The sequence below is a fragment of the Stenotrophomonas sp. GD03877 genome (assembly GCF_029840555.1).
In the GTDB taxonomy this organism is placed as follows: domain Bacteria; phylum Pseudomonadota; class Gammaproteobacteria; order Xanthomonadales; family Xanthomonadaceae; genus Stenotrophomonas; species Stenotrophomonas geniculata.
Genome location: NZ_JAOCCT010000041.1, coordinates 1 through 48,229, shown reverse-complemented (window position 1 = coordinate 48,229; position 48,229 = coordinate 1). Strand labels below are relative to the sequence as shown.

Sequence of the window (48,229 nt, the reverse complement as noted above, 5' to 3'; positions counted from 1 at the left end):
TGTCGTTGCCATCAACCGGTGTGCCGACCAACGGTCGGCACCTACCTACAGCGACCGGCTGATGGTGAAGCTGCCGAACACCGGCGCTTCGCGCTGGCCGTTGAACTCGCGCGTGCTGTGGTAACGCGCCGCGGCGAACTTCCAGCGTCCGTACATCACGGCCACGCCGTAGCCGCCGTAAGCCACCACATGGCGCTTGTCCACGCTGTGACTGTTGCGGAACGTGTTGCCGTCCAGTGTGATGTCGCGGATCACCCAGGCAGCGTCCGAGGTCGCGAACAGGTGCCAGGACCAGCCATTGGGACGACCGCCGCGGGTCGGCGCAGTGTTCTCGCCGGCCGGGCGCAACGGCGTGCTGCCGAAGTCGTCCGGCAGCTTCCAGCCGAAGCGCACTTCACCGCCGAGGTTGGCCTTGGTTTCCAGGTTGCCGATCGATCCACCGTAGTGGCTGATGGCGTCCCAACCCCAGCCGTCGGCATTGACGCTGGCATCGCCCGGCCAGCGGCGCATGCGCTCATGGGTCAGCATGAACAGCGGCTCGTTGTGCAGCTGGTTGTCCCAGCCCTTGAATTTCTCGTCGCCCAGCACGTCGTGCACGGCGTTCTGCACTTGCTTGCCCTGTGCCCACGGGCCGACCACGCCCAGCGTCAGCTGGGTGGTCTGCAGGCGGTCGCCGCTGCGCGCATTGAAACCGAAGTTTGCGATCAGTACGCCAGCGTAAGGGCGGTCGTCCTCGATCAGGTCCCTGCGGCTGAAATCGGTCGGCGTGAAGATGCCCTGGCCGATGCTGAAGATCATGTTCTGCTGTTCGAACTTGCCCGGGTGCAGCCCTTCCAGGTACTGGTTCACCCAGCGCGCCATGCGCGGCAGGCAGGGGTCGTCGGTGTAATCGACCAGATTGGGCGAGACCAGGGTCAACAGTGCACCGTTGGTGTAGCCCTGGTCCTGGTGGCGGCCGCCGAACAGGTCATTGTCGACGCGGAAATTGACCTGCGGCGGGTGGTCGCGCATTGCGTCCGGACCACATTGTTCGGCCGCCTGGGCGGCAAGGGGGAGGGCAGCAGCCAGCAGGCCGGACAGCCCGAGGGCTGCAAGGCGGCGTTGGGAAGGGGGGCTCATGGGAGAAGTTGTTTCTGTCTGTCGTTATATGCTGCGACACGGTACTCGCGCGAACGTGATGGAACGAGCGCGTTCGGATCACTTGTCTGTTCCGAAAACGACATTGTCTCGTGAAGACAATGCTGCACTGTCCTGCGGTGCGCGATGGGGCCAAGGCTGATGCTGAACGGCCGTTCAGCTGCAACGCAGCGACTCACCGGTGCACTGTTTGACGTTGATGAATACTCTTGGGTTTGTTGCCCTGCGGCCCGATAATGGGGGCATGGAAATCAAGTCCGACAACCCCGACCACGGCTTCCAGTTCCCCGGCCAGTTCGAGCTCAGTGCCATGGGCCCGGCCAACCGCGGCCTGGAACATGAGCTCCCCCGCCTGCTGCTGGCTGCCGGCATCGATGTCGTCAATGAACGCATCAGCTGGAAGCATTCCTCCAACGGCAAGTACGTGTCCGTCCGCATCGTGTTCAAGGCCGAGAGCCGCGAACAGTACGACCTGGCGCACCAGGCGCTGCGCGACCACCCGGAAGTGAAGTGGACGCTGTAGCCGACAGCTGCCCGGCCGAAGCCGCCCCGGAAGACCGCGCGCCGCGTCCGGCGCTGGTCCGCGACCTCGGCCGCCAGGCGTACGAGCCGGTGTGGCGCGCCATGCAGCGCTTCACCGATCAGCGCAGCGAGGCCGACGCCGATGAGCTGTGGGTGGTCGAGCACGACCCGGTATTCACCCTGGGCCAGGCCGGCAAGGACGAGCACGTGCTGGCGCCGGGCGAGATTCCGGTGCTGCATGTGGACCGCGGTGGCCAGGTGACCTATCACGGCCCCGGCCAGCTGGTGGTCTATCCGCTGCTGCGCCTGCCACGGCTGGGCATCGGTGTGCGCGACTACGTATGCCGCATCGAGCAGGCCATCATCGATACCCTGGCCGAGTGGAACATCGGTGCCGAACGCCGCGAGGGCGCCCCGGGCGTCTACGTCGGTGGCGCCAAGATCGCCGCGCTCGGCATCCGCGTGCGCCGCGGCTGTACCTTCCATGGCCTGGCCTTCAACGTGGCCATGGACCTGGAACCTTTCCACCGTATCAACCCCTGTGGCTATCAGGGGTTGCAGGTGACCTCGGTAGTAGACTTGGGCGGGCCCTCCGGGATGGAGGCCGTCAAGCCGGTGCTGCTGGACCACCTGGCCCGCCAGTTTGGCCTGCTGCTGCAGCCCACGCCCGAACTGCCTGATCTTTCTGCGGCCGCCTGACCGCCCCCCGGAACTGCCATGACTGAAACCACCGCCCGTTCCATTCCCCTGCAGATCGTGCAGGGCGACTCTCCGTCCGCCGCGCCGTTGCAGGCCGGGGTCAAGCAGCTGGGCGGTGACAAGATCAACCGCTCGCCGGTGCAGTTCGCCGACGCGCCGGTGCTGCGCAAGCCGTCCTGGATCCGCGTGCGCATTCCTTCGGGCAACGCCGTGCAGAACCTGAAGGCCAAGCTGCGCGAGAACCGCCTGGTGACGGTGTGCGAGGAAGCCAGCTGCCCGAACATCCACGAGTGCTTCGGCCATGGCACCGCCACCTTCATGATCCTTGGTGAAGTCTGCACGCGCCGCTGCTCGTTCTGCGACGTGGCCCACGGCCGCCCGAAGCCGCCGGATGCCAACGAACCGGCCAGCCTCGGCCAGACCGTGGCCGACATGGGCCTGAAGTACGTGGTGGTGACCAGCGTCGACCGCGATGACCTGCGCGACGGCGGTGCCCAGCACTTCGTCGACTGCATCAGCGCCATCCGCGAGAAGTCGCCGGGTACCCGCATCGAAGTGCTGACCCCGGACTTCCGCGGCAAGGGCCGCATGGAACGCGCGCTGGAGATCCTGGCGCAGAACCCGCCGGATGTGTTCAACCACAACATTGAAACCGTGCCGGACCTGTACCGCAACGTGCGCCCGGGTGCGGACTACCAGTGGTCGCTGAACCTGCTGAAGAACTTCAAGGCGCAGCACCCGGACGTGCCGACCAAGAGCGGCATCATGCTGGGCCTGGGCGAAGACTTCGAACAGATCAAGGCCACCCTGCGTGACCTGCGCGCGCACGACGTGGACATGATCACCATCGGCCAGTACCTGCAGCCGACCGCGCACCATCACCCCGTGCTGAAGTACTGGACGCCCGAGGACTACAAGGCGCTGGAAGTCTACGGCTACGAGCTGGGCTTCAGCCACGTGGCCTCCGGCCCGATGGTGCGCTCGTCGTACCACGCCGACGTGCAGGCCAAGGGCGCTGGCGTTTCCTGACACTCTGCCGGTGGGTGGGAGCTACTTTTCCTGTGGGTGCGGACCGTTGGTCCGCACACCTCTGCCTGCCGTAGAGCCGAGCCCATGCTCGGCTGCTTGCTGCCGGCCAGCCGAGCATGGGCTCGGCTCTACATGCATTCACAATTTGCTACACCGGCCCCGCTAGGCTGGTTTTCCACCGAGCGCGGCCGGGTGACAAACCCGGCAACTTTCGGCACTGTCGTGGTGTCTGAACACCACGCAGTCTCCCCCTTGGCAAGGCGCCTTCGAGCACGTCAATGAAATTCAAAGCCCCCGCATTCCTGATGGCCCTGGCGCTGGTCGCGCCGCTGGCGCTGGCGGCCAAGGCCGACTCGCCGGCATTGCCCGCCGCGGCAACCGCCGATCAGGTGACCACCTCCAAGCTGGTGTACGGCCTGCTGTCCGACAGCCGTTACGCCTACCGCCCGCGTGCGCTGGACGAGGCCACCTCCAAGGACGTGTTCAAGCGCTACCTGGAGACGCTGGACGGCGGCAAGCAGTACTTCACCCAGGCCGACGTGGCGCGCTTCGCGCCGTTCGAAGCCAACATCTCCTCGGCCATCCGTGGCGGCGAGCTGGAGCCGGCGTTCCAGGTGTTCGCGGTCTACAAGCAGCGCGTCGGCGAACGTGTGGCCTATGCGCGCAAGCTGCTCAAGCAGGAGCCGGACTTCACCACCGACGAGCGCTTCGAATACGACCGCAAGAAGGTGCCGTGGGCGGCCAGCAGCGCCGAACTGGATGAGCTGTGGCGCAAGTCGGTGAAGAACGACTGGCTGCGCCTGAAGCTGGCCGGCAAGAAGCCGGACGACATCCGCAAGACGCTGGACAAGCGCTACGCGACGCTGGAGAAGTCGGTCAATGAACTGAAGGGCGAAGACGTCTTCCAGTTCTTCATGAATTCGTACACCAGCGCGGTCGATCCTCACACCGATTACTTCACCCCGCGCACCGCCGAGAACTTCAACCAAGCGATGTCGCTGTCGCTGGAAGGCATTGGCGCGCAGCTGCAGCGCCAGGACGACGTAGTGGTGATCCGCGAGATCATCGCCGGTGGTCCGGCTGCGGTGGACGGCACGCTGAAGCCGGGTGACCGTATCGTCGGCGTCGGCCAGGGCAAGTCCGGCCTGGTCGAGGACGTGATCGGCTGGCGCATCGACGATGTCGTGGCCAAGATCCGTGGCGCCAAGGATACCCAGGTCAAGCTGGAGTTCATCCCGGCTGCTGAGGGTGCCGACGGCAAGCACCACACGCTGGTGCTGACCCGCCAGAAGGTGCGCCTGGCCGAACAGGCTGCCAAGGGCGAGACCATGACCATTCCGGCCGCCAACGGCGAGCCGGCACGCAAGGTCGGCGTGATCAAGCTGCCGACCTTCTATCAGGACTTCGAAGGCCGTCGCCGCAATGCGGCCGACTACGCTTCGGCGACCCGCGACGTGGCCAAGCTGCTGGCCGGCTTCAAGAACGACAAGCTGGATGGCGTGGTGCTGGATCTGCGCAACAACGGCGGTGGTTCGCTGGATGAAGCCATTGAACTGACCGGCCTGTTCATCGAGCAGGGCCCGGTGGTGCAGGTGCGCGAGTCCGGTGGCCGCGTCACCGTCAACAGCGACCGCAACCAGGGCGTGGCATGGGATGGCCCGCTGGCGGTGCTGATCAACCGCGGTTCGGCCTCGGCCTCGGAGATCTTCGCCGGTGCCATCCAGGATTACGGCCGTGGCCTTGTGATCGGTGAGACCAGCTTCGGCAAGGGCACCGTGCAGAACATCGTCGACCTCGACCGTTGGCCGAGCGGTGAGACCCAGCGCTTCGGTCAGGTCAAGCTGACCATCGCCCAGTTCTTCCGCATCAGCGGCAGCAGCACCCAGCACAAGGGTGTGGTGCCGGACCTGGCCTTCCCGGCCAGCGTCGATGCCACCGAGTTCGGCGAGAGCACCTACGACAACGCGCTGCCGTGGACCCGCATCGCCGCCGTGCCGCACACCCAGTACGGCAACTTCGCGCCGCTGCTGCCGAAGCTGGAAACCCGCCATGACGCGCGCATTGCCGCCGACAAGGAATTCCAGTGGTGGAACGAGGACGTGCAGCAGTTCCGCACCGAGGCCGCGAAGAAGTACATCTCGCTCAACGAGGCCACCCGCCGCGCCGAGCGTGAGCGCCAGGACACCCAGCGCAAGGAGCGCCAGGCGATGCGCAAGGAACTGGGCCTGGCCCTGGACCCGCTGGCCGATGACAGCAACGACGACGGCCTGACGGGCAACGAGCGCGACATCGTCAAGGATGCCGCACGCGAGAAGGCTGCCGAGAAGCGTCCTGACCCGCTGCTGCGCGAGTCGGCCTCGATCCTGGCCGATGCGGTGAACCTGCTGGCCAACGACCGCCCGCTGTCGGCGCAGGTGCTGCCGCAGTCCACCGGCGCCGGTCGCTGGGCGGACTGAGCCGGAGGCGGCATGTGAGATACCCGAGGGGCCGGCATTGCCGGCCCTTCTGCTTGAAATGGGGACGGAGGGGATTAAGTCGCTTGTGCCACATGCCACAAACGACTTAATCCCCTCCGTCCCTTTTTTGTGCATGAACAGGCAGCAACGGGGTGGCCCGGTCATGCCGGTTTCGACCCGCCGCACACGGCCGCAGGACTACCCTTGGCGGTAACGTCCTCGCAGGAGTACCCATGCGGGCCTCCCGTCTTTCCAGTGCTGTTGTGGCGCTTGGCAGCGCCCTGATCCTGTCGGCCTGTGGTGGCCGCGCCGCCGACAGCACGTTGCTGCGCGAATCCTTCGATTCCGGCGACACGTTCTCGCGTACGGTCGACGGTCGCCCGGGCGACGCCTGCGAAGCGGCGCGGCGCACCCTGCTCAGCCAGGGCTACGCCATCGCCCGTTCCGACGAAGCGCAGGTGGAGGGCAACAAGAACTTCCAGCCGCGCGAAGACGACCACGAGCAGCTGGTGCTGCGCATTTCCTGCGCGCCGCGTGGCAGCCAGACGTTGGTATTCGTCAGCGCGGTGCAGGACCGCTATGCGCTGAAGAAGAGTCCAACGTCAGCCAGTGTCGGCGTCGGTGCGCTGGGCTCGGTGTCGCTGCCGTTCGGCAGCAATGACGACTCGCTGGTGAAAGTGGCCAGCAGCACGGTCACCGATGCCGGGTTCTATCAGCGCTTCTTCCAGCGCCTGCAGCAGTACCTGCCGGCGACTGCAGGCACACCCGCACCACCTCCGGCCGCACCACCGGAACCTGCACCGGCCAGCACGGACCAGAGTTGAGGGTGCGCGCCAGTTTGATCGGCGTGGTTCTGCTGCTGGCGCCTGCGCTGGGCAGCGCGGCCATGGCGCCGGATTGCAGGCAAGGCCTGCTGCAGCGGCTTGGATGGCGCTTCGACGAGGCCATGGTCAGTGCACCCCAGGTGTACGGCGGTCCGGTATGCGCGCGCGCGTCGCTGGCTGAAGCACAGGCGGCGGGCGATCTGCGCGTGCAGTGGCCGGCCGGAATGCCCGCTGCGGCCCGCCAGGCAGTGCTGCAGGAGCTGCTGGATGACCCTGCGACGGTCTGTGCCTATGCCTTCCAGTTGGGCGCAGCCACGCAACGTGCAGCCTCGGCATTGCAGGCCAACCCCACCTTCCGCTTCTCCGGCCCGCAGCTGGGCTGGATCGGCTTCGGCCTGCAGGGGCCGCGCGCGCAAGGCTGGCAGCGCACGCGCAGTTTCGGCCGCGGCTTCGTGCCCAGTGCAGGCAACAGTCAGGCGCTGCAGGCGTTCTACAGCGGTGCCGTGCGTGCCGAGTGCGGGGTCGGCCGCCAGGTCGCGCAGCTGGCTACGCAACGAGAGCTGTATGGTGATGCCGCGTTCGATACGGAGTTCGCTGCGGATGAGCTGTCGATCGGCACCTTCCTCGCTCTGCATGGGACCGACAGCATCCTGCTCGGCGCGCATGCCGGCGACTTCTTCGCTGATGGCAAGGCGGTGCGTACCTCGGCGATGGGGCGGCAGGCGTTCGTCGGCGTGCCCGGTTTCATCGAACATGTGTACGACAAGGGCACGCTGGACGACCTGAGCAACCAGGCCGAAAATTTCGTGGTGGTGTCGGTGGGCGAGGAGGCCGCGCAGGCCCTGGCTGCGCACGGCGGCCTGGCCTGGTACGACCAGCGCAATGTCGAACTATGGAAACTCGCGCAGGACATCCCGCGTATCGGCCAGCGCTACTTCGAGCGCCTGCTGTTCGAGCGCGATCCGGACCTTCGTGCACGGCTGGAACCGCGCTACCACGCCACGCTGGCACGCATGGACCAGCTGCTGGACGATCCGTTCTACCAGCAGTTCGTGATCTATGTGCACCCACGCGGTATACGTCCCATCGGCTACCACGTCGCCCGCCTGCTTGATCGCAACCCACGAACGCCGTTTTCGATCGACCTGGCGGTGCACAATCTGCATACCACGCTCTACCGGCGTTGGCGCGAGGCGCAGCTGCGCCACTGCGCGGCTACCGGCAGGCCAGGCAGCCTGACCCTAGACCCCAACTGAAGGTGAAACAATGGACATTGCAATGATCGGCCTCGGCCGCATGGGCGCCAACATGGCCCAGCGCCTGCATCGCGGCGGCCACCGCGTGGTTGGCTACGACCCGGGCGAAGGCGCCCGCCAGCGCGCCGCCGAGGCCGGCCTGGAAGTGGTCGATTCGCTGGCAGCTGCCGTGGCGGCGCTGCCGGTACCGCGCGTGGTGTGGCTGATGGTGCCGGCCGGCGAAACCGTCGACCAGACGCTGGGCCAGCTGACCCCGCACCTGGCCGAAGGTGACATCGTGATCGACGGCGGCAACTCCAACTACCAGGACTCGATCCGCCGCGCCAAGACGCTGGCCGAGGATGACCTGGGCTACGTCGACTGCGGCACCAGCGGTGGCGTGTGGGGCCTGCAGGAGGGCTACAGCCTGATGGTCGGTGGCGAAGCGCCGGTGGTGGAGCAGATCGCACCGCTGCTGCGCACGTTGGCACCGGCTGAAGATCGCGGCTGGGCACGTGTCGGTCCGTCTGGCGCCGGCCACTTCACCAAGATGGTCCACAACGGCATCGAATACGGAATGATGCAGGCCTACGCCGAAGGCTTCGCGTTGATGGAGCGCAAGCAGGAGATGGAGCTGGACCTGGCCCAGGTGGCCGAGGTGTGGCGCCACGGCAGCGTGGTGCGCTCGTGGCTGCTGGACCTGAGCACCGAAGCCCTCAAGCGCAATCCGTCGCTGGATGGCATCGCGCCGTACGTGGAGGATTCTGGTGAAGGCCGCTGGACCGTGGCCGAAGCGATCGCACTGGATGTGCCGGCACCGGTGATCACCTTGTCGCTGCTGGAACGCCTGCGCTCGCGTGAATCCAATTCGTTCACCGACCGCCTGCTGTCGGCGATGCGCAATGAATTCGGCGGCCACGCGATCAAGAAGTCGTAAGCACGAAGCCGGGGTCGGAGCCCTTTCCGCAGGAAAGGGCTCCGACCCCATCAGGAAAGCTGTCTCCGATCGTTTCCACGTCATTCACGGAATGCCCGCTTTAGACGTTGACGTTGCCGTTGATTCGGCAGGTGCAGGGCGCAGCCCTGCCGATCACCCCAACGCGATTCGCCGCCCTTCGCGCGCACTGTCCATGCCGGCCTGCAGCAGCCGCATCAACTGCAACGCCTGCACCGGGCTGACCGTGGCTTCTCCGTCGCCATGCATCGCCGCCGCGAACTGTGCATACAGCCGCCGGTAGTCACCGGGCAGGTTGTCGACCGTCGTGCGCTGCACGTTGTCTTCGGCATCGCAGCGCACCAGCTCACCATGCCGCGGATCGATACCCCAGCCCGGCGCACCGGGTGCCACACCGCGGCGCAGCTGCGCCTCCTGCACGTCCAGGCCGTGCTTGATCCAGCTGGCCTTGCTGCCATGCACGCTGAAGTGCGGCGTCTGCGCCGCCACCAGCGAACCGGAATGGATGATCGCGCGATGCCGCGGGTAGTGCAGTACCGCGTGGAAGTAATCGATGCCGCTGCCACCTTCGCGCTGCACGGCCAGATCGGCATCGACCGCCTCGGGCCAGCCGAACAGCATCACCATCTGGTCCAGCAGATGCGGGCCCAGGTCGTACCACAGGCCACTGCCGGGGCCATCCTGTTCGCGCCAGCGGTCGCGTACCTGTGGACGGTAGCGATCGAAGTGCGCATGGCACTCGGCAATGTCGCCGAGCGTCCCGTCCGCAAGCAGCGCCTGCAGCGTGAGGAAGTCGGCATCGAAGCGCCGGTTCTGGAACACGGTGGCGATGCGTCCGGCATCGCGTGCCGCAGCCAATACCGTTTCCGCTTGGGCCACGTCCAGCGCGAACGGCTTGTCGACCAGCACATGCTTGCCCGCAGCCAGTGCCGCGATTGCCAGCGGCGCATGCTGTTCATTCGGCGTGGCGATCACTACGGCATCCACGGCCGGATCGTCGAACACCTCCTGCGGCGTGGCACGCACGTGCACGTCGCTGAACGCGCGCAGCAGCGTGTCGCGCTGTGAGCTCACGATGCTGTGCAGCACCAGGCCCGGCGTGTGCTGGATCAGGGGTGCATGGAAGACGCGGCCGGCAAGGCCGTAGCCGATCAGGGCCAGATGCAGGTCGGGGCGCATGGCAGAGCTCCGGCAGTGGGAAGGGCAGGGTAAACGACGCGGGGCCACGGGCCAAAGCTGAACGGTTGTCGTTGCAGATGCCCCGATTCACGGCGGCATGACCGCAACGCCACGCCTGCTCTACGTCGGTTTGTCCAGACTGGCAGCACATTCCGAAGGAGTACGACACGATGAGCAATACGACCCGCACGCTGATTGCCTCCGCCCTGACGCTGGGCCTGGCGCTGTCCTCCTCGGCCGCATTTGCCAAGGACCCGGCCGCAAAGAGCCCGCCGACCAGTGCGCATCCGGCGACCCATGCTGATCGCCACGATTCCAACGAGCCGGTGACCGATACCTGGATCACCACCAAGGTGAAGGCCGACCTGCTTGCCAGCAGCAACGTTCCGGGTACCGAAATCAAGGTGGAAACCGTGAACGGCGTGGTCAGCCTGAGCGGTGCCGTGGCCACCCAGGCAGAGAAGGACAAGGCGGTCACCACCGCCAAGGGCATCAAGGGCGTGACCCGCGTCGATGCCGCTGCATTGAAGGTCAGTGCTGCTGCCAAGCGCTGACCCCGGTGGGCGCCCCCATGCGGGGCGCCCACTGACCTGTAGAGCCGAGACATGCTCGGCTGGAACTCCAAGGAAGCCGAGCGTGGGCTCGGCTCTACAGCATCGAATTCCGAACCCGTTCAGCCAACCGCGCTGGAAATTCCAGAGTTGTGACCGCCTGCGCTATATTGCCGGTTCCGCCGCAGTGGGGCCGGTAACGGCAGACGCTTTGCGGCTGTGCTGACGAGGAACTATGGCGCTGGTTTTCAGTGATGACATCTGGGACCGCTGGCGGTTGCCGGCCCTGGCGCTGGCCGCTGCCGCGATCATCGTGGTGCCGTGGTTGACCCTGCGCAAACTGCAGCAGGACAGCGAAGAGGCGATGGCCTGGGTCAACCATACCCAGGCCGTCGGTGTGGCGCTGCAACAGCTGCAGGCCGATGTACGCGATGTCGAATCGGCTGCGCTGACCCTGTCCAAGGGCGTGGACGCACCTGGCCTGCGCGAGCGCATGGCCAAAGCCAATGACCTTCCCGGGCGCCTGGCTGAACTGGGACGGATGACCCGCGACAATCCTGAGCAGTTGATCCGCATCGGCCGCATCGAGTCGATGCTGGAAGGTCGCATGGCGCTTGCCCGCGAACTGGCAAAGTCCGAGCCCAACAGTGATCAGCGCGAGCTGGTGCAGGATCTGAGCACGCGTTATCCGATCCGTGGCCTGGTGGAGGAACTGCAGGCCAGCGAGCAGAAACTGCTGACACAGCGTGCCGAGCAGGCTGCCCGCCAGCGCAAGCAGACCGAGCTGGTATCGTGGAGTTCGCTGGTGATCCAGCTGTCGCTGCTCGGCCTGGTGCTGTGGCTGCTGCAGCGGCAGATTGGTCGACGCCTGCATGCCGAACGGCAGTCGCTGCGCTCGGCCGCACGTGCAGCCTCGGTGCTGCAGACCGTGCGTGAACCGATCGTGCTGCTCGACCGCGATCTGCGCGTGCAGCTGCACAACCCTGCCTTCGCCGAGTTGTACGGGCTGCAGGATGAACGCGCCGATGGCCTGTTGCTGGACACTGTCGGCGACGGCGCGTGGAAAGATCCCGTGATGCGCCAGCGACTGTCCGATGTGCTGTTGCGCGGCCGCGAACTGTGGGACTTCGAGCATGAACAGCGCGCTGCCGATGGCATGGTGCGCTACATGCTGCTCAACGCACGGCGCATGCCGCTGCCGGACACCGACGACGAAGTGGTGTTGCTCACGGTCAGCGACGTCACCGTGCAGCGTGCCGTGCAGTTGCGGGTGGAGGAACTGAACCGCCAGCTGGAAGGCAAGGTTGCGCAGGTGTCCGAGGTCAACAGGGAACTGGAAGCCTTCAGCTATTCGGTCTCGCACGATCTGCGCGCGCCGCTGCGCCACGTGGCCGGATTCTCCGACAAGCTGTCGCGCCATCTGGGCGACGCCGCCGATGACAAGAGCCGCCATTACCTGGAGGTGATCTCCAGTTCGGCGCGGCGCATGGCGGCACTGATCGACGACCTGCTGGTCTATTCGCGGCTGGGCCGCGCGGCAATGCGCCAGCAGGCGGTGGACATGCAGTCGCTGGTGGCCGATACCCGTGCCATGCTCGATTCCAACCTGCAGGCCGAGGCCGAGAACAGCGGCCATGCGCACCATGTGGAGTGGAGCATCGCACCGCTGCCGATCGTGGTGGGCGATGAGAACATGATCCGCCAGGTCTGGCTGAACCTGCTCGGCAACGCGGTGAAGTACTCGGGCAACCGCGAACCGGCGAAGATCCGCGTGGACTACCAGCCGCAGCCTGACGGCGGTCATCAGTTCACGGTCAGCGACAATGGTGCAGGCTTTGACATGGCCTACGCCGGCAAGCTGTTTGGTGTCTTCCAGCGCCTGCACAAGGCCAGCGACTACCCGGGTACCGGCATCGGCCTGGCCAGCGTGCGCCGCGTGCTCACCCGTCATGGTGGCCGTATCTGGGCCGAGGCTGAACCGGACGTCGGCGCCACTTTCCACTTCTACCTGCCTCCCGCGACCGATGCGGACAAACAAGGGCCTTCTGCATGACCACTCTGCGCACCATTCTTCTCGCCGAAGACAGCCCGGCTGATGCTGAAATGGCGATCGACGCCCTGGAAGAGGCGCGTCTGGCCAACCCCATCGTGCACGTCGAGGATGGCGTGGAGGTGATGGACTACCTGTTGCGCCGTGGTGCTTTCGCCAACCGTGAGGAAGGCCTGCCGGCGGTGCTGCTGCTGGACATCAAGATGCCGCGCATGGATGGCCTGGAAGTGCTGCGGCAGATCCGCGAGCACGAAGAGCTCAAGCGCCTGCCGGTGGTGATCCTGTCGTCCTCGCGCGAGGAAAGCGACCTGGCCCGCAGCTGGGACATGGGCGTGAACGCCTACGTGGTCAAGCCGGTGGACGTGGACCAGTTCTTCGGCGCGGTGCAGACCCTGGGCAAGTTCTGGGCGTTGATCAACCAGGCACCGGAACTCGAGTGAGCCCATGCCCCTGACCGGTCCCGCCCTCGGGGCGCTGCGCATCCTGCTGGTGGAGGACTCACCGGAAGATGCCGAGCTGATGTCCGAACAGATGCTCGATGCGGGCCTGGAGGCCCGTTTCGAGCGCGTCGAAAGCGAGGCCGAACTGCGCCAGGCACTGGTCGCGTTCCAGCCGGACATCGTGCTGTCCGATCTGAGCATGCCGGGGTTCTCCGGTGACGATGCGCTGCGCATCGTGCGCGAGACCTCACCGGAAGTGCCCTTCATCTTCGTCTCCGGCACCATGGGTGAGGAGAACGCGGTGGCGGCGCTGCAGAAGGGCGCCAACGATTACATCATCAAGCACCTGCCGGCGCGCCTGCCGTCGGCGGTGGCGCGTGCGATCCGCGATGCCCGCAGCGCCATAGAGCGCGCACGGGTGGAAACCGAACTGATGCGCGCACAGCGCCTGGAAAGCCTGTCGCTGCTCGCCGCCGGCCTCAGCCACGACCTGCGCAACATCCTGCAGCCGCTGCTGATCATGCCGGACCTGCTGAAGGCGCGAACCGACGATCCGCAGCTGCACCATCTGGCCGATGTCATCGCCGAGTGCGGCCGCCGTGGCCATGAGATGGCCGAATCGATGCTGTCGTTCGTGCGCGGTTCGCGCAAGCCGAGCGAACGCATCGAGATCGATGGCCTGTTCGATGCGGTGGCGCTGCTGTTGCGCAGCAACGTGCCCGACGCCGTGCGCCTGGAACTGCAGGTGCAGGACGAAGGCCTGGTGGTCGATGCCAACTACACCGAACTTCAGCAGGTGATGCTGAACCTGGCGCTCAACGCGATCCAGGCGATGCCCAACGGCGGTCGCCTGAGCCTGACCGCCAGCCATGCCGGCCAGCGCGATGGCGTGGACTGGATGCATATCCGGGTCGCCGACGAAGGCATCGGTATGGATGCGGACACGCTGTCGCATCTGTTCAATCCGTTCTTCACCACCAAGGCCGATGGCACCGGCCTGGGCCTGATCTCCTGCAAGCGCATTGTTGAAGGCGCCGGCGGCAGCATCCACGTCAGCAGCCAGCCGGGGCAGGGCACCTGCTTCGAACTGCGTCTGCCGATGCACGACGCCATTGATGGCAGTGAGCCGATCGAACAGCTGGTGGCCTTGGGCAGTGGCCAGTCGATCCTGGTGGTCGATGGCGAAGCCACGCGCCTGTCGCTGCTGGGCAATGCGCTGTCCAGCCAGGGCTACCAGCTGCAGCTGGCGTCCGACGGCCCGGCTGCGCTGCGCTGGATGCAGCAGGAGGCGTTGCCGGCACTGGTGATCGCCGACGCCGGCTCCAAGCTGCTGCCGGCCAGCCAGCTGCTGGGCGAGATGGCAGCACTGGGCTATCGCGGCCCGGCGCTGGTGCTGGAAGACCCTGCGGTGCCGGTCTCGGCCGATGCATTCCCGGCCGGTGTGGAGGTGCATGTGCTGCGCAAGCCGCTGCAGATGCAGCAGGTCTTCCGCGCGGTGGCCGAAGCGCTGGGTTGATGCCGCTGGAGTTCTGTAGAGCCGAGCCTATGCCCGGCTGCTGTTCGTATTTACCTCGACAGCCGAGCATGGGCCCGGCTCTACAGGACGGTTTCCCAGGGGAACCGCGGCAGGGCGTCCACCGCCTGTTCCAGCCGCCGCGACCAGTTCTGATGGATGTCGGCATACAACGCCGAATCCGCGCCCAGCCGCAGCTGCTGGCCGATGCGCAGCTCGCCGTCGCGCAGCAGCGCAAGATCGATCGGCAGGCCCACCGACAGGTTGGAACGGATGGTGGAGTCCAGCGAGACGATCGCCGTGCGCGCCGCGTCTTCCAGGCGGGTGGCCGGGCTGAGAATGCGGTCGAGGATCGGCTTGCCGTACTTCGACTCACCGATCTGCAGGTAGGGCGTCTCCGGCGAGGCGGCGATGGCGTTGCCGAGCGGGTAGATCATGTACAGCCCGGGCCGCTCGCCGGCGATCTGGCCGCCGAAGATCAGCGTGGCCTGGGTGTTGACCCCATCGTGGCCATGTTCGCTGTGGCTGCTGTGCACCTGGCTGTCCACCAGCAGCTGGCCGACGTACTCGGCAGCCTCGAACAGGTGGGTCATGTCGTGCAGGTTGGGCGTGCGTCGTTCACTGGCGTCGCGCCCCAGGCGCGACACCAGCAGCTGGGTGGTGGCCAGGTTGCCAGCCGCCATCAGCACGTAGGCTGCCTGGCCGGGGTACTCGAACACGTGCAGCTTGCGGTGCACGCGCACATCGTCCAGCGAGGCATTGGTCCGGGTGTCGGCAGCGAAGACCAGGCCCTCGTCCACCTCGATTCCAACGCAATAGGTCATGTCGGTGCCCTATCATGTGCGTCCCGGATTGTAGGCAGGCCGCCGTGACGACGGCATGTCCACGCCCCCCAAGTGCCGTCACCTGAACCGCATGACCACCGTGCTCCTGAGCCTGGGCAGCAACGTCCAGCCCCGCCGCTACCTCCACGCCGCGGTGACGGCCCTGCGCGAGCGCTTCGGCGCGCTGCGGGTGTCGCCGGCCTACCGTACTGCCGCGGTCGGCTTCGACGGCCCGGCCTTCCTCAACAATGCCGTGGCGATCGACACCGACCTGCCGCTCCAGGAACTGGACGACTGGCTGCACGCGCTGGAAGACGCGCACGGCCGCGACCGCAGCGGGCCGCGCTTCTCCGACCGGACCCTGGACATCGACGTGGTGTTCTACGGTGACCTGGTGGTGGAAGGCCCCGGCCACCTGCGCATCCCGCGCCCGGAGCTGAAGCATGCCTTCGTGCTGAAGCCGCTGGCCGACATCGCCCCGGACTTCATCGACCCGGTCAGCGGATTGGACCTGGCCACGCTGTGGCGTGCGCACACGCAGTTTGGCGAAGCGTTCGAGGTGGTCGACCTGGAATGAGGGAGGTCGCCGGCCAGCGGCCGGCACTACCGGTAGTGCCGGTCGCTGGCCGGCAACGCTTCAACTGACCGTGCGCCCGCCATCCACGCGCAGGGTGTGGCCGGTGACGAAGCTGGCTTCGGCCACCAGCCAGTACACCGCTTCGGCAATCTCCTCGACCGTGCCGATCCGCGCCAGCGGCGTGCGCGCCAGCAGCGCCTCGCGGGCGAAATCGTCCTTGCCCTGTTCCGGCCACAGGATCGCGCCGGGCGCCACCGCATTGACCCGCACCTTCGGCGCCAGCTCCAGCGCCAGCGAGCGGGTGGCCATTTCCAGCGCAGCCTTGGCCATGGTGTAGGCGATGTGGTCGCGCATCGGGTCGGTGCCGTGCAGGTCGGTCAGGTTGACGATGCAGCCCTGCTGGCGGCGCAGGTAGGGCGCGGCGGCCTGTGACAGCAGCAGCGGCGCGCGTGCATTGACCGCATACAGCTCGTCCATCGCCTCGGCGGTGACCTGGCCGAGCGGGGTGGGGAAGAAGTTGGAGGCATTGTTGACCAGCGCATCCAGGCGGCCGAAGTGGGTGACGGCCTGTTCCACCAGGTCGGGCAGGGCGTCGGCGTCACGCAGGTCGGCCTGCAGGGCCAGCACGCTGCCGGGGCGCACGTTGTCGAAATCGAACGCGGCCTGCTGCAGCTCGGCGCTGGAGGTGTTGGCGTGCAGCACCACCGACCAGCCACAGGCGTGGAACTGGCGGGCGATGGCCGCACCGATCCGGCGCGCGCTGCCGGTGATCAGGACCACGGGGTGGGTGTCGCTCATCGAGGGTCCTCCAAGGCTCGGCTATCCTGTGCACCATTGTCACCGCATTCGAAGACGCCATGCAGCCCACCTTCCCCCTGCCCGAAGCCGATGCCCTGGCCCACAGCGACCAGCTGGCCGCCGCCCTGCGCGCCGAGATCCTTGCCCAGGGCGGGGCGATGCCCTTCTCGCGCTTCATGGAGCTGTGCCTGTATACCCCTGGCTGGGGTTACTACAGCGCCGGCGCCAGCAAGTTCGGTGGCAGTGGTGACTTCACCACCGCGCCCGAGCTTGGCAGCCTGTTCGCCGGCAGCGTGGCCAATGCGCTGGCGCCGGTGTTCGCGCAGCTGGGTGCACAGGCGCGGATGCTGGAACTGGGCGGCGGTACCGGCGCCTTTGCCGAGGCCGTGCTGCTGCGCCTGGCCGAACTGGACGCGCTGCCGTCGCGCTATGCCATCCTCGAACCCAGCGCGGACCTGCGCGAGCGCCAGCAGCAGCGCCTGCAGCAGAACCTGCCGGCCGAGCTGGCCGCGCGCGTGGACTGGGTCGACCGCCCGTTCGAAGAGGACTGGGAAGGCGTGGTGTTCGCCAACGAGGTGATCGACGCGCTGCCGACGCCGCGCTTCCTGATCCGCGATGGCGAGGTCTATGAGGAAACCGTCGAGCTGGATGCCGAAGGCAACTTCATCCGTGGTGCGCAGCCGGCCGATATCCTGCTCAACGGTGCGGTGCGCCACATCGAGCGCTACCTGGAAAAGCCCTTCGCCGAAGGCTACCGCTCCGAGGTGCTGCCGCAGCTGCCGTACTGGCTGCAGGCGGTGGCCGGCGGCCTGCAGCGTGGCGCGATGCTGTTCGTCGACTACGGTTACAACCGCGGCGAGTTCTACCAGCACGACCGCGACGATGGCACCGTGCGCGCGTTCTACCGCCACCACGTGCACAACGACGTGCACCGCTGGCCGGGCCTGCAGGACATTACGGCGTCGGTGGATTTCACCGCGATGGCCGAGGCCGGCATGCACGGCGGTTTCGAGCTGGCCGGCTACTGCAGCCAGGCCAGCTTCCTGCTCGGTAATGGCCTGGACCAGGTGCTGCTGCTGGCCGAGGAACGCACCGACGAGGTCGGCCGCATCCAGCTGCGCGACCAGGTGAAGAAGCTGACCTTGCCGACCGAGATGGGCGAGCGCTTCCAGGCCATCGGCCTGCAGCGTGGCGTCGACTTCGAGCCGGCCTTCGAGCTGGGTGACCTGAGCTGGCGCCTGTGAGTGAGGTGTTGCCTGTGATCAAGCCGCTGCGGCGGCCGCGGTTGTGGGGCGCGCTGTGGGCGCTGGCGGTGCTGGTGGTGATCGTGGTCTGCCTGATCCCGCCGCCGCCGATTCCGCTGCCGGAAAACAGCGACAAGGGCGAACACTTCCTCGCCTATTTCATCCTGGCCGGCAGCGCGGTGCAGCTGTTCCGCCGCGGGCGTCCGCTGCTGTGGGTAGGCGTGGGCCTGGTGCTGATGGGGATCGGCATCGAATTTGCGCAGGGCGCGCTGACCAGCAACCGCATGGCCGACCCGATGGATGCCGTCGCCAACACGATTGGCGTGCTGGCCGGTATGGCCACTGCATTGACCCCGATGCGCGACCTGCTGCTGCGCTGGCGCGGGTGAGGTTCCTGTAGAGCCGAGCCCATGCTCGGCTTTCCGGTTGAAAAGCAGCCGAGCATGGGCTCGGCTCTACAGTAGATCCACGCCATGCGTGGATCCGGCCGCAAAGCGCCAACCAAGGTTGGCACCTACCTGAGCGTGACCTCATCCAGCACCCACATCGCCGGGCGCGTATCGCCGGTGAAGTTGATGCACAGGTCATCGGTGCCCTGTGTACCCTTCGGCAGCGCTGCACGCAGCGTCACGAAGCCATCCGCATCGGGCTTGGCGGGCAACGCCACTTCAGCCAGCACCTTGCCGCTGCAGTCGCCACGGCGCACCTGCATTTCGCCATGCGCGCGCTTGGCCTTCTCGAAGCGACGCTTGGGTTCGTCGTGGGCCAGCTGGAAGTAGTACGGAATACGCCCCGCACGCACTTCCACGTTGCCGATGCCGTCCAGTTGCGCCTGCGGCCAGCGCCAGCACGGCTGGAAGATGTCCACGTTGAACACCGCACGCGTTCCCTCACGCGGGCCATCGTCTTCCAGGCGCAGCACCAGCCCCTTCTTGCCCACGCAGCTGAGCAGCTCATCGCTGCGGCGGTTGAGCAGCGACTGCGCGGTGAATGCGGCGATGGTCGGCTTCGCGGCCAGCATCTGGCCCTGGTAGAACGCGGCAGCCTGCACGGTGGTTGGCAGCTTTCCGGTCAGCGGCTGCTGGTACAGCGGCGACTGCGCGGTCACCGGTTGGCCATCGGTGCTGTAGCGCACTTCATAACCCAGCGGATTGGCCAGCGACAGGGTCACTGTGTCGGCCGCGCGGTTGTCGGTGTAGTCCACGCCCACCTCGAACGGGGTCTGCGCATAGGCCAGGCCCCAGGCACGGTAGCGCTGCAGCTGGGACGGCAGGCGCGCGAGGAAATCGCGGAAGTCGCGATGCTCCGGCGTGCTCCAGCCGGTCTCGGCCACCGCGGCCAGGCGCGGGAACAGGTTGTGCTGCAGGCGTGCATAGCTGCGCGTGTGCTCGGTGAACATGTTGGCCTGCAGGCCCAGGATGTGCCCACGCTTGTCGGCGGCCAGCTCGGCCGGCACCGGCTCGAAGTTGTAGAGCTTGCCGAGATTGACCTGGGTCGGGCGGCCCGGTGGTTCATTCGGCGAGGCCGTCTGCAGGTAATCCAGGTACAGGTAGCCGACCGGCGACATGATCACGTCATGGCCGGCGCTGGCCGCAGCCAGGCCGCCTTCGGTGCCCTGCCACGACATCACCGTGGCCTGCGGCGGCAGGCCGCCTTCGAGGATTTCGTCCCAGCCGATCAGGCGCCGGTCGTGCTCCTCCAGGAACGTTTCCAGGCGCTTGATGATGTGGCTCTGCATGGCCATTTCATTCTTGATGCCCAGCGCACGCATGCGCTGCTGCACCTGCTTCGACGCTTCCCACTGGTCCTTCACCGCCTCGTCGCCACCGACGTGCACGTACTTGGCCGGGAACAGGTCGATCACTTCTTCCAGCACGTTCTCCAGGAAGGTGACGGTGCTGTCTTCAGTGTTGAACAGGTTGGGGAACACGCCCCATTCGCTGATCGGCTTCAACGGCGTATCGATGGTGCCCAGCTCCGGATACGCAGCAATCGCAGCAGTCGCGTGGCCCGGCACATCGATTTCCGGAATCACCTGGATGTGCAGCTTTGCGGCATAGGCGATCACTTCGCGGATCTGGTCCTGGGTGTAGAAGCCGCAGTACGGATGCTCCTGGCCGCTGACCGGATCGATGCCGCCGTCACCGGCCGGCAGGCGGCAGCTGCCCACTTCGGTCAGCTTCGGGTAGCGCTTGATCTCCATGCGCCAGCCCTGGTCGTCGGTCAGGTGCCAGTGGAAGGTGTTGAGCTTGTGCGCGGCCATCGCGTCGAGCACGCGCTTGATCTCGTCCAGGCTCTGGAAGTGACGGGCGGAATCGAGCATGAAACCGCGCCAGCTGAAGCGCGGCGCGTCCTGGATCTGCACTGCCGGCAGCACGCCGTTGCTGCCGCCGGTGGCGAGCTGGGCGAGGGTGGTCGCGCCGTAGAACAGGCCGGTTTCGTTGCCGGCCTGGATCAGCACGCCCTGCGCGGTGCTTTCCAGCGTGTAGCCCTCACCGCTGTCGCGGAACGTCGGCACGATCTGGAAGCGGATGCTGCCGGCCTTGGCGCTGGCTTTGCCCTTGGCCAGTGCCAGGCGCGGGCCACCGCTGCGGGCCAGCAGGTCGGCGAACTGGTTGGCGACGCGCTGCGCGCCTTCGCCTTCGGCCTGCAGAACGGTATCGGCGCGAACAGTGATGCCGCTGCCCTGGCCGCGCTGCACGTTGGCCGGGGCGGGAATCAGCATCAGGCTGCCGGCGCGCAGCTGCGGGCCGGGTGCTTCAGCGGCAGGCGTGGGATCGGCGGCGAGTGCCGGCAGTGCTGGCAACAGGACGAGCAGGCTGCCCAGCAGCACTGCGCTGCGCATCCGGGCGCGGGAAGGCTTGACCATCGGTACGACTCCTTGGAACGGTGCGATGAACGCTATACATGAAAAACGCCGGGCCCGGAATGACCCAGGCCCGGCGTGCGTGCACGACTCGGCGATGCTGTCGCCGCTGGATCAGTACTTGAAGCGGAAGTTGAGGTAGTACTGGCGACCGTTGCTGTAGAACGAGGTCGGGATGGCCGCGGTCTGGTAGTACTTGTAGGTCGGGTTGTTGAGGTTGAGCGCATCGAAGCTGATGCTCAGCCAGTCGGTGGCCTTGTAGCTCAGCGACGCCGACAGGGTGCCGAAGTCATCCTGGTAGTACGGGTTGGCGCCGGACAGGCCGATCAGGAACGACGAACGGCGGGTGTAGCTGACGCGTGCACCGAAGGTATCGTTCTCGAAGTAGGCACCGACGTTGTAGGTGTTCTTCGAAGTGCCCAGCAGGTTGTCGCTGCCGTCGGCCCAGGTGTGGTCGGTGCTGCCATCGGCGTAGGTGTAGTTGGCATTGACACCGAAGTACTCGCCGATCGGCTGCTCATAGGCCACTTCGATACCGCGGACCTTGCCGTCGGCATTGCGCGGGCGGGAGATGTTGTATTCCTCGAGACGGTTGGTCAGCTCGCTGAACAGCATCTCCTTTTCGGTGCTGAAGGCCACGTAGTCCTTCAGGCGCATCGAGTAGGCACCGATCGACAACATGCCGCGCGGCATGAAGTACCACTCCAGGTTGGCATCGAAGTTGGTCGACACCACCGGCTTCAGCTTCGGATTGCCGCCACCGCCAGTCCGGTTCAGGTCCGAACCGTAGGACGAGGCACCCAGTGCCGAGAAGTCCGGCAGGGTCTGGGTCTGCGAGGCGGCCACGCGCAGCACCAGGTCGTCGCGCAGGTCGTACTTGAAGTTGGCGCTCGGCAGCACGCGGTTGTGCTTGTTCTCGAAAGCTTCGCGGGTCCACGCGCCGAACAGGCTGCTCACGTCCGGCACGGTCGAGCCGGTGGCGGCGGCGTAGGTATCGATATCCTGCTTGATGTTGACGTAGCGCAGGCCGACGTTGCCGCTCCAACGGTCGCCGCTGAAGTTGCCCTGTACGTACGCGGCGAAGTTCTTCTCGGACACCTTCCACTCGGCGCCGTAGTTGTGGCGGCCGGTCGGGCCGTCATTGCCGGACAGCCAAGTGGAGTTGTTGGTCACCGCTTCCTTCAGCGCACCCGGGGTGAAGTACCACAGGTCACGCGGGAAGCTGCCACCGATGCCGTTGGCAAAGCCGCCGGGGAAGTTGGCGGTAGCGCCGTTCTTCAGCGCATTCCAGATCGCGCCCGGGGTTGCGCCTTCCGGCGACTTGGCCTCGCGCTTGTGGTCGCCGAAGCGGGCGCCGAAATCGATCGAGTTCAGTACGCCAGCGTCGGCGAAGTACTGGTTGAAATCGAGCGTGGCCCACTTTTCCTTGTCGATCGCGGTGACCTGCTGGTTGCCCCAGGTGCCGAAGTCGGTCACGCCGCTCGGGCCGATGTTGCCACCGACGTTCCAGTCGATCGGCGAGCCGTTGCCGTGGGTTGCCCAGGTGGCGCCGCCACCACGGGCCAGGTTGACTTCGGCGATGTACTGGCGCGGCGTTTCGCCGGTGCCCTTGGTGCTGCCAGCCTGGAACTTCATGCCCAGGTTGTCGCTGATCTGCCAGTCGGCATCGAAGGTGATGTAGTTAGTCTTGGCCTTCGACTCGCGGTAGATCATGTCGTACACCGCGTAGTCGCGGTCGGCCTGGCCGGCGAAGGTGGCGTTGGACAGCACGCCATCCTTGACGACGTAACCCGGATTCGGGGCCTGGCCCGGAATCAGGATCTTGTTGCCATTGGCATCTTCAACGGTACGGTCGTTGAGGATGCGGCCGCCCCACAGCATGAAGTTGCGGTTGTAGTTGTTCGCCTTCAGTTCCGAGCTGAAGCCTTCCAGGCCCAGGGTCAGGTTGTCCATCGGCTTGAACTGCAGCGACACCAGGCCGCCCTTGCGCTCGCGGGTCTGTTCAAACAGGGTCGAGCCGAGCAGGCCCGGCGCGTACACGCCGGCCAGGTCCGGGTTGGACTTGGCCACGGTGCCATTCGGATCGATCTGGAAGAAGCCGCCCGGGATTTCCTGCGCTTCGCGGCGCAGCTCGCGCTTCTGGCTGAAGGCCTGCACCATCACGCCGAAGTTGCCTTCGTCGTTCTTGTAGTTGAACAGTGCCGACAGCTGCGGGTCGTTGGACTTGGCCTGGTCCGAACGCACCATGCCGATGGAGCCTTCCGCAGTGAGCTGCTTGGAGAATTCCAGCGGCTTGCGGGTGAGGATGTTGACGGTACCGGTGGTGCCGCCGTCCTGCAGCTTGGCCTGCGAGGACTTGTTCACTTCCACCGAGCGCACCAGTTCCGACGGCAGCAACGAGTAGCTGACGCTGCGGCCGACGTTGTTGCCCTGGCTGAGCACGAACCAGTCGGCGGTGCCGACGGTGTGGCCGTTGATCAGGGTCTGGGTCAGGCTCGGGCTGGTACCGCGCAGGCTGACACGGTCAGCTTCGTCGAAGCCGCCTTCGTCGGCGCTGGACGAGCTGATGTTCACGCCCGGCAGGCGCTGCAGGGTATCGGCGACGTTGTGCGCGGGCAGCTTGCCCACGTCTTCGGCGGTGACCACTTCCACGCGGGCATTGGCTTCGCGCTTGGTATCCAGCGACTTTTCCATCGAACCACGGATGCCGGTGACCTGCACGGTATCCAGGTCGGTGGCGGTCTGGGCGGCCTGCTGCGCGTGCGCACTGAAGGCGATGCAGCTGACGATGGCGGCCGAAAGCAGGGTCTTGCGGGTGTTCATGATGTCTCTCCTCATCACTCGATTGGATGCCGGCGGCGGTGTTCGGTTACGGTTGCGATGACATGCGCGGGGCGGCGGCGAAGTCCCGTGCGTTGGCGTGCCACGTACTGCGTGCTGCGATTGCGTTGAAGCCTGTTGCGGTGTCAGGCGGCCGACTGCTGCTGCAGGTACCAGCTTGCAGCGCCGACCACGCCCAGCTGGCCGTGTTCGACGACCTTCACCGGGATGCGTGCCAGTGCTTCGCCCATCGGTCCCTTCTGCAGGTACCGTTCGACGAAGGTGCTGGCGTGCAGGTATTCGCGGATCTGCGGCAGGATGCCGCCGGCCAGGTAGACGCCACCGTGGGCGCCGTAGAACAGGGCCATGTCGCCGATGGTGCTGCCGAGCAGGCCGCAGAACACATCCAGCGCCTGGCGCGCGTGCGCATCGGTATCGGCCATGGCGGCGGCGGTGACCGCATCGGGGCTGGCCAGCGTCGGTGCCTGTCCCTGCAGTGCGCACACTGCGCGGTACAGGTTCATCAGGCCCGGGCCGGAGATCGCATGTTCGATCGACACGTGCGCGCGGTCGCGCTGCATGTGGCGGACGATGGCCATTTCCAGCTCGGTGCTGGCGGCCAGGGTCGGCTGGCCGGCTTCGGTGGGCAGTACCACCGGGCCATGCGCAGTGGGAATCCACAGTGCTGCACCGAGGCCGGTACCGGGGCCGACCACCAGGGTCGGACCGCGCGTGGCGGTGTCCGGCCCGCACAGGTGCAGCACGCCGCTGGCGTCAACCTGCGCGGCGGCATAGGCCACCGCTTCGAAGTCGTTGACGATGTAGACCCGCTGCAGGCCGACGTCGGCCTCCACCTGGCGCGCCGACAGCGGCCACGGCAGGTTGGCGGTGATCACCGTGCCGTCCTCGCGGGCGTAGCCGGCGCTGGCGACCACGCAGTGCGTGGGCCGCGGGCCTTCGCCCAGGAAATCGGACAGGATCGCGCTGAGGCCGGCATGGTCGGCATTGCGGTACTTGCGGTACTCCAGCACCTGCACCGGGTGGGCGGCATCACCGCTGGCCTGGACCCGGGCCACGCGCACATGGGTGCCACCGACGTCGGCGGCCAGGAACGAGGGCGCGACTCGGGACAGGACATGGGCCGGGGCGGGGTGGCTGGCGGTCACGCGGGCTCCTGCTGCAGGTGGGGCCGGCCCTGGGATCGGGGGCGGCGATTGGGGCGGAGTCTGTAACCCCGCTGACAACGATGTCAACGAGTTCGTGACACTTTCGTTGCTGCATCGCAACGAATGCGACATGCAGTAAACGTTTACATGGCGTGAGTGCGGGTTTCACGTTGGAACCATTGCCGCACATGGGCCAAGGCCTCCGGCGCATTCAGCACGATGCGTTGCGATCGGGTTGCGCAGTGCAGCACGAGGTTCACGGGGCTGCGCGTGGAAGTTGACAAACCGCGGCTGTCCATCGAAAGAATGTGACAACGTTGTTCCCAGCCACTCTCCGACGCCGCGTTCTGCGGCCGTCGCCGCAGGAGCCCTCCTGATGTCCGCCGTCCCCGCTGCAAGCGCGCGCCCGAACGTGGCCACCTCCATCGCCATCGTTGGCGTGCTGTTCTTCCTGATCGGCTTCTTCACCTGGCTCAATGGCCCGCTGATCACCTTCGTCAAGTTGGCCTTCGAACTCAGCGAGGTCGGCGCCTTCCTGGTGCTGATGGTGTTCTACCTGTCCTACTTCTTCCTGGCCCTGCCGGCGTCATGGATCCTGCGCCGCACCGGCATGAAGAAGGGCCTGAGCCTGAGCCTGCTGGTGATGGCCGGTGGTGCCGCGTTGTTCGGCGAATTCGCCACCCAGCGCTGGTACCCGGGCGCGCTCGGCGGCCTGTTCGTGATCGGCAGCGGCCTGGCCCTGCTGCAGACCGCGATCAACCCCTATATCTCCATCCTCGGCCCGATCGAGACGGCGGCACGCCGCATCGCGCTGATGGGCATCTGCAACAAGATCGCCGGCATGCTCGCCCCGGTGCTGATCGGTACCGTGGTGCTGCATGGCATCGGTGATCTGTCGGCCACGGTGGCCGCTGCCGATGAGGCGACCAAGACGCAGCTGCTCAACGAATTCGCCGCCAAGATCCATGCGCCGTACCTGGCCATGGCGGGCCTGCTGGTGCTGCTGGCGGTGGCCGTGCTGTTCTCGCCGCTGCCGGAAATCAAGTCGTCCGAAGCCAATGCCACGCCGGTTGCGGCCGGTGCTGCCGAACGGCGCAGCATCTTCCAGTTCCCGCATCTGTGGCTGGGCGTGCTGTGCCTGTTCGTCTACGTCGGCGTGGAGGTGATGGCCGGTGATGCGATCGGTACCTACGGCCATGGTTTCGACCTGCCGCTGGACCAGACCAAGATGTTCACCTCGCTCACCCTTGGCGCGATGCTGGTTGGCTACGTGGTCGGCCTTCTGCTGATCCCCAAGGTGGTCTCGCAGTCGCGCTACCTGACCATTTCGGCGGTGCTGGGCGTGGTGTTCTGCCTCGGCGCATGGGCCACCCACGGCTACGTGTCGGTGGCCTTCGTGGCCCTGCTGGGCTTCGCCAACGCCATGATGTGGCCGGCGATCTTCCCGCTGGCGATCCGCGGCCTGGGTCGCTTCACCGAGACCGGCTCGGCTCTGCTGGTGATGGGTATTGCCGGCGGCGCGATCATTCCGCAGCTGTTCGCCGTGCTCAAGCAGCACATCGACTTCCAGCTGGTGTTCGTGCTGCTGATGGTGCCGTGCTACCTGTACATCCTGTTCTACTCGGTGATCGGCCATCGTGCCGGCCTGCCGCAGGACAAGGCCTGATCGGCGATGATGGACGGCAGCCAACCCCAGGGAAAACCCATGCGCAGAGCGACCATCAAGGACGTTGCGGAGAAGGCCAAGGTCTCGTTGAAGACGGTCTCGCGGGTGATCAACAACGAGCCCTCGGTGATGCAGGCCACCCGTGCGCGGGTGCTGCGAGCCATCGCCGAGCTGGACTACGAGCCCGATCCGTCGGCGCGCAACCTGCGCAGCGGCACCACCTTCGTGATCGGGCTGGTCTACGACAACCCGAACCCGTACCACATCATCGGCGTGCAGAACGGCGTGCTGGCCGCGTGCCGCGAGACCGGTTTCGGCCTCCAGATCCACCCCTGCGATTCCAGCTCGCCGCTGTTGGCCGATGAGCTGGCCGACTGGGTGCAGCGTTCGCGGCTGGCCGGGCTGGTGCTGACCGCGCCGATGTCCGAGCGCCGCGACCTGATCCAAGCGCTGACTGCGCGCGGCATCAAGCTGGTGCGGATCATCGCCGCCACCGAAGACCCGGCCGATGGTGCCTGCGTGTTCGTCGACGACCGCGAGGCTGCCTACGAGATCACCGAGCACCTTATCCAGCTCGGCCACCAGCGCATCGGCTTCCTCTGGGGCGGCATCTCGCACCGCTCCTCGGGCGAGCGTTATGCCGGTTACGAAGCCGCGCTGAAGGACTACGGCATGACCGTGGACAAGCACCTGGTGGTGCAGGGCGATTACACCTTCGACGACGGTTTCCGCGGTGCGCGCCGCCTGCTGGCGCTGCGCGAGCCGCCCACCGCCATCTTCGGTTCCAATGACGAAATCGCCGCTGGCGTGCTGGCCGCCGCCAAGTCGGCCGGCATGAACGTGCCCTACGATCTGTCCATCGCCGGCTTCGAGGACAGCCCGTTCTCGCGCCAGTCGTGGCCGCCGCTGACCACCGCCAAGCAGGCCACCGAAGACATTGCCCGCCATGCCGCGCGCCTGCTGATCGCACAGCTGCGCAGCGACGCCTACGACGACGCGCCGGCACCACTGCACAACCAGGGCTTCGTGCCGCAGCTGGTGGTGCGCGGTTCGACCGCGCCGATGCGCCCGGCCGGCGCACGCCCCCTTCCTTCCGATCCTGCCTGAGCCTGCCATGTCGCTGTCAGACCCCACTTCCACCCTGATGTTCGCCGAGGCCGCTGAAGCGGCTGACGTGGTTGCCCGCCAGTTCTCGCGCAACCACGCCACCATGGAATCCCTGGCCGCCAGCCTGCGTGCTGCGCCACCCCCGTTCGTGGTCACCTGCGCACGCGGCAGCTCCGACCACGCTGCCACCTATGGCAAGTACCTGCTGGAAACCCAGCTGGGCCTGGTGGTCGCATCGGCCTCGCCGTCGGTGGGTTCGGTCTATGCCGCACCCCTGCAGCTGCGCGGCGCACTGTTCATCGTCATCTCGCAGTCGGGCAAGAGCCCCGACCTGCTGCGCAACGCCGAGGCTGCCAAGGCGGCCGGCGCCCGGGTGATCGCGCTGGTCAACGTCGAGGATTCGCCGCTGGCGCAGCTGGCCGATACGGTCATTCCGCTGCATGCCGGTGCCGAAAAGAGCGTGGCGGCGACCAAGAGCTACCTGGCGTCGCTGGCCGCACTGCTGCAGCTGGCTGCGTACTGGAAGCAGGACAGCAGCCTTCGTGCCGCACTGGACCTGCTGCCGGACGCGATGCGCGAGGCCTGGCAGTGTGACTGGAGTGCGGTGACCGAAGGCCTGGTCGAGGCGACCAACCTGTTCGTGCTCGGCCGTGGCCTGGGCCTGGGCGCGGCCCAGGAGGCTGCACTGAAGTTCAAGGAAACCTGCAGCCTGCATGCCGAAGCCTACAGCTCGGCTGAAGTGAAGCATGGCCCGATGGCGCTGGTTGATCGTGGTTTCCCGGTACTGGCCTTTGCCCAGCCCGACGAGACCGGCGCCGGGACCCGTGCTGTCGTCGAAGAATTCACCGCGCGCGGTGCACAGGTGTGGATGGCCGGTGCCGGTGGCAACCTGCCGGTGGCGGCCGCACCGCATCCGCTGTGCGCACCGCTGCTGACCGTGCAGAGCTTCTACCGCGCGATCAATGCGCTGGCGCTGCGTCGTGGCTTCAACCCGGATCTGCCGCCGCATCTGAACAAGGTTACGGAGACGGTGTGATGGCCACGGTCCTGCGCAATGCCCGCATCCTGGCGGGCGACGACTTCCGCGACGATCTGGCGGTGGTGATCGAGGACGGTCGCATCAGCGCGCTGCTGCCTGACGCTGCACCGCAGCTGGGCCAGGCGGCTGAGCAGGTGGATCTGGGCGGCGGCTGGCTGCTGCCCGGCTTCATCGATGTGCAGGTCAATGGTGGCGGCGGCGCGCTGTTCAACAACACGCCCGATGTCGCCTCGCTGCGCACCATCGCGCGGGCGCACCGGCGCTTCGGCACCACCGCGATGCTGCCGACGCTGATCAGCGACGATGTGGACGTGATGCGCGAAGCAATCGCTGCGATGCGCGAAGCAATCGCTCAGGGCGTGCCCGGCGTGATCGGCATCCACCTGGAAGGCCCGTACATCGCGCCGGCGCGCAAGGGCACCCACGATGCCAGCAAGTTCCGCGTGCCGGACGAAGAAGAGATCGCACTGGCCGCCTCGCTGGACAACGGCGTGACGCTGCTGACACTGGCACCGGAACGCGTGCCGCTGGAGACCATCCGTGCGCTGGTCGAACGTGGCGTGATCGTTGCTGCTGGCCACACTGCTGGCACGTACGAAGAGATTCGTGCCGGACTGGATGCTGGCGTGCGTGGCTTCACCCATCTGTACAACGCGATGTCGCCGCTGCAGGGCCGTGAGCCCGGTGCGGTGGGCGCTGCGCTGGAAGACCGCGACAGCTGGATCGGCATCATTGTCGATGGCGTGCATGTGCATCCGGCCAGCCTGCGCGTGGCGCTGGCAGCCAAGCCGCGCGGCCGTCTGCTGCTGGTGACCGATGCGATGCCGCCGGTCGGCGCCGACGATCCCAGCTACGTGCTGTATGGCGAAACCATTACCGCCATCGACGGCGTGGTGCGCAATGCCGCCGGTTCGCTGGCCGGCTCGGCGTTGGACATGGCCACCGCCGTGCGCAACACCGTGCAGCTGCTCGGCCAGCCGTTGGCCGAAGCCGCGCGCATGGCCTCGACCTATCCGGCACAGTTCCTCAACGTCGATGATCGCCTGGGCCACATCGCCGAGGGCTACCAGGCCGACCTGGTGCTGCTGGATGAGGCCCTGCAGGTGCGTGGCACCTGGATTGCCGGACAGTACGAGGCCGCCTGATGAACGGTACGCCGCCACGCCGGCTGGGCTCGATCGATGCCCTGCGCGGCATCACCGTGGCGGCGATGCTGCTGGTCAACAACCCGGGTGACTGGAGTGCGGTGTTCGCACCGCTGCGCCATTCGGAATGGCATGGCTGCACGCCCACCGATCTGGTGTTCCCGTTCTTCCTGTTCCTGGTGGGCGTGTCGATGGCGTTCAGCGTAGCGCCGCGCGCGCTGGACGCGTCAGCGCGACCTGCACTGGCGCGCGGCGTGCTGGAGCGCGCACTGCGCATCCTGCTGGCCGGTGCGCTGCTGCACCTGCTGATCTGGTGGGCGTTGGATACCCATCACTTCCGCATCTGGGGCGTGCTGCAACGGATCGCGGTGTGTGCGGCGTTGGTGGGCGTGCTGGCGGTCTACGCGCGGCCACGCGTGCAGGTGAGCGCTCTGATCGCGCTGCTGGTGGGGTACACCGTGCTGCTGCTGGGCATCGGTGATCTGGCGCCGTGGACCAACCCGGCCAGCCGCCTGGATACCACGCTGTTCGCCCCGTGGATCTACCAATGGCACGCCGATACCGGGCTGGGCCACGACCCGGAAGGGTTGCTGAGCACGCTGGGTGCGCTGGCCAGTACCGTGCTCGGTCTGTTGGCCGGAGGCCTGCTGCGCAGCGGACGTGCCGCGGCGCTGGCCGGGCTGGGTGCGGTGACTGCCGCGCTGGGCCTGCTGTTGGCGATGGTGCTGCCGTTGAACAAGCAGTTGTGGACGCCCAGTTACGTGCTGTGGACGGGCGGCCTGGCGGCGCTGGCGCTATGGCTGGGACACTGGCTGATCGATCAGAAGGGCTGGCCGGCGCTGGGCCGGCGCTTCGGCGTCAATGCGATCACGGCGTATCTGGGCGCATCGGTGATGTCGGTGGTGCTGATGGCCAGCGGTGCCTGGAGCTGGATCTGGCAACAGCTGGCCACCGCAATGCCGCAGGCGCTCGAGCTGGCATCGATGCTGCAGGCGCTGGTGTTTGTCGCGCTGTGGTGGGGCGTGGCTTGGTGGCTGGACCGGCGGAAGATCTATCTGAAGATCTGACGGCACCTCATCCACGCCATGCGTGGATGCTCTCCGCGCGGCCTTTGACCGCCGCAAAGATGAACAATTTCAGCCACGTGGAGGTGAGGTGATGCCCGGTCAAGTTCGCAACTGAACTGTGATAGCCGCCACGCAATTTCACCTATCGAAACCGTTCACCACACGGCAGACTGCCTGCGCAGTACCGCATATCCGCAGTTCCTGATCCCTTGTCCAGGAGTGCTGTATGTCCCGTGCCGTTCCGCGCGCTTTCCGTCCGCGCCGCCTCACCGTTTCAGTGCTGCAGGCCCTGGCTGTCCCGTCCGTCATACTGCTGAGTGCCAGCGTCGCCTGGGCCGGCTGTAACAGCGCCGCCCCCGTCGCCGGCCAGACGGTCACCTGCGATGCCAATGCGCCGAACCCGCAGACTGTTCCCATCACCGCCAATGGCGCGGCCGGCATCACCATCAATATCGCCAGCACGGCACAACTGCAGCAGAGCGGTGGCAGCAGCGCGATTTCGCTTGTTGGTGCCGGTGGGCACCTGTTGTCCAACCTGGGCACGATCAGTGCGGTGGGCGGAGTGGCGGTCCAGCTCGGTGGCGGCAGCCGTGTCGAAAATGCGGGCAGCATCAGCACCGGCAACAACACCGCCCTGCAGTTCGTCGGTGCGGGCGACAGCGTTCTGGTCAACCGCGGAACGATCAGTGGCCGCACGGGTGTGCAGTTCGGTGCGGGCAACGACCGCCTGGAGATGCAGGCAGGCAGCATCTCCGGTGGCGTCCAGCAGGGCGATGGCAATGATGTGCTGCTGTTGAGCGGTGGCACGATCGACAGCGTCGACCAGGGCAGTGGCGATGACCAGATGACCGTCACCGGCGGCACCGTCACCGGCCTGGTAGCGCAGGGCAGTGGCCGCGATGATTTCGTCATGAGTGGCGGCACGATCGGCGCGCTGCAGCAGGGCGACAACATCGATACCTTCCGCATGAGCGGTGGCCGCATCATCGGCGCGTTCGAGGATGGCGACCAGGCCTGGATGACCGGTGGCCGCATCGGCCGCGTCAACATGAAGCTGGACAAGAACCTGTGGGACCAGTCCGGCGGCACCGTGGATGGCAACGTGGTGACCGGCTTCGACACCGACACGATCATCATCTCGGGTACGGCCTACATCGGCGGCAACATCAGCGTCAGCGGTGGCAACGACAGCGTGACCATCACCGACGGCACCGTGCGTGGGCAGGTACTGCTCAGTACCGGCAATGACACCTTCAACTGGAAGGGTAGTGGCATCGTCTACGGCGCGATCGACATGGGCCCGGACAACGACGTGGCCAGCCTCAGCAACCTCAACCAGGGCAACCTCGGTGCGGTGCCGCTGTTCGACGGTGGCGGTGGCATCGACCAGCTCAACCTGAGCAACGTCAAGACCACGGGCGTGGGCCGCTTCCAGAACTGGGAGGCGGTCAGCCTGGCCAACAGCACCGAGCTGAGCTTCGATGGTGATCTGGTGCTGGGCGACAACGGTAGCGGCACCGGCACGCTCACGGTGGATGACACCAGTACCGTCTACGCGGGCAGTGGGGGGCATGCCATCCGCCCATTCAACAGTGGTGAACTGGTGGAGATGGTCAATGCCGGGCGCATCGACCTGACCGGTACCGGCGCTGGCGACGTGTTCACCGTGCGTGGCAACTACCGCGGAGACGGTGGTGGCCTGTACCTGCGTACCGTGCTGGGCGCGGACAACTCCACCAGCGACCGTCTGGTGATCGACGGCGGTACTGCCACCGGGACCACTGGCATCGGCGTGCTCAATGCCGGCGGCAGCGGCGCTGCCACGCTGGCCGACGGCATCCTGGTGGTGCAGGCCTTGAATGGTGGCCGCACCGCGCCGGGCGCGTTCTCGCTGTTCGCACCGGTCGCGGCCGGTGCCTACGAGTATTTCCTGTTCAAGGGCGGTGTGAGTGCCGGTACCGGCGAGAACTGGTACCTGCGTTCGACGCTGATGACCGGGCCGACGCCAGCACCCAACGGTGGCGGCAGCGCGACACCGCCACCGCTGACGCCTCCAGTGGCCCCACCGCCGCCGATCACCCCGGCACCGCCGCCGCCGCCCGAAGGCGCCACCGATCCGGATCTGACCGCGGGCGAGACCGCGCCGCCACCACCGCCACCGGAGCCCGCGCCGGTGGCGCCACCCAGCGATCCGGCCGTGCCGGACGTGCCCGTGGCCGGCGGTGCACTGCCCGGAACCGGTGCGCCGCCGACGCCGGGTGCACGCCCCGGCGAGGGCGCAGTGGTGCCGCTGTATCGCGTGGAGACTGCCACCTATGCCGTGGTGCCGCCGCTCCTGCGCGAGACCTCGCTGGCCAGCCTCGGCACCTTCCACGAGCGGCAGGGCGAGCAGCGCCTGCTGTACAACCAGGGCGCATTCCGCACCGCCTGGGGCCGCTTGGTGGGTCAGAGCAGCGAGATCCATTGGAAGGGTGATGCGCAGCCGGGCTTCGATGGCGATGTGATGGGCCTGCAGGCTGGTCTCGACGTGTGGGCTGCGGCGTCTGACAACCACCGCAACCAGATCGGCGTATTCGTTGGCCGCACCCGCGCGCAGGGCAAGACCACCGGCCTGGCACTGGGCTGGGAGAACGTACAGGTAGGCCAGAACCGCCTGGACGACAAGCACGTGGGTCTGTACTGGACGTTCACCGACAGCAACGGTGGCTACATCGACGCTGTAGCGATGCAGAGCCGCTATGACGGTCGCGTACGTTCCTCGCGTGGGCTTGGCTTCGGCCTGAGCGGTGATGGCACCAGCGTGTCTGTGGAGGCCGGCAAGCCGCTGCTGCGGTTTGGGCAGTCGGCGTGGTGGTTGGAGCCACAGGTACAGGTGATCTGGCAGCGCACCTCGCTGGACGACCGCCGCGATGAGGTATCGAGCGTGCGCTTCGACAACGACAATGCCTGGACCGGCCGCATCGGCCTGCGCCTGGCCGGCGATTACCAGCTGGCTGACAACGGCTGGCAGCCGTATTTCAAGCTTAATTACTGGCATGGCCGTTCCGGAGAGGATCGCATCCGCTTCGACGACGACACGATCATCAATTCGCAGCGCTCGCGTGCACTCGAAGCCGGCGTGGGTGTGGTCGGGCGCTTCAACCGCACCATCAGTGCGTACGCGGTGGCCGACTACACCCGCGAGCTGGGCGGTGACCGCAACGAGAAGCGCCGCATCATCGAAGGCAACATCGGCCTGCGCGCGGACTGGTAGTGCCGGGCCATGCCCGGCGGCATGACCCGCTCTGGTGGCTGTCGACCTTGGTCGACACGAACCCTGCCGCCGTCATGACTCTGTAGAGCCGAGCCATGCTCGGCTCTGGTAGGTGTCGACCTTGGTCGACACGAATCCATCGGTGCCATTACCCCGCGCATGCACCCGGCGCCACCAGCGCGCTGGCATGATCGGCCAACACCACCACCGCGTGCAGCAGGCCTTCCTCCACCTGCGGCGGACACTGCGCCTGCGCGTCGTCCGTCTCGCGCGCCGACTGTGCAGCCAGCAGTACCCCACCGCACGCAGACAATGCTGCCAAGCAGCGCGTCGCCTCCGCCAGTTCCCGGCCACGCACATCGCTGAGCTGCCGTTCGCGCCAGACCTGACCATCGGCGGCGTGGCTTTGCGCGATGCCGTGCAACCGGGCGAAGAAGGCCGGCGGCGGAGCGTGTTCATGGGCTTCTGTGAGCGCATCTTCCAACGCTTCGGCTGCGGCATTGGAGAGCTGCAGGCCGGGCATTGCGGCACCGAGCAGTACATGCAGACGTGGATAGGTGGGATAGAGCGTGGTCATGGCAGCAACCTCACAAGGCTGGGCCACCTGCAGGGATGCAAGGTGGCGGGCGGTGCGGGTTGGCGTGCCGGTGAAGCTACCCAAAGGAAACGAAGCCGGCGGATCCGAAGGATCCCCACACACCGCCCGCCGTAGAACGACGGACGGTGCATTATTCGAGCCCGCGACATGGTCGCAAGCCCGACTTCAGGTAGCTTCATTCAGGACGCCAATCCCGGCCAGCGCAGGAGGCGCCGACGGAGGCAACCTTCTCGCGTTCTACGTGGCGATGACATGGGCAAAGTTGCAATTTGCTGATCGCGTGCAAGCTGTCTTGCTGCAATCCGCGGCGGAGCCAGATGCGACAGTCCGCGCATGGCGGAAGCCATCACCTGCGGGCTATGCTGCGCGCCTGACTCAACGACAAGGAAACGTCACATGCAGGTTCGCAAGGGAGTGCGTCGTACTGCTGCGCTGGTGATCGCGCTGGTGGCTGCCAACGCCATGGCCGATACGCCCAAGGCAATCGAAGTGCCCTCGCCGGAGGCGGAGGCCGAGATCCTCAACCTGCTTGAACGGCAGGCGCTGTATCGCGACCGGGTGGACTGGCCTGCCACCCGCACACGACTGCAATCGGTGCAGGGCGAGCCCGTGAAGCGGCTGGCGTTGCTGCGCGAAGCCATTGCGGTCAGCACGGGCAATCATGGCGTATGGACGACGACCCAGCGCCAGAGCGAATCCCTTGCGCGCGCGCAGCAGGTCGGCGCCGCCGCCGTGGAAAGGGCCAAGGCCGCCGATGCGGTGGATGCGCGCATCGGCTGGTTGGTCATCGAGGGATATGCCTCCACGCCCGGCGCGACGCCACAGGAAGCGTTCCGTCAGAACATCCAGCGCGCCGCGCGGTGGCAGCAGGTCATCCGCAGCAAGGACGACGGCATGCGCTGTGGCTGGATCGTCGACCTGCGTGACAACAGCGGTGGCAACATGTGGCCGATGCTGCTGGGCATGGCACCGCTGCTGCGCACCTCGGTGGTGAACAACGAAGATGTGGGGTCGTTCGAAACCGCACAGGGGCCGGAGCGCTGGACGTTGACCGCGACCGCCGTGCAGCGTGCAGGCAAGCCGGTGCTGGACTTCGGCCAGTCCGGGTATGTGCAGCGGCAGCCCGGCGCGCCGGTGGCAGTGCTGTTCGGACCGCGCACCGGCAGTTCGGGCGAGGCCTCGGCGCTGGCGTGGCGTGGTCGTCCGCAGACGCGGAGTTTCGGTCAGCCCACTGCGGGTGTCTCCACTGGCAATGTCGTGCACACGCTTGCCGATGGCAGCCGCCTGCTGCTGACCACCAGCGTGATGCGGGACCGCAATGATCGTGGCGACGGCTTGAAGATCGAGCCCGACCAGCGCGTCGAGGGTGACGCCGCCACCGTGGCCGCCGCCCAAGCCTGGCTGCTGGCCCAGCCCGCCTGCCAGGGCACCCGGTCATGATCCTGATCGGCCAACAGGAACGGGTGCTGATCGTCGGCCCCACCGAAGCCCACCACTGCCTGCGCTGCCAGACGGAAACCGAATTCGCCCCGCAGCTGCGCTACAAGATGGCGCGCATCGACCTGCTGTTCGGGTTCACCTATCAGCGCCGTTATGAGCTGGCCTGCACCCGGTGCGGGCACGGCTGGGTGCTGGATACCGACACCGTGGACCAGCAGCTGGGTGGGGTGCCGATCCCGTGGCGGCACCGCTTCGGCCTACCACTGATGCTGGTGGTGGTGGCCGGTCTGGCGGCGTTGGGCTGGCTGTGGCGGCACGGATTCCTCGGTTGAGGACAGGGCCTGTTAAAGTCTGTCCTGCAATCACGTACCGGAACCGACCATGGACCACGACACCCCGTTCGAACCCCTCAACGACCTCGAGGAGCGCCTGCTGCAGGCCCAGGATGGCACGCTGACCGCAGCGCAGTTCCTCGATGGCCTGCTGACCTCGACGGCGTTCGTGCTGCTGGACAAGGCCATTGGCGAAGATGGCGCCTGGGACGAGAGCATCTCGCCGCTGGTGCTGACCAGCGAGAGCGGCGAGCCGATGTTCGCGGTGTTCACCGCGCCCGAGCGCGCCGGCCTGTGGCACGAGCAGCTGCCGCAGTTCGCCCACGCCATGCCGATCGCGGTGCACGCGCTGCTGGCCGGTATCGGCGACGGCGTCGGCCTGGTGCTGAACCCGGGCCTGGACGTGGGCATGGAGATGATTCCCGATGCCGTGGCCCAGCTGAAGCAGCGTGCGGCGGCGATCACCCGTGGGATGGCGCACTGATCCCGCGATTGTCTGGTTGCCGGCCAGCGGCCGGCACTACCCGTGGTGCCGGACGGCGGCGATGGCTTGCAAGTGCATCCTGTTCAATGGAGAGGAGCATCGTGGGCAAGCGTTCTAACCGATCGCTGTGGGTCTATGAGATCGGCCTTGTTGCGGGTTTGGCACTGGTAGCTGCGTTCATCACCCGGTTCAATTCGGTGGAGACACTCCGGCTGGGTGGATGGCTGTTCCTCTTGATGCAACCCATCTTGTTGGGTGCTCATGCTGTCGACCACTTCTCGCGTAAGCGTCGTCGATAGACGGGCGATCGGTGCCGGCCAGCAGCCGGCATCACCAGGTGCTTCAGCGGGCGGCGGCGATGGCTTTCACCCGCGCTTTGGCCAGCGCTTCGCCGATGGCCGGCCCCTTCAGGTGTGTCGTATCCAGATCCCGTGCCTGCACTGACAGCGCCGCCTGGTGCAGGCGCTTGAGCGTTTCGCCCTGCGGGTAGTCGGCGTCCTCGAAGCCGAGCCGGCCGCGCTTGTCGGCCTCGCAGCACAGTGCGATGCGGGCCACGCGCTCCGGCCGGCGCAGCGCATCACAGCGGCCCAGCAGTTCCAGCACGGTGGCATCGCGAAGTTCGTCGATGCGGTGCACGTTCAAGTGCTCGCGGCAAACTGCCTCGGCCAGCTGCTGGTGCTCGGTGGGAATCTTCAACCGCGCACACAGTGCCTTCAACGGCTTGATGCCGCGCTGCTCGTGCATGATGTGGCGCGGCCACTCCTCCGGCGGGGTCAGGCCCTTGCCGAGATCGTGGGTGAGGGCAGCGAAGCCGACCAGGTCATCGCCGGGGGCGAGCTTCGCGGCCATGTCGCTGACCATTTCCTGGTGGATGCCGGTGTCGACTTCCGGGTGGAATTCGGCACGCTGCGGTACGCCGTACAGTGCTTCCAGTTCGGGCAGGATCGGGCCCAGTGCCTGCGCATCGTGCAGCGTGCGCAGGAAGGCGGAGGGCCGTTCACTTACCAGCGCCTTGCGCAGTTCCTGCCAGACGCGTTCCGGCACCAGCGCGTCCAGTTCACCACTGGCGGCGACCTCGCGCATCAGTGCCAGGGTCTCTTCGGCGACGCTGAAGCCCAGTGGTGCAAAACGGGCCATGAAGCGCGCCGCGCGCAGCACGCGCAGCGGATCCTCGACGAAGGCCGGCCCGACATGGCGCAGCACGCGCTGTTCCAGGTCGCGGACACCGCCATAGGGATCGACCAGCGTGCCGGTGTCTTCGTCGCAGGCAATCGCGTTGATGGTGAAGTCACGGCGCTGCAGGTCCTCTTCCAGCGTCACCGCCGGATCGGCATCGACCACGAAGCCGCGGTAGCCACGGCCGGATTTGCGCTCGGTGCGCGCCAGCGCGTATTCCTCACCCGTCTTCGGATGCAGGAACACCGGGAAATCGCGGCCGACGGCGGTGTAGCCCTGCGCTTCCATCTGCGCGGGCGTCGCGCCAACCACCACCCAGTCGCGGTCGCCGGCAGGGCGCTGCAGCAGGCGGTCGCGTACGGCGCCGCCGACAAGATAGATCTTCATGGGGGGATGATCGCATGGCCGGCGCAGATGTTCCGGCACGACCGATGCAGAGGCCTCACGGCAGGCCGCGCCACTCCGGCACGAACAGGCCGGCCAGGAACCACAGGCCGTAGACGATCCACAGGCAGAGGACGTACAGCTTGATCTGCGCTTCGTCCCACAGGCTGCCCCAGCTGTCGACGAAGGCCAGCGACTTCCAGCCTTCCATCCAGGCCGCGCCACCCCAGCGCAGCACCCAGGTGGCGAACAGGCTCCAGGCGGCGAATATCCCGATCCAGGCCAGCAGGCTCATTGCGTTCCCCTCCCCGGGGCGATCGTGTAGAGCCGAGCCCATGCTCGGCTCATCATGTGGCAACGCGACCGGAACGAACCGCAGCCGAGCATGGGCTCGGCTCTACAGATGCAGTGCGATCAATCGCCGCCCTGGTCGGCGTTGGCCGCGCAGCTGAAGCTCTTGCGCTTGTCCACCAGGCGGCCCATCAGGCGGTCGCTCAGCGGCAGCGCATCACCATTGAGGCGCCAGTCGTAGATCACGCTGAAGGCCAGCACGCGGGCCACGTACTCGCGGGTTTCCTTGTAGCTGATGGTCTCGATCCACAGGTCCGGATCAAAGCCCGGGCGCTGGCCCTGCCATCGTGCGGTCGGGGTCGGGCCGGCGTTGTAGGCGGCGATGGTCACGTACGGCAGGCCGTCGTACTTGTTCATCAGCTGGCGCAGGTAGGCGGTGCCGATGGCAATGTTGGTGTCCGGGTCGTAGAGGCTGTCGGCACCGCCGTAGCCGGTCAGGCCGATCGACTTGGCCACGCCGGCACCGGTGGCCGGCAGCACCTGCATCAGGCCCATGGCGTTGGCAGGCGAGCGCGCGCGCGGGGTGAAGGTGCTTTCGGCTCGGATCTCCGCAGCCACCCAGGCCGGGTCGATGGCATTGCGTGCCGACTCGCGGCGGATGGTGGCGTCGTGGTGCAGCGGGAAGCGCAGGTCGTACAGGCGCTGCTCCTGCGGCTGCTTGCCGAGCGCGAACACCGCACGATCGAACCAGCCGTTGTCCTGCGCCACGCGTACCGCCAGGCGGCGCTGGGTGTCATCGAAGCGCGACAGCGCGCTGTTCCATTCGGCCACGGCCCAGCTGGCGCGGTCGATCTGGTACAGCGCCATCGCGCGCTGGATGGCCGGATCGCGCGCGACCACTGCCTGTGCCTGCGCGCTGTCATTCGGCTTCCACGGGCACAGCGTGTAGCCCTGCTGCAGCTTGTCGGCGGCCAGGAAACCGTGGAAGGTGGGGGCACGCGCCGCATCGCGGAACAACGGCTGCGCCTGTTGGGCCTGCCCGGTCTTCTCCAGCATGCGGCCTTCGAAGTAGCGCCAGCGCGGGTCGCTGCGCTGCTTGCTGGCCATCTTGCGGATCGCGGTCAGCGCCGCCGGCCAGTCACCGCGCGACATCGCTTCGCGCACGCGCCATTCGTGCAGGCGTTCGTCATACGCCGATTCCGGCACCGCGTTGAGGCGGCGCGCCGAATCGGGCAGGTAGGAAGCCACCGTCCACAGTGCGATCTGGTACAGCACCTGGCCCTGCTGCTCGGCACTCAGGCCCAGCGCCTGGGCATACTGCGGCAGCTGCTGTTCGGTGGCGGCCGGGTCGGCCTTGGCCAGCTTGGCCAGGCCATCGGTGGCGATGCGCCGGCTGCGCTCGTTGCGCGGCCAGTTCAGGGCGCTGGCATTGGGCCTGTCGACAAAGGCGGCGTAGGTGTTCGCCAGCGCCAACTCGGTGGCAGGCAGGCCACGTGCAGCGCTGCGCATCACGGCCGGCTGCTGGGCGTCGGCGGCGGCATCGATGCGTTCCCAGCGCAGGGCGTCGCTCAGGCCACCCTGCGCCTGCAGCACGGCGAAAACGGCATCACAGCTGTCCGGCAGCGACTTGCCGTTCTTGCGCCACAGGTCCTGCGCCTCGCTGATCCACTGCGGATCGACCTTGCCCGTCACCTGGCGCGCGGTCAGCTGCGCACAGCGCAGGCCGGCGTTGTCGGTGGGGACCCAGTTGGCGAGCAGGGTAGGCCAGTCCTGGCGGCGTGCGACCGAGGGCAGCCACACGCTGCGGAACGTGCTGGCCACGGCCTGGCCGTCATAGCGCTTGAGGAAGGCCTGTGCCTGCGCGGTATCGACGGTGTCGATGTTGCGGCGCAGGTTGGCGTACTCCAGCCATCCGTAAGCCGGATGGCGGCTGAGTGCAGCGGCCTGGCCGGGATCGAACTGGCCGCGTTCGGCGGCAGCGATCGCAGCCTTCAGCTGCGCGTTCTGGGCGTCGAGGGACTGGGCGTTGGCGCAGCCGATCAGCAGCGTGGTGGCCAAGGGCAGCAGGGACAGGGCAGTTGAAGTGCGTCGGGTCATGGCGACCAGCATAGCGGGCGATGGCTGAATTCAGTTTCGCATTGCGTGCACGCCGAGCGTCGGCAACGACAGCTGAATGACCCCGCGCAGGCCACTGCCGCAGCGGATGGGAGGCGTCGTAACGTCGGCCTTGGGCGAACGGCCCGGCTGCAGGGAGCGGCACATGGCGTTCAGTAGCGCAGGAAGAAGCGGCCCGCTGGCGGACATCAATGTCACGCCACTGGTGGATGTGATGCTGGTGCTGTTGATCATCTTCATCGTGACCGCGCCGATCGTGGCCCGGCCGATTGCCGTGCAGTTGCCACAGGCCACCGATCGCACGATCGATCGTCCCGAACCGCCACCGCCGATCGAGCTGCGCCTGGACGCTGCCAACCAGCTCAGCTGGAATGGCCAGCCGATGGCGATCGGCGAACTGCAGGCGCGCCTGCAGGCACAGGCGGGCGAACATGCCGGCAACCTGCCGGAGCTGCGCATCGCCACCGATCCGGCGGCCGAGTACGAAGGCATGGCGCGGATATTGGCTGCGGCCGAAGCCACTGGCATGGAGCGCATTGCGTTCGTGCGGTAGGGCGTTGTCTCACTGCTGCTCATGCGGTGATTGCTGCATGAGCGGCGCTTGCTCTGCTGACAGCGTCGCATCCAGGATCCGCAGAAAAGCCATTTCAATCTGCGCTGGAACCGGGGTCGGATGTGCTCGCCACTTTCTGCGCTCAGGGTCATGTTCAACGTCGAAAGCAGTCAACTCGGCTCTCTCGAAATCCACCACAACCGTCAGTCCCTCTCCCGAGGCCAAGGCCGCATCGCTGGGAGAGGGACAGTTGTTGCACTCGATCACGCCGCCTGCTCTCGATTCACCTGCCAGGGAAAGAAGCAGCGTCATCACCATCGTGACGCCCGGCACGGCAGTCACTGCTTTCATATTCGGCCCTCCCGCGAATGGCTGGAGGTGCGAGTCTGCGCTGGGTCGACTGGTGGGGCCTCCTGAATGAAGGAATTTTCAAACTATTCCTGAAACGGTCCGGCAAAGGCCTTTTCTGTGAATGCGGAAGCTACCGGCGCGCGCTGTCGCAGCCTGCATCAAGGCTGCCTGCGGTGAACAGTATCGTCCGGTCATAACCTGCAGCTATCTGACGCAATCGGCCTGCAATTGCGTCAATTCCGCGTGAAAGAGTGTCGATCATCACGCCGCGATTTTTACCACTTGTTTACAAAGGAGACGGCGCCGCCATGCAGGGAGGGAGTGCGGCAGCCCATGTCCCGACATTCCTTTGGAGAGAGAGCGAATGAATCACCTGCACCACCGCCCTTTGGCGGTTGCCGTCGCGCTGTGCGTGATGACTCTGGCACCGTTGGGTGCCGCTGCACAATCCACCACCAACCTGGATGCGGTGGAAGTCACCGGTACCCGCATCAAGCGCGCTGAGGTGGAAGGCCAGGTGCCGATCCAGACCTTGAGCCGCGGCGACATCGAACGCACCGGCCTGACCTCGATCGGCGAAGTGCTGCAGCAGCTCACCGGTTCCGGTTCGGCGCTCAACGCCAAGTTCAACTCGTCCGGCAACTTCGGCTTCCCGCCCGATGGCAGTGGTGTAGGTGCCGGTTCGGCGCAGGTGGACCTGCGCCACCTGGGCGCCAAGCGCGTGCTCGTGCTGGTCGACGGCATCCGCTGGGTCAATGAGTCATCCGCATCCGGCGTCGGCTCGGCCACCGATCTCAATACCATTCCGCTGGCCATCGTCGAGCGCATCGAAGTGCTGGAAGATGGCGCGTCGTCGCTGTACGGTTCCGACGCCATTGCCGGCGTGGTCAACATCATCACCCGCCGTGACTTCGATGGCGGCCAGGTGACCCTGAACTATGGCGAGTACAGCAAGGGCGATGGCACGCAGAAGGGCGTGGACCTGGCCTGGGGCAAGAGCGGCGACCGCTTCAGCCTGTTCCTGGGCGCCAGCTGGACCAAGCAGGATCCGGTGTTTGCCAAGGACCGCGAGCAGTCGCGCTTCCCGATTCCCGGCACCGGGCTGGCGTTCGGCAGCGGTGGCATTCCGCAGGGTCGTTTCATGTTCACCGACCCGAACACCGGCGCGGTGCAGAACATCGTGCCCAATACCGGCGTGAGCAACCCGCGCTACGACGGCAGCGCCGGCTGCGCGCGCACCGATGACTATCACTGCTTCACCAGCGCCGACCGGTTCAATTTCGCCGAGTACAACATGGTGCTGACGCCCTCGGAGCGTAAAGGCCTGTTCGGCCAGTTCCGCTTCGACATCACCGACAACGTGCAGTGGTACGTCAAGGCACTGGGCAACCGTCGTGAGTCGACCAACCAGGCCGGCCCGGAGCCGCTGTTCTTCGGCCCCGATGGTGCCACCGGCAATCCACTGGCCGACAACATCACCGTGTCCGCGCTCAATCCGTACAACCCGTTCGGCTTCGACCTGGTCTCGGGTGACAACCTGAGCCTGATCGGCCGCCGCCCGGTGGAAGGCGGCGCGCGCGTGTTCAAGCAGGAAGTGGACACCACGTATTTCGCCACCGGCTTCGTTGGCAACTTCCAGGCGGCTGACCGCAGCTGGTACTGGGACGTCAACGGCATGTACAGCAAGAACAAGGCCGAACAGACCAACTACGGCAGCTACAACATCTACAACGTCAACATGGCGCTGGGCGATCCGTCGGTCTGTGCGGCGACGCCGGGCTGCGTGCCGCTGAACATCTTCGGCGGTGTCGGTTCGATCACCCCGGACATGCTGAAGTGGATCCAGCCGGTGGTGCGTGACCGCAGCCAGAACGAACTGAGCCTGTTCACCGCCAACCTGTCCAGCGACCTGTTCACGCTGCCGGCCGGCCCGGTGTCGTTCGCTACCGGCTTCGAGTATCGCAAGTACGAGGGTTCGTACCAGCCCGATCCGCTGACGGTGGCCGGCCATTACAACGGCGTGCCTTCGCAGCCGACCTCGGGCTCCTATGACGTCAACGAGGCCTATCTGGAGTTGAGCGTGCCGATCTTCGCCGATTCGACCTTCGGCAAGAAGCTGGACCTGAGCCTGGCCGGCCGCTACTCGGACTACTCCACCTTCGGTGGTGAATTCACGCCCAAGTACGGCCTGCGCTGGCAGGTGACCGATGACTTCGTGCTGCGCACGACCTATGCCGAAGGCTTCCGTGCACCATCGATCGGTGAGCTGTACGGCTCGGCCGCGCGTGCCGACCTGCAGCTGTTCGATCCGTGCTCGGTGGGCCTGGGCGGTACGCCGCCGCGTGGCAGCGCGGCCAACTGTGCTGCGCTGGGCGTACCGGCCGGGTTCCAGCAGGCCAACTCGCAGATCTCGGTGACCACTGGCGGCAACCGCGAGCTGGATCCGGAACGCTCGCGCAGCTTCAGCGCAGGCTTCGTGTGGAGCCCATGGTTTGGCAGCAACAGTTCGTGGTCGGAACGCTTCGATGTGGAAGTGACCTTCTACCGCCATGCCATCGACGGCGCGATCCAGGCAATCAACGCGCAGACCCAGCTGGACCTGTGCGTGGACACGCTGGACCCGATCTACTGCAACGGCATCACCCGTGCCAGCACCGGCGCGGTCAGCAGCTTCAACAACCGCCTGACCAATCTGGGTTCGATCAAGACCGATGGCTGGGATGTGGATCTGTTCTGGACGTTGCCGCAGAGCTCGATCGGTCAGTTCAAGCTGGGCTGGAAGAACACCTTCGTGGGTCGCTACGAAGCCACCGGTGCGGCGGGCCAGAAGCAGCCGCAGAAGCCGGGCGTGGAAGTGGCCGACAGCTCGATTCCGGAATGGACCAGCAATGCCAGCATCGGCTGGACGCTGGATCGCTGGAGCGCCAACTGGACCGTGCGGCATATCTCCGAACTGACCGAAAACTGCGGTGACGCTTCCGTGTTTCCGGTCTGCAGCAACCAGGCTGCGGGCACCAATACGCTGTCGGCCACCACCTTCCATGACATGCAGGTGGGCTACAAGATCGACTGGATGAAGGGGCTGCAGCTGACGGCCGGCCTGAACAACGTGTTCGACAAGGATCCGCCGATCTGCCTGTCGTGCTCGTTGAACGGTTACGACGCTTCGACCTATGACATCCCGCGTGGCCGCTACTGGTACCTGCGCGCGGACCTGCGCTTCTGATGTAACGGTGGCAGTGCCGGTCAGTTCCGGCGCTGCCTTGCTGGTGTAGAGCCGAGCCCACGCTCGGCTCAGAGAATCAGCCGAGCGTGGGCTCGGCTCTACAGGTGCGGGGCGATCGTGCCCCGCGCCTGATCAGAACGCCCAGGTGAACGTCAGCGAGCCATTCCGGCCATCGCCGTACGCACCGTAGCCGGTGATCTGCGAGTAGTACTTCTCGTCCAGCAGGTTGTTGAGGTTGGCCTGCACGCTGAACTCCGGCGAGATGCGGTAGCGCACGAAGGCACTGACCAGCGCATACCCTTCCTGTTCGAAGCGGCCCACCACCGGTGCGGCGTAGTAGATGCGGTTCTGCCAGTTGGCACCGCCGCCGACGGTCAATTCCTGCAGCGATTGCGGGGTGTAGCTGGTGAACAGCTTCAGCGCGGTCTGCGGCAGGTTGGTGTTGATGTCGGCACCGTTGATGTCCTTGGCCACATAGCGCGAAGCACCGAAGGTCGCATTCCAGCCCGGGGCCAGTTCGCCGTTCACTTCGAACTCGAAGCCACGGCTCACGGTGCCGCGCGCAGCGATCGAGGCGAACTCGCCCGGGCGGCCGATGATCGGTTCGCTGGTGACCTGGGCGACGTTGTCCTGCTCGATGCGGAACACCGCCAGCGAGGCGTTCAGACGGTTGTCGAACCAGGCGCCCTTGACGCCCACCTCGTAGCTCTTGCCGTCTACCGGATCGAGATAACGGTCGTTGCGGTCGCGCGCGGTCTGCGGCTGGAAGATTTCGGTGTAGCTGGCGTACGCGGAGTAGGTGTCGTTGATGTCATACACCAGGCCGGCGTACGGGGTGGTCACCTTGTGTTCGCGGTCGTCGTTCTCGCCTTCGCTCTTCCAGTGGGTGTAGCGCGCACCGAGGATCAGCTTCAGCGGATCAGCCAGCGACAGGCGCGCGGCGGCATAGCCGGCTTTCTGGGTGATGGTGCCCTGGCTGGCCAGCGCCAGCGGGTTCCAGTTCGGCTGGGCGATGTTGCCGGTCCAGTCGAGATAGGAGCTGAAGGGGTTCCAGCCGGTGCCGGGGCCGCCCATCTGGAAGTCACCGTAGTTGGCGAACTCGCGCTTGTTGTAGCTCAGGCCGGCCATGAACTGGTGCTCGCGGCCGAACAGCTGGAATGGGCCGTCGATGTAGCCATCGATGCCATCGACCTTGCGCTCGGTGTTGTAGAAGCCGGCCATCGGCGTGACGCCTGTGCCCGTGGCCTTGTCGAACGCGGTGTAGGCCGGATAGAACAGCTTGTCATCGGCCTTGGTGCGGTCGTGGGTGGCGCCGATCCTGAACTTCCAGCCATTGCTGAAGGCGTGCTGCAGGGTGGCGAACGCACGCTTGCTGGTGGTATCCCAGTAGGTCCAGTCCGGCGACGGATTGAACGAGGTCGGATAGTTCGTCGGGCTGCCATCGGCGTACCACATCGGGAAGCCGCCCCAGGTCGCGCCATTGGCGCGCTTCTGCTGGTAGTCGTAGCCCACGCTCAGCTGCGTATCCGGGGTCAGGTCGGCGTCGATGACGGCGTAGCCCAGCGTCTTGCGCTGGTTGTAGCGGTCCATCTGGCCATCGGTGTCCAGGTAGCTGCCGATCACCCGGCCGCGCACCGTGCCACTGGCGTTGAGCGCGCTGCCCACGTCCACGGTGGTGCGGGTGCGGCCCCAGCTGCCGACGTTCACCGAGACGCTGCCGGTCAGTTCGGCGCTGTCGGCATGCTTGCGGATCAGGTTCACCGACGCCGACGGATTGCCGGCACCGCTGAGCAGGCCGGTGGCACCGCGCACCACTTCAACGCGGTCATACAGCGCCAGGTCCAGGCCGGAATCGCCGTAGCTCCAGTTCTGCACCATCTGCGTCGGCAGGCCGTCGACTGGTAGGCATCGATGTAGAAGCCGCGCGCGTAGAACTCGGTGCGCTCGCTGTCGGACTGGGTGCTGGTGACGCCGGTGGTGTTGGCCAGCACGTCGATGATGTCGTCCAGCTTCTGATCTTCGATGCGCTGGTGGCTGATGATGCTGACCGACTGCGGGATCTCGCGCGGCGCCAGATCGAAGCGGGTACCGGCCGAGGTGCGGCGCACCGAGTAGCCTTCGGCGCGTTCGCCCTTGACGACGACCTTGTCCAGCGTGGTCGGGTCGGCGGCGGTGTCGGCGAAGGCGGCCGGGGCCACGGCGCAGAGAACGGCGAGCACGGCAACGGACAGCCGCTGCGGCGGCGGGGTACGGAAGGCGGAACGGTTCATGGGGGTCCTGGGCGAGCACGCGCGATCGGCCGGCATCCAGGAGGCGAGGCGCTACGGGTAGGGAGAGGACGGGCAGGCCGTCCTGGCACCACCGGAAACGAAAGAAATGGTAATACGAACTATTCCTATTTACAAATCATGAACGGATCAGTGCGCGGGTACGCAATGGCGGTCAGCGCAGCAGTGGCAGCGGGTCGCGGGTGCCGTCGGTGCCGTAGATGCCCCAGTGCAGGTGCGGCGGCGTGCCCTTGGCGTTGCCGCTGTCGCCCACATGGCCGAGCAGGTCGCCGGCCTGGACCACCTGGCCACGCGCCAGGCCATCGGCCCAGCTTTCCAGGTGCGCGTAGTAGTAGCGCTCGCGTCCGGGCCCGATCACCCACACTTGGCGCCCGCCGAGCCCACGTTCGCTGACATCCGCGACGACACCGGCCGTGGCGCTGCGCACTGGCGTGCCGCGCCTGGCGAAGATGTCGATGCCGGCGTGGGAGCGGTCACGGCCTCGCGGCGCACCGAAGGTATCGGCAATCTGGCGTGGCCGCACGCCGTCCACCGGTACCGGCAGCTCGGCGGCTGGCGGCATCCGTGAGAGTGCCCACAGCATCTTCGGTGCGGCGGCCCAGGGACTGTTCCACAACGCCATCATCGCAAGGACGGCAATGGCCAGCCACAGGCCGCGCAGCAGCCAGCGGCGCAGGCGGTGGGCGGGGGAGGGCGATGTGCTCATGGTTTCGGAGTGTAGAGTCGAGATCCTATGTTCGTGGTCAAGCCTGCTGGAAGCAGGCTTGACCGACCTTCAGCATGGCCGGATCGAAGTCTCGGCCGCTTTTGAACACGCCCCAGGCGATCT

38 protein-coding genes and 1 pseudogene are annotated in these 48,229 nt (G+C 66.5%); 25 read left to right on the top strand and 14 right to left on the bottom strand.

The features are described 5' to 3' along the window. Nucleotides 1-45: 45 nt before the first annotated feature. Entirely contained in the window at nucleotides 46-1,119 is a 1,074-nt protein-coding gene (locus N5D20_RS21930) for a lipid A deacylase LpxR family protein (RefSeq protein WP_029379720.1), read from the bottom strand. Nucleotides 1,120-1,381: 262 nt separating this feature from the next. Here N5D20_RS21930 and N5D20_RS21925 point away from each other — a divergent pair, with 262 nt between their 5' ends. From N5D20_RS21925 to gnd, 7 genes are all read left to right on the top strand, one after another. After that, entirely contained in the window at nucleotides 1,382-1,660 is a 279-nt protein-coding gene (locus N5D20_RS21925) for a YbeD family protein (protein WP_005411067.1), read from the top strand. Further along, nucleotides 1,648-2,358 carry a lipoyl(octanoyl) transferase LipB gene (lipB, locus tag N5D20_RS21920; RefSeq protein WP_032130311.1) on the top strand — a complete coding sequence of 237 codons (711 nt, stop codon included), beginning with the start codon at nucleotides 1,648-1,650 and terminating at the stop codon, nucleotides 2,356-2,358. The genes N5D20_RS21925 and lipB overlap by 13 nt, the downstream gene beginning before the upstream one ends. 18 nt (nucleotides 2,359-2,376) lie before the next feature. Further along, nucleotides 2,377-3,387, top strand: coding sequence for a lipoyl synthase (lipA, locus tag N5D20_RS21915; RefSeq protein WP_049434271.1), 1,011 nt, complete (start codon nucleotides 2,377-2,379; stop codon nucleotides 3,385-3,387). A gap of 278 nt (nucleotides 3,388-3,665) precedes the next feature. Continuing rightward, entirely contained in the window at nucleotides 3,666-5,843 is a 2,178-nt protein-coding gene (locus tag N5D20_RS21910; protein ID WP_032130309.1) for a carboxy terminal-processing peptidase, read from the top strand. Between the two features lie 233 nt (nucleotides 5,844-6,076). Continuing rightward, nucleotides 6,077-6,667 (top strand): DUF2242 domain-containing protein, encoded by a 591-nt coding sequence (locus N5D20_RS21905; RefSeq protein WP_049434270.1) that lies wholly within the window; start codon nucleotides 6,077-6,079, stop codon nucleotides 6,665-6,667. A gap of 17 nt (nucleotides 6,668-6,684) precedes the next feature. Continuing rightward, nucleotides 6,685-7,923: a hypothetical protein gene (locus tag N5D20_RS21900; RefSeq protein WP_049434285.1), complete on the top strand. Its 1,239-nt coding sequence runs from the start codon at nucleotides 6,685-6,687 to the stop codon at nucleotides 7,921-7,923. A 10-nt stretch (nucleotides 7,924-7,933) separates the two neighbouring features. Further along, entirely contained in the window at nucleotides 7,934-8,839 is a 906-nt protein-coding gene (gene gnd / locus N5D20_RS21895; RefSeq protein WP_197579902.1) for a phosphogluconate dehydrogenase (NAD(+)-dependent, decarboxylating), read from the top strand. Nucleotides 8,840-8,992: 153 nt separating this feature from the next. Here gnd and N5D20_RS21890 read toward each other — a convergent pair whose 3' ends face one another. Then, on the bottom strand, nucleotides 8,993-10,036 hold the full coding sequence (locus N5D20_RS21890) for an oxidoreductase (RefSeq protein ID WP_197579900.1): 1,044 nt from the start codon (nucleotides 10,034-10,036) through the stop codon (nucleotides 8,993-8,995). A 170-nt stretch (nucleotides 10,037-10,206) separates the two neighbouring features. Here N5D20_RS21890 and N5D20_RS21885 point away from each other — a divergent pair, with 170 nt between their 5' ends. From N5D20_RS21885 to N5D20_RS21870, 4 genes are all read left to right on the top strand, one after another. Continuing rightward, nucleotides 10,207-10,590 carry a BON domain-containing protein gene (locus N5D20_RS21885; protein WP_049429380.1) on the top strand — a complete coding sequence of 128 codons (384 nt, stop codon included), beginning with the start codon at nucleotides 10,207-10,209 and terminating at the stop codon, nucleotides 10,588-10,590. Between the two features lie 232 nt (nucleotides 10,591-10,822). Next, nucleotides 10,823-12,640, top strand: coding sequence for an ATP-binding protein (locus tag N5D20_RS21880; RefSeq protein WP_197579898.1), 1,818 nt, complete (start codon nucleotides 10,823-10,825; stop codon nucleotides 12,638-12,640). Beyond that, a complete protein-coding gene (locus tag N5D20_RS21875) occupies nucleotides 12,637-13,077 on the top strand; it encodes a response regulator (protein WP_005411057.1) in 441 nt (146 codons plus the stop codon). The genes N5D20_RS21880 and N5D20_RS21875 overlap by 4 nt, the downstream gene beginning before the upstream one ends. 4 nt (nucleotides 13,078-13,081) lie before the next feature. Beyond that, nucleotides 13,082-14,593, top strand: coding sequence for a hybrid sensor histidine kinase/response regulator (locus N5D20_RS21870; protein ID WP_010480961.1), 1,512 nt, complete (start codon nucleotides 13,082-13,084; stop codon nucleotides 14,591-14,593). A gap of 80 nt (nucleotides 14,594-14,673) precedes the next feature. Here N5D20_RS21870 and N5D20_RS21865 read toward each other — a convergent pair whose 3' ends face one another. Next, complete coding sequence (locus N5D20_RS21865) at nucleotides 14,674-15,414, bottom strand: 20S proteasome subunit A/B (protein WP_071305865.1); 741 nt, start codon at nucleotides 15,412-15,414, stop codon at nucleotides 14,674-14,676. Between the two features lie 91 nt (nucleotides 15,415-15,505). Here N5D20_RS21865 and folK point away from each other — a divergent pair, with 91 nt between their 5' ends. Beyond that, the gene (folK, locus tag N5D20_RS21860) at nucleotides 15,506-15,991 is read left to right on the top strand and encodes a 2-amino-4-hydroxy-6-hydroxymethyldihydropteridine diphosphokinase (RefSeq protein ID WP_010480956.1); all 486 of its coding nucleotides are present in this window, start codon (nucleotides 15,506-15,508) and stop codon (nucleotides 15,989-15,991) included. Nucleotides 15,992-16,051: 60 nt separating this feature from the next. Here the strand turns inward: folK and N5D20_RS21855 are convergent, their stop codons facing one another. Then, complete coding sequence (locus N5D20_RS21855) at nucleotides 16,052-16,789, bottom strand: pteridine reductase (protein WP_008265570.1); 738 nt, start codon at nucleotides 16,787-16,789, stop codon at nucleotides 16,052-16,054. A gap of 59 nt (nucleotides 16,790-16,848) precedes the next feature. On the opposite strand from N5D20_RS21855, the gene N5D20_RS21850 reads away from it, so the two are divergent. Further along, nucleotides 16,849-18,033, top strand: coding sequence for an SAM-dependent methyltransferase (locus N5D20_RS21850; protein WP_010480950.1), 1,185 nt, complete (start codon nucleotides 16,849-16,851; stop codon nucleotides 18,031-18,033). Continuing rightward, on the top strand, nucleotides 18,030-18,422 hold the full coding sequence (locus N5D20_RS21845; RefSeq protein ID WP_049434260.1) for a membrane protein: 393 nt from the start codon (nucleotides 18,030-18,032) through the stop codon (nucleotides 18,420-18,422). The genes N5D20_RS21850 and N5D20_RS21845 overlap by 4 nt, the downstream gene beginning before the upstream one ends. Nucleotides 18,423-18,547: 125 nt before the next feature. Here the strand turns inward: N5D20_RS21845 and N5D20_RS21840 are convergent, their stop codons facing one another. The 3 genes from N5D20_RS21840 to N5D20_RS21830 form a co-directional block, all read right to left on the bottom strand. Then, nucleotides 18,548-20,902, bottom strand: coding sequence for a family 20 glycosylhydrolase (locus N5D20_RS21840; protein ID WP_197579614.1), 2,355 nt, complete (start codon nucleotides 20,900-20,902; stop codon nucleotides 18,548-18,550). Nucleotides 20,903-21,013: 111 nt separating this feature from the next. After that, the gene (locus N5D20_RS21835; RefSeq protein ID WP_010480947.1) at nucleotides 21,014-23,722 is read right to left on the bottom strand and encodes a TonB-dependent receptor; all 2,709 of its coding nucleotides are present in this window, start codon (nucleotides 23,720-23,722) and stop codon (nucleotides 21,014-21,016) included. A 143-nt stretch (nucleotides 23,723-23,865) separates the two neighbouring features. Beyond that, nucleotides 23,866-24,885 carry a glucokinase family protein gene (locus N5D20_RS21830; protein ID WP_019338839.1) on the bottom strand — a complete coding sequence of 340 codons (1,020 nt, stop codon included), beginning with the start codon at nucleotides 24,883-24,885 and terminating at the stop codon, nucleotides 23,866-23,868. A 376-nt stretch (nucleotides 24,886-25,261) separates the two neighbouring features. On the opposite strand from N5D20_RS21830, the gene N5D20_RS21825 reads away from it, so the two are divergent. The 6 genes from N5D20_RS21825 to N5D20_RS21800 all read left to right on the top strand — a co-directional run bounded on the left by N5D20_RS21825 (nucleotide 25,262) and on the right by N5D20_RS21800 (nucleotide 34,162). Beyond that, entirely contained in the window at nucleotides 25,262-26,551 is a 1,290-nt protein-coding gene (locus N5D20_RS21825) for a sugar MFS transporter (protein ID WP_197579615.1), read from the top strand. A 39-nt stretch (nucleotides 26,552-26,590) separates the two neighbouring features. Then, nucleotides 26,591-27,658 carry a LacI family DNA-binding transcriptional regulator gene (locus N5D20_RS21820; protein WP_006391719.1) on the top strand — a complete coding sequence of 356 codons (1,068 nt, stop codon included), beginning with the start codon at nucleotides 26,591-26,593 and terminating at the stop codon, nucleotides 27,656-27,658. A 7-nt stretch (nucleotides 27,659-27,665) separates the two neighbouring features. Then, nucleotides 27,666-28,694: an SIS domain-containing protein gene (locus N5D20_RS21815; protein WP_049434249.1), complete on the top strand. Its 1,029-nt coding sequence runs from the start codon at nucleotides 27,666-27,668 to the stop codon at nucleotides 28,692-28,694. Beyond that, nucleotides 28,694-29,842, top strand: coding sequence for an N-acetylglucosamine-6-phosphate deacetylase (gene nagA / locus N5D20_RS21810; RefSeq protein WP_171954651.1), 1,149 nt, complete (start codon nucleotides 28,694-28,696; stop codon nucleotides 29,840-29,842). Before N5D20_RS21815 ends, nagA begins: the two co-directional genes overlap by 1 nt. Further along, a complete protein-coding gene (locus tag N5D20_RS21805) occupies nucleotides 29,842-30,909 on the top strand; it encodes a heparan-alpha-glucosaminide N-acetyltransferase domain-containing protein (protein ID WP_197579616.1) in 1,068 nt (355 codons plus the stop codon). The genes nagA and N5D20_RS21805 overlap by 1 nt, the downstream gene beginning before the upstream one ends. A gap of 226 nt (nucleotides 30,910-31,135) precedes the next feature. After that, nucleotides 31,136-34,162, top strand: coding sequence for an autotransporter outer membrane beta-barrel domain-containing protein (locus N5D20_RS21800; RefSeq protein ID WP_197579617.1), 3,027 nt, complete (start codon nucleotides 31,136-31,138; stop codon nucleotides 34,160-34,162). Between the two features lie 148 nt (nucleotides 34,163-34,310). Here N5D20_RS21800 and N5D20_RS21795 read toward each other — a convergent pair whose 3' ends face one another. Continuing rightward, on the bottom strand, nucleotides 34,311-34,739 hold the full coding sequence (locus tag N5D20_RS21795; protein WP_019338418.1) for a hypothetical protein: 429 nt from the start codon (nucleotides 34,737-34,739) through the stop codon (nucleotides 34,311-34,313). A gap of 417 nt (nucleotides 34,740-35,156) precedes the next feature. Between N5D20_RS21795 and N5D20_RS21790 the strand changes: the two genes are divergently transcribed. The 3 genes from N5D20_RS21790 to N5D20_RS21780 are packed head-to-tail and all read left to right on the top strand — an operon-like array spanning nucleotide 35,157 to nucleotide 37,016. Beyond that, entirely contained in the window at nucleotides 35,157-36,200 is a 1,044-nt protein-coding gene (locus N5D20_RS21790; protein WP_197579618.1) for a S41 family peptidase, read from the top strand. Continuing rightward, entirely contained in the window at nucleotides 36,197-36,532 is a 336-nt protein-coding gene (locus N5D20_RS21785) for a hypothetical protein (protein WP_053443515.1), read from the top strand. The genes N5D20_RS21790 and N5D20_RS21785 overlap by 4 nt, the downstream gene beginning before the upstream one ends. A 49-nt stretch (nucleotides 36,533-36,581) precedes the next feature. Continuing rightward, entirely contained in the window at nucleotides 36,582-37,016 is a 435-nt protein-coding gene (locus N5D20_RS21780) for an SseB family protein (RefSeq protein WP_049434238.1), read from the top strand. Nucleotides 37,017-37,358: 342 nt separating this feature from the next. Here the strand turns inward: N5D20_RS21780 and N5D20_RS21775 are convergent, their stop codons facing one another. From N5D20_RS21775 to N5D20_RS21765, 3 genes are all read right to left on the bottom strand, one after another. Further along, nucleotides 37,359-38,579 (bottom strand): multifunctional CCA addition/repair protein, encoded by a 1,221-nt coding sequence (locus N5D20_RS21775; protein ID WP_197579619.1) that lies wholly within the window; start codon nucleotides 38,577-38,579, stop codon nucleotides 37,359-37,361. Between the two features lie 55 nt (nucleotides 38,580-38,634). Beyond that, nucleotides 38,635-38,871 (bottom strand): hypothetical protein, encoded by a 237-nt coding sequence (locus tag N5D20_RS21770; protein WP_019338423.1) that lies wholly within the window; start codon nucleotides 38,869-38,871, stop codon nucleotides 38,635-38,637. A 119-nt stretch (nucleotides 38,872-38,990) separates the two neighbouring features. Then, nucleotides 38,991-40,976: a transglycosylase SLT domain-containing protein gene (locus N5D20_RS21765; protein ID WP_197579620.1), complete on the bottom strand. Its 1,986-nt coding sequence runs from the start codon at nucleotides 40,974-40,976 to the stop codon at nucleotides 38,991-38,993. 151 nt (nucleotides 40,977-41,127) lie between these two features. Here N5D20_RS21765 and N5D20_RS21760 point away from each other — a divergent pair, with 151 nt between their 5' ends. Next, nucleotides 41,128-41,535: a biopolymer transporter ExbD gene (locus N5D20_RS21760; protein ID WP_197579621.1), complete on the top strand. Its 408-nt coding sequence runs from the start codon at nucleotides 41,128-41,130 to the stop codon at nucleotides 41,533-41,535. Between the two features lie 9 nt (nucleotides 41,536-41,544). On the opposite strand, the gene N5D20_RS21755 is transcribed toward N5D20_RS21760, so the two are convergent. Continuing rightward, nucleotides 41,545-41,886 carry a hypothetical protein gene (locus tag N5D20_RS21755; RefSeq protein WP_197579622.1) on the bottom strand — a complete coding sequence of 114 codons (342 nt, stop codon included), beginning with the start codon at nucleotides 41,884-41,886 and terminating at the stop codon, nucleotides 41,545-41,547. Nucleotides 41,887-42,250: 364 nt separating this feature from the next. On the opposite strand from N5D20_RS21755, the gene N5D20_RS21750 reads away from it, so the two are divergent. After that, complete coding sequence (locus N5D20_RS21750) at nucleotides 42,251-45,112, top strand: TonB-dependent receptor (protein WP_197579623.1); 2,862 nt, start codon at nucleotides 42,251-42,253, stop codon at nucleotides 45,110-45,112. A gap of 132 nt (nucleotides 45,113-45,244) precedes the next feature. On the opposite strand, the pseudogene fhuE reads toward N5D20_RS21750, so the two are convergent. Together fhuE and N5D20_RS21740 are read right to left on the bottom strand one after the other, a co-directional pair. After that, a pseudogene (gene fhuE, locus N5D20_RS21745) lies at nucleotides 45,245-47,382 on the bottom strand (ferric-rhodotorulic acid/ferric-coprogen receptor FhuE). A 172-nt stretch (nucleotides 47,383-47,554) separates the two neighbouring features. Continuing rightward, the gene (locus N5D20_RS21740; RefSeq protein ID WP_217014219.1) at nucleotides 47,555-48,106 is read right to left on the bottom strand and encodes a M23 family metallopeptidase; all 552 of its coding nucleotides are present in this window, start codon (nucleotides 48,104-48,106) and stop codon (nucleotides 47,555-47,557) included. Nucleotides 48,107-48,229 lie beyond the last annotated feature (123 nt).

What these genes read in the sequence shown, in the direction of transcription:
- N5D20_RS21930 (WP_029379720.1), bottom strand. Translation starts at nt 1,119, where the DNA reads ATGAGCCCCCCTTCCCAACGCCGCCTTGCAGCCCTCGGGCTGTCCGGC.
- N5D20_RS21925 (WP_005411067.1), top strand. Translation starts at nt 1,382, where the DNA reads ATGGAAATCAAGTCCGACAACCCCGACCACGGCTTCCAGTTCCCCGGC.
- lipA (WP_049434271.1), top strand. Translation starts at nt 2,377, where the DNA reads ATGACTGAAACCACCGCCCGTTCCATTCCCCTGCAGATCGTGCAGGGC.
- N5D20_RS21910 (WP_032130309.1), top strand. Translation starts at nt 3,666, where the DNA reads ATGAAATTCAAAGCCCCCGCATTCCTGATGGCCCTGGCGCTGGTCGCG.
- N5D20_RS21905 (WP_049434270.1), top strand. Translation starts at nt 6,077, where the DNA reads ATGCGGGCCTCCCGTCTTTCCAGTGCTGTTGTGGCGCTTGGCAGCGCC.
- gnd (WP_197579902.1), top strand. Translation starts at nt 7,934, where the DNA reads ATGGACATTGCAATGATCGGCCTCGGCCGCATGGGCGCCAACATGGCC.
- N5D20_RS21890 (WP_197579900.1), bottom strand. Translation starts at nt 10,036, where the DNA reads ATGCGCCCCGACCTGCATCTGGCCCTGATCGGCTACGGCCTTGCCGGC.
- N5D20_RS21885 (WP_049429380.1), top strand. Translation starts at nt 10,207, where the DNA reads ATGAGCAATACGACCCGCACGCTGATTGCCTCCGCCCTGACGCTGGGC.
- N5D20_RS21880 (WP_197579898.1), top strand. Translation starts at nt 10,823, where the DNA reads ATGGCGCTGGTTTTCAGTGATGACATCTGGGACCGCTGGCGGTTGCCG.
- N5D20_RS21875 (WP_005411057.1), top strand. Translation starts at nt 12,637, where the DNA reads ATGACCACTCTGCGCACCATTCTTCTCGCCGAAGACAGCCCGGCTGAT.
- N5D20_RS21870 (WP_010480961.1), top strand. Translation starts at nt 13,082, where the DNA reads ATGCCCCTGACCGGTCCCGCCCTCGGGGCGCTGCGCATCCTGCTGGTG.
- N5D20_RS21865 (WP_071305865.1), bottom strand. Translation starts at nt 15,414, where the DNA reads ATGACCTATTGCGTTGGAATCGAGGTGGACGAGGGCCTGGTCTTCGCT.
- folK (WP_010480956.1), top strand. Translation starts at nt 15,506, where the DNA reads ATGACCACCGTGCTCCTGAGCCTGGGCAGCAACGTCCAGCCCCGCCGC.
- N5D20_RS21855 (WP_008265570.1), bottom strand. Translation starts at nt 16,789, where the DNA reads ATGAGCGACACCCACCCCGTGGTCCTGATCACCGGCAGCGCGCGCCGG.
- N5D20_RS21850 (WP_010480950.1), top strand. Translation starts at nt 16,849, where the DNA reads ATGCAGCCCACCTTCCCCCTGCCCGAAGCCGATGCCCTGGCCCACAGC.
- N5D20_RS21840 (WP_197579614.1), bottom strand. Translation starts at nt 20,902, where the DNA reads ATGGTCAAGCCTTCCCGCGCCCGGATGCGCAGCGCAGTGCTGCTGGGC.
- N5D20_RS21835 (WP_010480947.1), bottom strand. Translation starts at nt 23,722, where the DNA reads ATGAACACCCGCAAGACCCTGCTTTCGGCCGCCATCGTCAGCTGCATC.
- N5D20_RS21825 (WP_197579615.1), top strand. Translation starts at nt 25,262, where the DNA reads ATGTCCGCCGTCCCCGCTGCAAGCGCGCGCCCGAACGTGGCCACCTCC.
- N5D20_RS21820 (WP_006391719.1), top strand. Translation starts at nt 26,591, where the DNA reads ATGCGCAGAGCGACCATCAAGGACGTTGCGGAGAAGGCCAAGGTCTCG.
- N5D20_RS21815 (WP_049434249.1), top strand. Translation starts at nt 27,666, where the DNA reads ATGTCGCTGTCAGACCCCACTTCCACCCTGATGTTCGCCGAGGCCGCT.
- nagA (WP_171954651.1), top strand. Translation starts at nt 28,694, where the DNA reads ATGGCCACGGTCCTGCGCAATGCCCGCATCCTGGCGGGCGACGACTTC.
- N5D20_RS21805 (WP_197579616.1), top strand. Translation starts at nt 29,842, where the DNA reads ATGAACGGTACGCCGCCACGCCGGCTGGGCTCGATCGATGCCCTGCGC.
- N5D20_RS21800 (WP_197579617.1), top strand. Translation starts at nt 31,136, where the DNA reads ATGTCCCGTGCCGTTCCGCGCGCTTTCCGTCCGCGCCGCCTCACCGTT.
- N5D20_RS21795 (WP_019338418.1), bottom strand. Translation starts at nt 34,739, where the DNA reads ATGACCACGCTCTATCCCACCTATCCACGTCTGCATGTACTGCTCGGT.
- N5D20_RS21790 (WP_197579618.1), top strand. Translation starts at nt 35,157, where the DNA reads ATGCAGGTTCGCAAGGGAGTGCGTCGTACTGCTGCGCTGGTGATCGCG.
- N5D20_RS21785 (WP_053443515.1), top strand. Translation starts at nt 36,197, where the DNA reads ATGATCCTGATCGGCCAACAGGAACGGGTGCTGATCGTCGGCCCCACC.
- N5D20_RS21780 (WP_049434238.1), top strand. Translation starts at nt 36,582, where the DNA reads ATGGACCACGACACCCCGTTCGAACCCCTCAACGACCTCGAGGAGCGC.
- N5D20_RS21775 (WP_197579619.1), bottom strand. Translation starts at nt 38,579, where the DNA reads ATGAAGATCTATCTTGTCGGCGGCGCCGTACGCGACCGCCTGCTGCAG.
- N5D20_RS21770 (WP_019338423.1), bottom strand. Translation starts at nt 38,871, where the DNA reads ATGAGCCTGCTGGCCTGGATCGGGATATTCGCCGCCTGGAGCCTGTTC.
- N5D20_RS21765 (WP_197579620.1), bottom strand. Translation starts at nt 40,976, where the DNA reads ATGCTGGTCGCCATGACCCGACGCACTTCAACTGCCCTGTCCCTGCTG.
- N5D20_RS21760 (WP_197579621.1), top strand. Translation starts at nt 41,128, where the DNA reads ATGGCGTTCAGTAGCGCAGGAAGAAGCGGCCCGCTGGCGGACATCAAT.
- N5D20_RS21755 (WP_197579622.1), bottom strand. Translation starts at nt 41,886, where the DNA reads ATGAAAGCAGTGACTGCCGTGCCGGGCGTCACGATGGTGATGACGCTG.
- N5D20_RS21750 (WP_197579623.1), top strand. Translation starts at nt 42,251, where the DNA reads ATGAATCACCTGCACCACCGCCCTTTGGCGGTTGCCGTCGCGCTGTGC.
- N5D20_RS21740 (WP_217014219.1), bottom strand. Translation starts at nt 48,106, where the DNA reads ATGAGCACATCGCCCTCCCCCGCCCACCGCCTGCGCCGCTGGCTGCTG.